Source organism: Amycolatopsis sp. NPDC088138 (assembly GCF_044741685.1).
Taxonomy (GTDB): Bacteria; Actinomycetota; Actinomycetes; order Mycobacteriales; family Pseudonocardiaceae; genus Amycolatopsis.
In genome coordinates, this window is the sequence record NZ_JBIUTB010000001.1 from 1,246,793 (window position 1) to 1,304,463 (window position 57,671).

The following is a 57,671-nucleotide window of genomic DNA, read 5'->3' on the forward strand; positions in this document are numbered from 1 at the left end:
ACTCCGCGGCGTCCGGCAGCCCGGGGAGGGTCCGGACAATCGTGTCCTGCGCCCACCGCTCGCTGAACCCGGCCAAGAACGCGAGCCCGGCGAAGAACAACGACAGCTTCACGCCCGCCGGAGGGGTCGCGATGGGCAGCAGCCCACCGGCGACGAGCACGAACAGGACTGCACCGAAAACCGCGCCGATGATCGCCCGGAATGCACCCGAAAGCACGGTGACGAACCGCCCCTGATCGATGCCGACCTGAACCTTGCGGCGATTCGTGATGCGCACCATTACACTCACCATCGCTCCGATCCCGCCGCAAGCCAGGCACACCGCGACCGGCGAGCCCACCTCCAGCGCCGGCGACCGGGCGACGGTCGCGTAAACGCAGAGCGCGACGACCACAGCGCCGACGAAAATTCCGGCGAGGTACCGGATCAGCGCGGACTTCATCGCGGCGACGTAGGCGTACTGCTCGATCTGCTTGGTTTCCTTCTTCGCCGAATTGGCGGCGGTCGTGATGCGTTCCGCGTCGGCGGCGCTCCGGTTCTCGGGCGGCGGCATCGCGTCGAGCAAGGCCAGCATGTGCACCCCGGTGGTGTAGATGCCCTGGGTCAGAATCTCCTGGACGCGGCCGCGCAACAGCACCGCGTACTTCCGTTCGACCCGCCGGGCGGACCGGAACGCGTCGTCGAACTCGGTGGTGCTGTAGCTCGGGTTGTAGAACAACCGCGTTTTGTAGACCGACCCCGGAGACCACCGGCCACGGGAATTGGCCACCAGCAGCAAGGCAGCGGGGAATTCGAGTGCGTAGTACTCCTCGTGGATCTTTCCCTGGTTCTCCACGAAAGCCGCACGAAGCTTTTCGAACCGCGGGCGGCCGTCTTCTTGGTGGGCGACGATCAAGTCGTGCACCGAAGGTGAATTCGCGACCGGCTCGACGTTGTTCTCGTCCATTTCCCGACCTCCCCGTCCGATATCCCGCAGGATCATCCGCCGGTCGGGCTTTGTTACGGAAGACGGACCCCACCGCCGATTTCGCGACGAGGAGCACCCATTCGGCGGAGCCGGGTAACGAACCGGGTGCAGCGAAAGGTCAGAGCACCTTGACCATGGTGTCCGAGTCCGGCGAGCCCGCGCCGACGACCTCGTAGCCCTCCGCCAGGTACAACCGCTGCGCGAAGTTCTTCCGTTCGACGCTCAGGCTGACCCGGGCGATGCCCGCCGCGCGAGCCCGGTCCTCGACGGCCCGCATGAGCGCACGGCCGACGCCCTGCCCACGCCAAGCGGCCACCACGCCGAGGGACAACTCGGGGACGTCGGCGGCGACGAACCCGTACCCCGGGTCGTCCGCCGCGAAGAAGCGCAGCCAGGCCGCCCCGATCCGTTCGCCGTCCGCCTCGGCGACCACGCCGAGATCGTCCGGCCGCGGCCACCCGGCGACGTAGTGCGCGGTGTTCGGCGCTTCGAGGACCCGCCGCTTGCTCTTGCGCTTCCACTCGGGCGACCAGTTCACCGCCTCGACGAGCATGTCGGCCAGGAAGTCGGCGTCGTCGCGAGTCGCCTCGCGGAGGTTCACAGCTCGCGGACCTTGCCGTCGCCGACCTCGAACCGGCGCGTGACGTGCACGGCGTCGAGCATCCGGCGGTCGTGCGTCACCAGCAGGAGCGTGCCCGGGTAGCGGTCCAGCGCCGCCTCGAGCTGCTCGATGGCGGGCAGGTCGAGGTGGTTGGTCGGCTCGTCGAGCACCAGCAGGTTGACGCCGCGGGCCTGCAGCAGCGCCAGCGCCGCGCGCGTGCGCTCCCCCGGCGACAGCGTCGCGGCGGACCTCAGCACGTGCGCGGCCTTGAGCCCGAACTTGGCCAGCAGCGTCCGGACCTCGGCGTCGGGCAGCTCCGGGACCAGCCGCGCGAAGGCGTCCGCGAGCGGGACGTCGTCGAGGAACAGGCGACGCGCCTGGTCGACCTCGCCGACCACGACACCCGAGCCGAGCGCCGCGTTGCCCTCGTCCGGGGAGAGCCGGCCGAGCATCAGCGCGAGCAGGGTCGACTTCCCGGCGCCGTTCGCGCCCGTGATGGCGATCTTGTCCGCCCAGTCCACCTGCAGGTCGACCGGCCCGAGGGTGAACCCGCCACGCCGGACGACCGCGCCGCGCAGGGTGGCGACGACCGCGCCCGCGCGCGGGGCCGCGGCGATCTCCATCCGCAGCTCCCACTCCTTGCGGGGCTCCTCGACGACGTCGAGGCGCTCGATCATCCGGTCGGTCTGCCGCGCCTTCGACGCCTGCTTTTCGGTGGCCTCGCTGCGGAACTTGCGGCCGAGCTTGTCGTTGTCGGGTGCCTTGCGGCGGGCGTTCTTGACGCCCTTCTCCATCCAGCCCCGCTGCATCCGCCCGCGCGCCTCGAGCGCGGCCTTGGTGTCGGCGAACTCGTCGTAGTCCTCGCGCGCGTGCCGCCGGGCGACCTCGCGCTCCTCCAGGTAGGCCTCGTAGCCACCGCCGTAGGTGTTGACCTGCTGCTGGGCCAGGTCCAGCTCGACCACGCGGTCGACCGTGCGGGCCAGGAACTCGCGGTCGTGGCTGACCAGGACCGTCGCCGATCGCAGGCCGGTGACGAACCGTTCCAGCCGGGCCAGGCCGTCCAGGTCGAGGTCGTTGGTGGGCTCGTCGAGCAGGAAGACGTCGTAGCGGCTCAGCAGCAGCGACGCCAGCCCGGCGCGCGCGGCCTGCCCGCCCGACAGCGACGTCATCAGCTGGTCGAGGTCGACGTCCAGGCCGAGGTCGGCGGCCACCTCCCCGGCGCGTTCGTCCAGGTCCGCGCCGCCGAGGTCGAGCCAGCGGTCGAGCGCGGTCGCGTAGCGGTCGTCCGAGCCGTCCTCGCCCGCGGTGAGCGCCTCGGTGGCCTGATCGAGGTCGGCCTGCGCCGCCGAGACACCGGTCCGGCGCGCCAGGAACGCCCGCACCGACTCGCCTTCACGGCGTTCCGGCTCCTGCGGCAGGTGCCCGACGGTGGCGGTCGGCGGGTTCAGCCGGACCTCGCCGTCGTCCGGTTTGGCCAGGCCGGCCAGGGTCCGCAGCAGCGTGGACTTTCCGGCGCCGTTGACGCCGACCAGGCCGACGACGTCGCCCGGCGCGACCACCAGATCGAGCCCGGAGAAGAGGATGCGATCGCCGTGGCCCGCGGCCAGGTCCTTCGCGACGAGAGTTGCGCTCATGAGGTAGCCGAGTCTACGGGCACGTGGTGAACTGTCAGATCATGGTCAAATGACACCGACTGTGTGTGTCCGGTGGCGTTCTGATCACTGAGTGTGGGTAACCTGTTCGGTTGTCAGTCCCGCAGCGCAGTGAGGTTGGTGGAACAGCATGGGCGAGCCCCCGGTCACCCTCGGCCGCAGGCCGAAACCGAGGGAAGGCCGCGTGCCGGCGCCACGGCCGACGGTCAGCCGCCGCCGCGAGGTCAGCCACGCGAGCGCGCGCTCACTCCTGATGACCGTGCTCGGCGAGTACGCGCTACCCCGCGACAAGCCCGTCTGGACGTCGATGCTGGTCGAGGTGCTCGGCATCCTCGACATCGAGGAGAAGTCGGCGCGGCAGGCGCTGGCCCGCTCCGCCGCCGAAGGCTGGGTCGTCTCCGAGCGCGTCGGGCGCCGGGTGCGCTGGTCGCTGACGCCGCCGGGCCGCCGTCTCCTGACCGAGGGCGCCGACCGGATCTACGCGTTCGGCCGCGAAGAGCGCCCGTGGAACGGGCAGTGGCTGATGCTGATCGTGTCGGTCCCGGAGGCCAAGCGCGACCTGCGCCACCGGCTGCGCACCCGCCTGACCTGGGCGGGCTTCGGCTCGCCGGTCGCCGGCGTCTGGGTCAGCCCCGACCTGAGCCGCCAGCGCGAGGCCCAGCAGATCGTCACCGACCTGGGCCTGGAGGCACAGGCCATGTCGTTCACGTCGACCTACGGCGAGGTCGGCGAGCAGGAGACGATGGTCGCCCGATCGTGGGACCTCACCGAGCTGAAGGACCGCTACGAGGACTTCATCGACCGCTTCACCGGCCTGAACCCGACCGGCGGACGCGCGGTGCTGCGGGCGCAGACCGAGCTCGTCCACGAGTGGCGGCGGTTCCCGTTCCTCGACCCGCAGCTGCCCGCCGAGCTCCTGCCGGCGAAGTGGAGCGGGACGAAAGCCGGGGAACTGTTCCATCACAAACACGTCGACTGGCGCCCCGACGCCCAGCAGTATTGGGACGACATCGTCGAAGCCGAAGAAGCAGGGTGAGCATGACCGAGCAGGTCCGCCTCGACCACGACGGCGGGCTCGCCGTCCTGACCATCGACGCACCGCCGTTGAACCTCTACACGGCTTCCCTGCAAGCCGACCTCGCCGCGGCCATCGGCTCGCTGAAAGAGGCCCCGGCGCGGGCGCTGCTGATCCGCGCCGAGGGCAAGATCGTCAGCGGCGGCGTGGACGTTTCGCTGTTCGACGCCCAGGGCTCGCCCGCCGAGGCCAAGGTGCTGTTCGACGAGATGCTCGCGGTGCCCGACCGGATCGCCGCGCTGCCATTCCCCACCGTGTTCGCCGCGCACGGCCTGTGCCTGACCTGGGCGTTCGAGGTCGCCGTGGCCTGCGACCTCATCCTGGCCGCGCCGCGCGCGAAGTTCGGGCTGGTCGAGAAGGTCGTCGGCCTGACGCCGACCATGGGCGGCACCCAGCGGCTCGCCGCGCGGGCGGGTGTCGGGCGCGCCAAGGAGTTCGTGATGACCGGCGACACCTACGACGCGGCGACGATGGAGCGCTGGAACGTCGTCAACCGCGTCCTGCCGGACGAGGACTTCGACGCCGCGGCCCGGGCGTTCGCCGCCCGCCTGGCCGAGGGGCCGACCCGCGCCCACGCGGCGACCAAGCGCGTCCTCGACCACTTCTCCGCCGGCGGCGTCCCGGAGGCCAACGCGCACATCACGGCGATCGCCGCGGAGCTGTTCGAGACCGAAGATCTCCGCAACGCCGTGAAGTCGTTCCTCGCCGACGGCCCGGGCAAGGCGACGTTCTCGGGTCGTTAACAGTCCGTTCGGACAACGGTTGCCGCCGTTCGGGCGTGCGTGGATCTCCGGGCACCGGGTTACATTCGAATGTGGTCTAGACCATCACATTCGTCTGCTTCGTGTCGCTTGGAGAACCGCCATGAGACGCACTCCCGTACGACTACGCTCCGCGCTCGCCGCCCTCCTGATAGCCGCGGGCGGCATCGCGGCGCTGGCCCCGCCCGCCGCCGCTGCCGGTTCGCTGACCGCGACGCTCGCGCTGAGCGGCACGACCGGCACCTACACCGTCGCCAACACCGGAACCGCGTCGGTGAGCAACTGGGCGATCACCTTCACACTGCCGGCCGGTGTCACCGCCAGCACCGGCGACAACGGCACCGTGACGCAGAACGGCACCCAGGTCACGCTGACCCCGGCGTACTACATCGCGACGCTGGCGCCGGGCCGCACCACCTACCCTTACAACCCGACGTTCCGCCTCAGCGCGGCCGCGACGCCGACCCAGTGCCGCGTCGACAACGCGAACTGCGACGGTTCACCGGACACACCACCGAGCGCGCCGGCCGGCTTGCGGCTCGTCGCGAAGACGACGACCACGGCCGCATTGGCCTGGAACGCGTCGACGGCCGGCTCGCTGCCGGTCACGGGTTATGACATCTATCAGGGCACGACGTTGGCCGCCTCGGTGACCGGCACCAGTGCCACGATCAGCGGGCTGACGCCGAACACGGCGTACTCGTTCACGGTGAAGGCCAAGGACTCCAAGGGCACCGCGTCGCCCGCGAGTGCCGCGCTCGCCGTCACGACGAACAACCCGGCGAACGACACACAGGCACCCACCGTGCCGGGCGGCCTGCGGTCGACGTCCGCCGACGCGACTTCGGTGTCGCTGACGTGGACCGCGTCGACCGACAACACCGGCGTCGTGAGCTACGACGTCTACCGCGGGACGACCCTGGCGACGACGGTCACCACGACCGCCGCCGTCGTCACCGGGCTGGCACCGTCCACTTCGTACACGTTCACGGTGCGCGCGCGGGACGGCTACGACAACGTGTCGGCGCCGAGTGCCGCCGTCACCGCGAAGACCGGCGACATCGTGTCCGGCTACGCGAAGGTCGGCTACTTCGTGCAGTGGGGCATCTACGGCCGCCAGTACTTCGTGAAGAACCTCGAGACGACCGGCGCGGCCGCGAAGCTGACGCACCTGCTGTACGCGTTCGAGAACATCGACCCGGTGAACCTGACGTGCCTTTCCGGCGTCACGAAGGGCACCACGGCGAACCCGCAGGACCCGAGCCAGGGTGACGGCGCCGGTGACGCCGAAGCCGACTACTCGCGGCCGTTCGCGGCGGCCCAGTCCGTCGACGGCGTGGCCGACACCGGCTGGGAGGCGCTGCGCGGCAACTTCAACCAGCTCAAGAAGCTCAAGGCGAAGCACCCGAACCTGAAGGTGCTGGTTTCCCTGGGCGGCTGGACGTATTCGAAGTACTTCTCGGACGTCGCGGCCACGGACGCGTCGCGCAAGAAGTTCGTCTCGTCGTGCATCGACACGTGGATCAAGGGCAACATCGCGTCCTACGGCGGCGCGGGCGGCCCGGGCACCGCGGCCGGGATCTTCGACGGCATAGACATCGACTGGGAGTGGCCCGGCAGCGCCGACGGCCACCCCGGCAACCACTGGAGCCCGAACGACAAGAACAACCTGACCGCGCTGATGGCCGAGTTCCGCACGCAGCTGGACGCCTACGGCGCGACCACCGGCAAGCGGTACCAGCTGCAGGCCTTCACGCCGGCGGACCCGGCCAAGGTGGCGTCGGGCTGGGACCTGTCGAAGATCTTCAACTACCTGGACGTGGCGAACGTGCAGGGTTACGACTTCCACGGCTCGGGCAGCGACAACTCGTGGGAGCCGAACCGCACCGGCCACCAGGGCAACCTGTACGCCGACGCGGACGACCCGTACAACTTCCATTTCAGTGCCGAAGCGGCGATCAACGCGTACACGAACGCGGGCGTCGATCCACGAAGGCTGACGCTCGGCCTGGCCTTCTACGGCCGGGGCTGGCAGGGCGTCACGGATGGCGGAAAGCACGGCGAGTGGCAGTCGGCGACCGGCGCGGCGCCGGGGCAGTTCGCCGAGGAAGCGGGCACACGCGGGTACTCGAACCTGATCGCGAGCGTCCCCGGGTGCACGGTCTACCACGACACGGCGGCCGTCGCGACGTCGTGCTACACGGGCAACGGCGGCCAGTGGTGGACGTTCGACGACGCGTGGTCCATCGCGGCGAAGACGACCTGGCTGAAGTCCCGCGGCCTGCTCGGCGTGATGGCGTGGGAGATGTCGGGTGACAACGGGACGCTGATGAACGCGGTCAGCGCGGGTCTCGGCTAGCGGCACGGCAATTCAGCCCGCTGAACGGAAAACGCCTTCCGTTCAGCGGGCTGAACATTTCGCCGTTTCTTTCCTTCACGACACGAAGAAAGGCTTTCCCCGCTCTTGACTGACGATGGTCTGGACCATGAAACTGTCCAGACAGCGCGCTGGTGATCCACCTCACATCGTCGTCCCGAGGAGAACCATGTCCGCATCCCGCTGGAGGAAAGTCGTCACGCTCGCCGCCGCCGTCCCGCTCGCCCTGGGCCTGATCGCCACGCCGGCCCCCGCGGCCCCGGCCACGTTCACCCACCCCGGCGTGCTGGTCAGCCGTCCGCAGCTGGACTTCGTGAAGGCGCAGGTGAACGCCGGCGCCCAGCCGTGGAAAGCAGCCTACGATCAGGCGAAAGCCAGTGCGTACGCGTCGCTTTCGCGCACCGCGAAGCCGCGTTCGGTCGTCGAATGCGGCCCGTACTCGGACCCGAACCTCGGCTGCACCGACGAGCGCGAAGACGCGATCGCGGCGTACACGGACGCGCTGATCTGGTACATCTCGGGTGACGCCCGCTACGCCCAGAAGGCAATAGCGCTGATGGACGCGTGGTCGGCAACGATCACCAATCACACCAACAGCAACGCGCCCCTCCAGACAGGCTGGGCGGGCTCGTCCTGGCCCCGCGCGGCGGAGATCATCAAGTACACGTACACGAGCTGGCCGAACTCCGGTCGTTTCGGCACGATGCTGCGCAACGTCTACCTGAACAAAATCATCAACGGCAGCAACAGCAACGGCAACTGGGAACTGTCCATGATGGAGGCCGCGGTCGGCATCTCGGTGTTCCTGGAGGACAAGACGAACTTCGACAAGGCGGTGACCCGCTACCGCAACCGCGTCGCGGCCTACGTGTACCTCTCCTCCGACGGCACCCTCCCCAAGACCGTCCCGGGCAGCGGCCTGTCCACACGCGACCAGATAGTCGGCTACTGGCAGGGCCAGAGCACGTTCGTAGACGGCCTAACGCAGGAAACCTGCCGCGACTTCGTCCACACAGGATACGGAATAGCGGCAATCGCGGACGTGGCGGAGACACTCCGCATCCAGGGCCAGGACGTGTACGGAACGGACGTCGGCGAGCGGCTGCGCCAGGCCCTGGGCTTCCAGTCGAAGTACGAGCTGGGCACAGCGGTCCCGTCATGGCTCTGCGGCGGTAGCGTCAATCGCGGCCTGGGCCCGGTGACAGAGGTGGGCTTCAACGCCCTCCACGGCCGCCTGGGCATCGCGATGTCCAACACGCAGACCCTGACGGAGAGCAAGCGGCCGGCCGGCACGAACGCCCTGTTCGTGGCGTGGCAGACGCTGACCCACGCGAACAACCCAGCGTAACCGGTCCCCCTTGTCCGCCTGGCCGTGTTTCCCCAGGTCAGGCGGACAAGAGGCCCTGCTTGCAAGGTCGTCCAGGGGGCGCGCTAGAGTACTCGTACGCACTCAGCGAGTGCGGGTCCGGGCTGTGGCGCAGTTTGGTAGCGCACTTGACTGGGGGTCAAGGGGTCGCAGGTTCGAATCCTGTCAGCCCGACCGGATCGGCCACCTTTACGCAGGTAGAGGTGGCCTTTTTCATGCCCAAGGCCCCTCCGGAAACGACTCGGTCCCCGGGCTGCCGCACGCATCGAGGGCGATCATCACGCCGCCAAGACCTCTGCTGCCGACCTCCGCGACGACAGACGGCAATCGCCCTTGCCCACCTGCCCTCGGACCGATCCGGTGATCAAAAACTCTCTAGCTAGCCGAAGTCGCGCTTCAACGCCACACCGTGAACAGTCATCGCTCAGAGGTGCAGAACTTCTTCCGGGCGGCGAGAACTCACTGCTCCGAGGTAGTCGTGTTCGATGTCTGCGAGTAGCGCACTGACGTCGCCGCCGTGGCTGTCGAAGGCCATTCGGCGGACTTCTTCGGCCAATTTGCGGCCGTCGATAAGAAGAATCGGATATTGATCATCGATGATCTCCTCCTGCGCCGCGCGGCTGTACACCCCGGTGGTCACGTAGGCGCCGATCCAACCCCGGCGCAAACGAGCGACGACCCGGGCGATCTGCTCTGCGCTGATGGACGTGCTCGGTAGGACGCACTTCGCCTGACCTAGGACGACCAGCGGAACGACGGCCTCGCCGGCACCCACATCGAGCCGCCCGACGAAGTCGGTACCTCCGTCGCCGGATCCCCGGGTGAGCCAACCTTCTGTGTAGGCGCTGCCCCTTCCCCGAAAGACACTGCCCGCGACGCGAGCAGCCAGCAATTCGAACTGCACCTTCTTCCCGTCGAAATGGCGATAGATCGTGTCCAGGACGTCAGCTTCCGCTGATCCGGGAACTGGACGCTGGTCGGCGCCGGACCGGACTTGACTTGCTGCGACACGCCGCCGGATTCGCGACAAGGCCGGATCACCCTGCTCGATCCAATCGCGCCAAGCTGTCGGACTGTGGCGGAGCGTCTCGCTCGTCGACAGGGTGGGGTCACGCCTGTCGTCGATCCAGCGCCAATCAAGCAGTTCGTTCTCCGGCGCAAGGTTCAGTACAGCAAGGTCGAACACGTAGTTCGCGAAGCTCTGCCCGCTGGTCGGGTCACGCTGAATGACGTGCTCGAGACGCTCGATGACCGCCAGCCCGCAGAACTGCACATGCCCCTTCACGCGATTACTGACCGTGACGGAACGAAACAGAACGATCGGGGTTGCTCGCCGCCGCTCGTCTGCTGTGGCGCCACGGTGGTCCGGCCAGCTAGCCAACAACGCGGCATTGCCTCTGGTCTTTCCGAGTCCGATCGGGCTGCCTGCCTTGTGATCACCGAAGTAGCGGACGTAGCCGTGATCCAAGTCGTATGTGTCATGCCAAGGCGTGGATTCCTGCCCTGCCTTCCACGGGCTCGACCGCAGGGCCAGTACCGGGCGGCGCACCTGCCCGTCCACCACCACTTCGCGGGTCAGGTTGATTCCACTCGCCAAAGAGATGCGAGTCCCGTCCGCACTCACAGTCAGGTGGTGGAAGTTCGGCAGGCCGTCGATCCGCGGGTCGATGGTCGAGACTCCGCTCGCGTAACGAAGGGTCTCTGTCATACGGAGGTTGCGAGCTGCCGAGGTGACCACACCATCGATCATCGCAAGTCCTGGTCACGGGTTTGCGCTCGACCCACCGGAGTGACGCTCGTTCACCGTGCCACGTTCCCGCATCTCCTTCGTCTTGCGCGGGCGTAACGGGCGTTCTGCTCCTTGCGACCTGTGTGTACACAGCCCAAGGGAGCATCTCATGGCGGACAGCTTGATCGAACTCGGTATGGTCACGCCATTCGAGATGCGCGGGGCCGAGTTGGGGCCGGTCGTCGACCGGATTCTTCAGGCTGATGATGCCGACGAGGCTGACATGCAACTGAAGCTTGAGACGCTTCTGGCGATCTACAAGCTGAAGCGGATGCTGCTCATGGCGCTCGTCGTGGTGCCGATCCTGCTGACGGTGGCGACGGTCGTGATCATCGTGACGTCGCGCGGTCAGGTCTGACGTCGCACGCGTCCTGCCACGGAATCGGCTAGCGCAGCGAAGTCATCTTGGAGATCAGTCCTCGCCGGAGAAGCGTTCCCACGCTGACTGGCGGGTCATTCCCAAAGCCGTGCCGATCTGGGTCCAGGTGCCGCCCAAGGCGCGAGCCTTGCGGACCCAGGCCGTCAGGTTCTGTTGGACCTGGGTGCCGGCCGCGGCCACCGGAGACAGGCGGGACAGGACCTCCTCCAGGGTCAGCTCCTGCTCCCAGGGGGCCACAGCGGCAATCGACGTCGGCTTACCCGCGATCACCGACGCGCACAAGGAGACGCAGCCGTCGCAGATGAAGACTCCTGGGCCGCTTACCAGCGTTGCCACCTCGGTGTTCGGGCGGGCGCAGAACGAGCAGTGGGCCAAGACCGCGGTTGTCATAAAGAGCCTCCCAGATCGAAACCTGTCAGGCTGGACCTTACGCGTGTCAGGCGTGACCTGACAAGCTCCGTGAGCCCAAGAACGAGAACGTCCAGCCGGACAATTCCTCCAGGCGGGTCATCAAGGCCTCGATTTCGGCCCAGCGGCGGTGTTCGCGTTCCAGGTCCGGGACCAGGAAGTCGCCTACCAGCAGCAGCAATGTGGCGATCTCGTACGCTACGTCGGCCAGCTGGAGGAAGGGGCGGTACTCCGCCTCCGCCCCGGTGCCGTGACAAGCTGCCCATGAACGGGCTCCGAGGCCGGTCACGCGGCAGGTCTCCTCGACCGTGGCGCGCAGGGCGGCCCGGCGGGACGTCGGCGGGGACTCCAGCAGCGGGGCTATGTTCCAGGCCACCGACAGCAGGCAGCACCCCGCGTCGTCCATCGAGTTGTTCATCACGCGACGTACTTTGCGCGGCTACCCGCACACGCTGGTCGTTGCGACTCGCCTTGTCAGCCGATCGTGTGGGAAGTCGACCCGGTCGTGAGCATCGGGATCGAGATGAAGTCTGCCAGTGCTTGCTGGCCTGCCGCGTTCGCGTGGATTCCGTCGCCGTTGTCGTAGGCCGGGTTGATGTTGTTCGGCTTCAGCGGGTCCTTCAGGACCTCGTCGAAGTCGAGAATTCCCGAGCACAAGCCGCCGCAGTTGTTCCAGCGCTCTACGAACAACGCGATCTCGTGACGGTCGAGGTTGTTCTTGTCGCTGTAGCCGGGGCGCGGGGTGCTCGGCGTGACGTAGACGGCGATGCCGGCCGCGCGCAGGCGGGCGAAGACCGCTCGGTAGCTGTCCAGGACGGCCGTCGCGTCGCAGCCGTACGCCAGGTCGTTCGTTCCGTAGTAGTAGATCACCGAACGGACGCCGTGCAGGGCCAGGACGTCGCGGTCCAAGCGACTCGCCGCGTCCAGGCCGACTACGCCCGGCGGGATGCTCGGACAGGAAGGCGCACTCGTTGTGCCCGAGACTCCTGCGTTGGCGACGGCGAGGCCTGACGACGCGGCCCGGCGTGCCAGGTCGTCGGTCCAGCGGCGGTCCGCGCCCAGCTGCGTGCAGCCGGGGCCGCAGTTCGTGCTGCCGATTCCGTCGACCACCGAGCTGCCGAACGGGACGACCGTGCCCTTCACCGCCGTGTTGTGCACGTCCACCGCGCTGACAACATAAGTGGAGGACACCGTGCCGGTGAACGCGGCCGCACCCGGGTCGGCCGAGTGGTCCCCGGCGCCGGCAGCGGTCAGGTAGTTGTCCCGTAGCGCCGCGCCGTGGCGGCCCGGAACGACGGAGCCGGGAACCGACATGCTCACGGCCAGGTTCGTGTCCGGGCGGGTGGTCAGGCGCAGCTCGTCGCTCCAGACCTCTCCCCCGGCGGGAATCGTGACGGCGCGGCTGCCCGCGAAGGTCAGGTCCCGGGGCGCGGTCACCGCCGCGCCGCCCGCGCTCACGCCGGCCGTCGCGTGGCCGACCGACAGCGGGCCCGAGCCGAACGTGTTCTGCAGCCTGACGCGCACCGCGTCACCACCCTCGCTCAGGTGGGTGATCATCCGGAGGGACTGGCCGTTCAGCGGGGTGTCCGCGCGGCCGTCCTGGGACTGGGCCCATGAGGTGAACCACGCTTGCCCGGCTCCCGCGGCGACCGGCGCCGCCGCGAAGGCCAATGCCGAAACCGCCGCCAGAACCGCCACCTTGCCGCGCACCGGGCACCTCCGTAGTCCACAAAGGACAAAACGAAACAGCGACAAGAACGAGAGTAGGGAGCCGCCCCCGCGCCGACAACAGCGCGGGGGCGGTCCTGTCCGATCTTGTCAGCCGGCCGCGCGCTCGATCAGCTCGGCGATCGCGACGGGCTGCGACGCCAGGGACGCGTGCCCGGACTCCAGCTCGATCGTCTCGCGGGCGCCGATGCGGGCCGCCATCCGGCGCTGGTTGTCCGGGGCGATCATCCGGTCCTGGGTCGAGACCTGGTACCAGGACGGCTTCGACTTCCACGCCGGCTCGGTCACCGGGTCGCCGAACGTCGAACCCACCGGGGCCTTCTGCGTGACCGCCATGACCAGCGCTTCGTCCTCCGGCAGGTCCTGGCAGAAGCTCTCGTGGAACTTGTCCTGCTTGATCCACAGGTAACCGTCGGAGTCCGGCGCGATGTTCGCGCCGCCCGGGGCGTCGTGGCCTTCGCTCACCGTCGCGAGACTCTCCCCCGCGTCCGGCGCGAACGCCGCGACGTAGACCAGGCCCGTGACGTTCGGCAGCGTGCCGGCCTCGGTGATGACGGCGCCGCCGTACGAGTGGCCGACCAGCAGCACCGGCCCGTCGACCTGCTGCACCATCTGCCGGGTGCGGGCCGCGTCGTCGGCCAGCGACGTCAGCGGGTTCTCCACCGCGTGGAGCGCCCCGAAACCGCGCTTGTCCAGCTCCACGATGACCTTCGCCCAGTGGGCGGCGCCACCCCAGAAGCCGTGGACGAGCACCACGGTCGGCTTCTCGGCCATGAAGGGTTGCCTCCTCGATCCGGCGCGCCGGATCCGCTCGTGCGGAGCCGGTCACGCATACTGCCTGAGGTCAGCCTATGAGGAGGTTCGAGCAAGAACCATGTCCCAGGAACCGGAAAACTTTGCCGATTCGCTTCCGGCGTACGGCGAGCAGGACGCGCTCTCCGACGTCCTGCAGGCCATTCACCTGCAGGGCGGAGACGTGCGCCGCCGCATGGACACCGTCGAGCGGTACCCGGCCGGGACCCGGCTGCTGCACCTCGTGGGGGCGGGCCGGCTGCGCCTCGAGGCCGACGGCGAGGCGCCCGTCGAGCTGAACCACGGCGACATGGCGCTGCTCGCCCGCGGCGACGCGCACGTCGCCCGCCCGGCCCCGGTCGCGGACTGGGTCACCGGGGAGTTCCACGTCGAGCCGCTCGTCGCCGCGCCGCTGCTCGGTGTCCTCCCCGCGGCCATCGTGATCCGTGGTGACGCCCGGACCGCGGCGTGGCTTCCGTTGAGCCGGGATCTGCTGCTCTCGGAGGTGACGCGGCCCGAGCCCGGCGCCCGTGTGATGGTGTCGCGGCTGCTCGACCTGCTGTTCATCCGGTCGCTGCGGACGTGGGCGGCCTCCGGCGACGAGACGCACCCCGGCTGGCTCACCGCCGCGATGGACCCGGCGCTGGGGCCCGCGCTGACGGCGATCCACCGCGCCCCCGGGCGCGACTGGCCGGTCGACGAGCTGGCGCGGCTCAGCTCCCTCTCACGCTCGGCGTTCGCCGCGCGGTTCACCGAGTCGGTCGGCGAACCACCGGGGGCGTACGTGCAGCGAAGACGGCTCGATCACGCCGCCCACCTGCTGCGGAGCACGGCCGAGCCGGTCGGCCGGATCGCGGGCCGGGTCGGCTACGCCTCGGAAGCGGCCTTCAGCCGGGCCTTCTCCCGCGCGTACGGCAGTTCGCCGCGGGTCTGGCGCGGCACCGCGAGTTCCGGTTCGATGGACGGATGAACAGGGCGAAGCTTCGAGCAGTGCGCGACGCGGCCAGGCCGGACGGGGCCATCTTCGGCGAACCCTACGAGACGCCGGACGGGACCACAGTCATCCCGGTCCACCAGCCGGTCGGGGTGTTCGTGGTCCACGGCGGCGACGTCAAGTGGGAACCCGCGGTGGACACGACCCGGGTCCTGCTGATCGGGGCCATGACCGGCCTGATGGCCGCGACGCTCGGCACGCTCGCCGTGCTGCGCAAGCCGCCGTGGCCGGACCTCGTCATCCGGAAGACCCGCTAGGCCGCTTGAGCAGCCTGGCCCTTCGCCAGCGCTTCGACGCGGCCGATCGGGCCGTTGTAGTAGTTCTGGTCCCCCGGGAGGCCGCCGCCGCGGGCGAACTGCCAGATGCTCTGCTTGTCCCAGCCCGCCGGCAGCTCGCCGACCTCCGGGCCGTAGCGGGCCAGCCAGAGCGGGTTCGTGTTGCCGAACCCGTTCGCGTTGCCGGTGCAGGTCTTCCACCAGGTCGTGCTGGTGTAGATCAGCGCGCTGCGGTGCGCCTTCGCGAGGTACGTGCGCGTGAAATCGGCGATCCACGCCGTCATGTCGGCGGGGTTCTTGCCGTAACAGGCGTCGCCGTACGGGTTGTACTCGATGTCGAGCGCGCCCGGCAGCGTCGTGCCGTCGCCGCGCCAGCCGCCGCCGTTCGCGATGAAGTAGTCGGCCTGCGCCGCGCCGCTCGAGACGTCCGGGCGCGCGAAGTGGTACGCGCCGCGGATCAGGCCCGCGGCGTGCGCGCCGTCGTACTGCTGGGCGTACTGCGGGTTGACGAACCCCGTGCCCTCGGTCGCCTTGACGTAGGTGAACTTCGCGCCGCCGCCGGCCGCGGCGCCCCAGTCGACCGGGCCCTGGTGCCCGCTCACGTCGTGCCCGAGGGTCTGGTCGGCCACGTCGGCGCGGGACGTGAGCGGGCTCCCGTGGATCCCTTCGTGCGCTTCGATCTGCGTGCCCGCGAAGTTCGTGTCGGCTCGCGAATAGTCGGGAGCGGCCTGCGCCGGTGTCACGACGACCACCGACGCGAACGCCGCGAACACGCCCGCCCCGGCCAGCTTCGCCAGGGGACCCGGAACAGTTCGGCTCATCTGGGCTCCGATCTCGGTACGGCCGTACGGTGCTGACCCCATGCTGCACGCCCGTACCGGTCTTCGCGAGACTTCTGTCACCCGTCGGAGTGATCTTGGTCCTCAGAGCTCGGTCGTGATGATGGCCTCCACCAGGACTTCCCCGGTCTTGGTCAATTCCACTTTCCCCGCCCCGGAATCCAGCCGGACGAGGCCGCGATCGGCCAGGGAGCGGAACTTCCCGAGCCACGGTTCGGCGAACAGCGACCGCCCGGGGAACCGCGACGAGTGCACTGAATCTTGCAACGGTTGCAACGTCGTCAGCGCCATCTTCACCGCCCGCGCCTCCTGGGCCTCGGGCGTGAACCGCGTCGCCGAACCCAGCGGGATCCGGCCGGCCTCCACCGTTTCGATGTAGCGCTTGGAGTTCACGTCGCTGATCGCCTCCGACGCGCGGCAGCTCGAACTGCCGCCGAGCCCGATCGCGACCTCGGCCTCCTGCTTCTCCTGGTCGACCATGATGGACTTCCACTTCTCCGGCCCGAGGCCGTCGCGCGCGAAGTACATCGTGGGGTGCTCGGTGTAGTTCGCCGCGCGCAGGCCGTCGGTGAGCAGCTCCCGCATCTGGTACTGCTCACCGAGGGTCGGCCAGCGGTGGCCGTCGCGCACGAGCTTGTCCCGGTAGGACGGCAGCTGCCACGCGGCCGGCTTCTCGCCGGTGACGCCGGTGCGGGTGTCGCTGTAGGACGCCAGGTGCAGCTTGGTGCAGACGACGGCGGTGATCTCGTTCTCCAGCACGACGTCCAGGTCCCGGCGGACGCTGTCGAGGGTCTGGTCGAGCAGGCCGTACATCAGGTCGATGCTGACCCACTCGAAGCCGAGGTTCTGCGCGTTGCGGACGAAGTCGACGCACATCTGCGCCGAATGCTCGCGCCCGCACAGCTCGAGGACGTGGTCGTCGAACGACTGGACACCGCTGGACAGCTTGGTGCAGCCCAGATCCCGCAGCAGCTCGAGCTTCGACGGCGTGAACGTGCTGGGGTCGCCTTCGAACCGGACGGTCGTGTCCGCGGTGAACCCGAACTCGGACCGGTAGAAGTCCAGCAGCCGCCGGATCTCCGGTTCCGGCAGCAGCGACGGCGTGCCGCCGAAGACGTTGAACTCGCCGACCTCCGCGCCCGCCAGGTTCGGGACGGCGTCGAGCCACATCCTCGCCTCGCGGATGTTCAGGTCGACCCACTGCTTCGCCTTTTCGTCCGTGACCTCGGGTTTGCCCTTCACCAGCACCACCGGGTACTGGCAGAACCGGCAGCGGTAGGCGCACGTCGGGATGTAGGACCACAGGTGGATCGGGGCGCTGGACGCCAGCTGCGCGTCCAGGTCACGCAGGAAGTCCGCCGGCGCGTAGCCGGGGACGTTGCCCGGGAACACGTGCGCGCCGAACGGGTCCTCCTGCACGTAGTCGAGCAGATGCCGGTTTTCGGGCGCCTCCAGGACGTCGAGGACCGCGGGGCGCGGCCACGCGGGGTCGAGACCGTGCAGTGAGCCGATCGCCTCTTCGTAGGCGAGTGTCATCAGAACACCCCTCCGTTGCCGAAGTAGTTGTGGGCCTCTCCGGACTCGCGGTCCTCGCAGTAGTAGTGGACGAACTCCGCGAACCGCTCCTTCGGAACGTCCGCGAAACACGGTGGCAGTGGTGGTGGGAAACCGATGTCGTCGCCGACGTGCTTGCGCAGGCACGCGAACAGCTCGTCGGCGAACTCGAGGTACAGCCGGTAGGACGGCGTCTTGTACGCGTGGATCGGCGTGAAGTCGACGACACTCGTCTCGTCGCGGATCTCGGCGATCCGCTTCCCCAGCCGCGCGGCCAGGTCCGCGCCGAAGAATCCGATGACGGCGTCGTCCTCCAGAAGGGCCGGGGTCAGCAGCACCGGCAGGATCGTGTTCTTCGGCGTGAAGTCCTTGATCGAGAACTCCCACGCCTGCAAGGCTTCCGCCTCGGTCAGGTCGGCTCCCGTCGCGGGCGAGGAGGGCCGGATGTCGCGCATGACGATGGTGCCGCCCGAGCCGTAGGCGCGGCCGGTGATCACCTCGTCGATGGCGTGGTCGACGCGGCGCGGGTTGATCTCGACCCGCGAGCGCGGCGCGTACGTGATCGCGTCGCCCCCGCTGGCGACCTTGATCCCGAAGTCCCAGTCGTCGGAGAGGTGGTTGACGAACTTGCCGTCCTGCAGCTGGTAGAAGATCTCGATGCCGCCGGCGCGCTCGTAGGCGTCGCGCTCGACGGCGAAGCCCTTGCCGTCGGGAAAGCCGCCGAACAGCGAGAACGTGACGGCGCGGCAGCGCAGCGTCCGCTGGATCGCGTCCCACAGCCGCGGGCGGCCGGCGAAGTGGTCGGCGTTGTAGTAGTAGTCGCAGACGCCGATCGCGGCCTTGGTCGTCTCCATCGCTTCCAGGAGCTCGCTCAGCCAGTGCGCGTCGACCTGGCAGTCGGCGTCGGCGGACACCAGGTAGAAGCGCTGCGCCGGGTCGGTGTCCGGGCGGTTCCGGCTGCGGGCGGCCGCGAAGTCCATGCCCGCGCGGCGCGCGCACGAGACACCCTGCTCGGGTTCGTGGATCACGTGGACGGCCAGGTCCGGGTGCGCCGCCGCGAACTCGCGGGCGAGCGCGACGGTGTCGTCGGTCGAGTTGTTGTCGACCAGGACGACTTCGTAGCTTTCCCGGTCCAGCCCACGCTGGTCGTACAGCGTCCCGAGAACCGACCGCAGGTTCGCGGCCTCGTTGTACACCGGCAGCACGACGCTCAGCCGCGTCCCGGCGCCCATCGGCGGCGGGTACAGCCGGTCGACCAGGTCGTCGACGACCTGGGTGCCGAACCGCGCCCGCCCGAGATCCTGGTTCGCCCGCACCACTTCCGCTCGTTTCCCCTCGTCGGTGATCAGTTCGGCCACTTCGCGGGCGAACGCCGCGTCCGGCAGGTCGCGGGCCCGGATGTCCAGCACCGGCGCCCGGAACCCCGCGCGGCCGTAAACGGCGTTGTACAGCTCGTACCCGCTGGTCACGTACGGCGTCCCGGAGGCGATCGCCTCGCTGACCGGGTTGCCGTAGCTCTCGTAGTCGTAGGAGGTCAGGAAGGACACGACACTCGCGTGCGCCAGGAGATCGCGGACGGAGTAACGGCCCGGCGTGGCGGTGTCGTACGGGGTCAGCCAGCCGCCGAAGACGACGCGGTCGCGCACCCCGAGCCGGCCGGCCAGCTCGGTGAGCCGGGTGTACTCCGCGGGTGCCTCCTCGACGTCTCCCGCCACGAACAGCCACGCGTCCGGCAGCAGCGCCAGGAGGTGGAGGTCCCGGTCGACGCGCTTCTGCGGGATGATCCGCGTGATCCGTGCCAGCAGCGGGACGCCGTCGGGGATGCCGTGGTCGCGCCGGAAACCCGCGTTGCGCGGGTCGATCTTCGCGGTGTCCATGGGGAACGTGTTCGGCAGGACGTCGAGGTTGCGCAGGCCCGGCACCCACTCGAGGGTGCGCGCCTTCGCTTCTTCGTGCAGCGCGAAGTAGTGGATGTGCGGGGAGTTCCGCGGCGCCGGGGTCTCGCGGTACGGGAACCGGCCGTACTTCGCGATCCCCGGTTCGCTCTGCCACATCAGGTCGTGGTCGCGCCAGAACACGAACCGGCCGAGCCGGTGGCGCGCGCCGTAGCGGTCGATCGCGCGGTAGAGCGCCTCGGTGTACGCGGGATTCTCCGGCAGGGTCCCGTTCTCGACCATCACCATCGTGACGCCGAGGCGTTCCCAGGTGGCGGTGATCCGGTCGGCCAGCTCGCCGGCGATCCGGTCGAGCTCCGGGCGCAGGGCTGCCCCGGCCTCCCGCTGGACGACCTCGGTGAGCACCCGCTCGACGAACTCGCGGTCGTAACCGCGGATCGTCTCGACGCCGTCGACGCGGTCCAGGACGACCCAGTCCGGCAGCAGCCCGGACTCGTCACGGTAGGGCCGGAAGAACGCGCCCTTGTCGGCCTTGATGTCGTAGCCGAGGTCCAGGTGGACCCGGTGCCCGCGGGCGGACAGGCGCTTCGCCGTCTTGAGGAACTCGACCACCACCCCGGACAGCGGAGTTCCGTCGAAGGACACGCCCCAGAGCACTGACATCGATGGCGGACTCCCGTGTCGACTGCGGTGTCGGCTCCACCCTACGTCGCCCGTTCACGGAAAAGCCCTAGAGACAGACAGCGCTTTCCCGGCGGGGAAGCGGTTGACCCGGCTTGCCGGACACCGCAGAGTGGCTCCATGAGCCGGGCTCTGGCGGTGCTGACCTGCGGCGCCTTCCTCTCCGTCGTGCTCGGGGTCCTCGCGTCCGGGGAGCCCGCGGCCTCCCTCGTGCTGGGCGCCGTCTTCACCGCGCTCGGCACCGCCGGCTTCGGCTGGGTGCAGCGGCGCGAGCACCTCGGCTGGGCCGCCGCCTACGTCGTCGTCCAGCTTCCCCTGGCGTTCTTCGTCTTCACGATCAACGCCGGGGTCGGCGCGACGCTCTTCCTCGTGGTGCTGGTCAGCCAGTGCGTGGTGCTGAACCTGCCGCTGCCCGCCCTCGCGGTCGTGATCGCCCTGGTCCCGCTCGTGCACCTGGGGATGTCACTGGGCGACGGCCTGCGCGAAGGCCTCGGCACCCTCGTGTCGGTGATCTTCGCGGCCGTCGTCACCGAGCTGCTCAAGCGGGAACAGCGCTCCCGCGGCGAGCTCGCCGAGGTGCACGCGAAGCTGCAGGACTACGCCGTCCAGGCGGAACGGCTCGCCACGGCGCAGGAGCGCAACCGGGTCGCCCGGGACATCCACGACGGGCTCGGGCACTCGCTGACCGTCGTCCAGATGCAGGTCAAGGCCGCGCGGGCGGTGCTGCCGACCGATCCGGGCAAGGCCGACGACGTGCTCGCGAAGGCGCAGGAACAGGCCGAAACCGCGCTGGCCGACGTCCGGCGGTCCGTCCGCACGCTGCGCGAACCCCGCTCGGTACCGCCGTTGCCCGAAGCGCTGAAGGCCCTCGCCGAGGAGACGTCCGCGACGGGTGTGCCGGCGACGCTGACCGTCTCCGGGGTCGAACGGCCGTTGCCGGACGAGACCGGCGAGGCGCTCTACCGGGCCGCGCAGGAGGGCCTGACCAACGTCCGCAAACACGCGCGGGCGAGCCGGGTCGACCTGGTGCTCGAGTACGCCGACACGGGCGTCCGCGTCGAGGTCCGTGACGACGGCGCCGGCACCGACGGCGCGCCCGCGACCGGCTTCGGCCTGCTGGGGCTGCGGGAACGGGCCGCGCACCTCGGTGGGAAGCTGGCCGTCGAATCGGCACCGGGACAGGGGTGCACGCTGAGCATGGAGGTACCGGCGTGAGCCCGGTCCGGGTCCTGCTGGTCGACGACCAGGCTCTCTTCCGCGAGGCCCTCGCGACACTGCTGGCCACCCGCGACGACATCGACGTCGTCGGCGAGGCGGGCAACGGTGACGAAGCGCTGGCACGGGCCGCCGAGCTGACCCCCGACGTCGTGCTGATGGACCTGCGGATGCCGGTGCTCGACGGGGTCGCCGCCACCCGGCGGCTGCGCCTGGCACAGCCGGGCGTCCAGGTCATCGCGCTCACCACCTTCGACGACGACGAGGACGTCTTCGCGGCCCTGCGCGCGGGCGCCGTCGGGTACTTGCTCAAGGACGTCTCCTCGGCGCGGCTGGTCGAAGCCGTGCTGGCCGCCGCGCGGGGCGAGTCGGTGCTCCAGCCGTCCGTCGCGGCGAAGGTCGTCGCCCGGTTCGCGCAGCTGCCCGAGACGACCGTTCCCCGGCCGCAGCCGCTGGTCGTGCCGCTGTCGGAGCGGGAGCTGGAGGTGCTGCGGCTGGTCGCCGACGGCCGCAGCAACCGGGAAATCGCCGCCTCCGTGTTCCTCGCCGAAGGCACCGTGAAGAACCACGTCACGAACGTGCTGGGCAAGCTCGGCGCCCGGGACCGCACCCAGGCCGCGCTGCGGGCCCGGGATCTGGGGCTCCTCTGACGGGGTCATGACCCCCGGCATGACTTCCGGCACCTGGCAGCACGCCCGCGCGCCGGGATTCTCGTCCAGGACAACCTGGAGGGAACCCCATGACCACCACCGAAACCGGCCGGAGCACCGGCCGCAAACTCGGCCGGTTCACCGCGCACTACGTCGAGATGGTCGCCGCGATGATCATCGGCATGGTCGCGCTCGGCCCGCTCTGGCCGGACGCGTGGACGGCCCGGCCGGATGTCGGCGCCCTCGTGATGGCCACCGACATGAGCGTCGCGATGGCCGCGGCGATGCTGCTGCGGCGGCACTCCTGGCCGCGGATCGCCGAGATGTCGGCGGCGATGTACCTGCCGTTCGTCGTCCTGCTGGCGCCGTACTGGCTGGGCGCGCTGTCCGCGGACGGCCTGATGATCGCCGGGCACGTGATCATGTTCCCGCTGATGCTGGCCGTCATGGTGTGGCGCCGAGCCGAGTACTGGCACTGACATGAGAACCGTCCTGCGCCGCATCACCCTCGTCCTCGCCGCCGTGGTCGCCGTCCTGCTGGTTCCCGGCGCAGGCGCGACCGTCTCCGCCCTGGCAACCTTCCGCGCCCTCAACGCCCCCGGCCCGCAGCGGGCCGTGCCCGCCACCCCGCCGCTCCCCCACGACCCGGCCAAGCCGACCGCGGTGGTCGTCGTCGGCAACGCGGGTGCCGTCGTCTCCGACACCCTCGCGCCGTACGAGATCCTGGCCGACACCGGGCGGTTCAACGTCTACACCGTCGCCCCGGACCGGGTGCCGAAGCCGCTGACCGGTGGTCTCGACCTGGTGCCCGACCTGAGTTTCGCCGACCTCGACGCCCGGCTCGGCAGGGCCGCGCCGGACCTCGTGGTCGTCCCCGCGATGCCGGACACCGGGGAGGCCGGCGGCGAGCCGGTGACCACCTGGCTGCGTGCCCAGGCCGCCCGCGGCACGCAGTTGCTGAGTGTCTGCAACGGCGCCGGTGTGCTGGCTTCGGCCGGCCTGCTCGACGGCCGTCCGGCCACCGCGCACTGGCTGAAGCTCGAGACCTACGCGAGCGACTACCCGGCCGTGCGGTGGCAGCGCGAGAAGCGGTACGTCGACGACGGGAAGGTCGTCACCACCGCCGGGATCCTGTCCGGCATCGACGGGACCCTGCACCTGGTCGAGCGGATGGCCGGTGCGGGCGTGGCCGCGGACGCCGCCAAGGCGATCGGCTGGCGCCACTACGGCACGCCCGTGCCGGTGACCACCCCGGCCGCGATGCCGGACGCCGTGGCGATCATCAACGCCGGTTTCCGTTGGAGCCCGGCCGAAATCGGCGTGCTGGTGCCCGAGGGCGTCGGCGAGATCGAACTGGCGTCGGTGTTCGACACCCAGGGTGAGTCGCTCTCGTCGCGGACCCTCGCGGTGAGCACCGACGGCGGCCCGGTCCGGTCCCGGCACGGGCTGACTTTCCTGCCCCGCGCGAAACTCGCCGACGCCGATCTCGACCGGCTCCTCGTTCCCGGTGCCACGCGCGGAGTTCCGACGCCGCCAGGCGGGCCGGCTCCCGAGTACGTGCACGACCGGCCCGGCTTCGCCTACGACGTCGCGGTGAGCGGGATGGCGCGCGACACCGACGTCGCGACCGCGCGGTGGACGGCGAAAGCACTGGAGCTGCCCACCGACGACGTCGTGTTCGACGGCCCGGCGTGGCCGTGGTGGCCCACCGCCGTCCCGGTCGTGCTCGTTCTCCTGGGGGTGGCCGGAGTCGTGCTCGTGGTTCGGCGCAAGCGCCGGGTGGAGTGACCTAAAACGATTTATGCGGCGGCGATCGGACCAGCACGGACGATCGCCGCTGCACCCGGTGGAGTATTGCGGTTGCGTGATCCTCTGATTACAGTCACATATCACACTGGATTGAAACGTTTTAAGGATCCGCAAGCCCCGTCCCCGTCATCCAGGAGCCGCAATGCCGCGATCCCAGCTCTGGCGCGCGACCACCACGACCGCCCTCGCCGCGACCCTGGTGCTCTCCGGCGCCGCCGCTCCCCCGGCGGGCGCCGCACCACCACCGGACATCTCCGGAGCCCACTGGATCTGGTACCCCGAAGGCGACGCGCGGGTGTCCGCCCCGGCCGCGACCCGGTACTTCCGCACCACGTTCACCGTCGCCGGCGGCGCGGTCAGCGACGCCCGGTTCAGCGTGACCGGCGACGACACCGCCGACGTCTGGCTCAACGGCAAGCCGCTGGCCTCCTCCGCGCGGGTCACCGACTCCTGGAAGACGGCGCTGCCGGTGGACCTGCGGCCCGCGCTCGTCCCCGGCGTCAACACCCTCGCCGTCGCCGTCCGCAACGCCGACGGCCCGGCCGGCCTGCTCGGCCGGGTGCACGTCGCGACCGCGTCGGGCACCACGGACCTGACCACCGGCGCCGGCTGGAAGAGCGCGCAGACCGCGCCGGACGGCTGGGAACAGCCCGGTTTCGCCGACGGTTCCTGGCCCGCGGCCGCGGATCTCGGCGGTTACGGCGCGGCACCCTGGGGCGCCGGCGTCACCACGCCGGACTCCACCGCCGCGGCCCCGCTCACGGTCGCGAGCGCGACGGTCGGCACGCGGGCGAACCCGATCGGCGTCGACCCGGCGCAGGCGAGGTTCGGCTGGAAGCTGACGTCGTCGGCGTCGCAGCAGCGGCAGTCGGCGTACCAGATCGTGGTGTCCGCCAACGGATCCGACGTCTGGGACAGCGGCCAGGTCGCGTCCGCGCAGCAGGCCGACGTCGCCTACGGCGGTCCCGCCCTCGGCTCGCTGACGGCCTACACCTGGCGCGTCCGGGTCTGGGACGCCCAGGGCCGCGCGAGCGGCTGGAGTGCGGTGCAGCGGTTCGAGACGGCGTTGCGTGCCCCGGCCACGGAGTGGACCGGAGCGTTCATCGGCCGCTCGGCCGCGGGTCCGGACCTCGCCGGGGCCAGCTGGGTCTGGTACCCCGAAGGCGATCCGGCCGGCGGGATCCCGCCGGCGACGCGGTTCTTCCGGAAGACCGTGCAGCTGAGCGCGGCGCCGTCGAAGGCCACGCTCGTCGTGACCGGCGACGACAGCGCGACCGTGTGGGTCAACGGCACCCAGGTCAGCTCCTCGCCGCGCTCCACCGACTCGTGGAAGCAGGCCGCCGTCGTCGACGTCGGCTCCCTGCTCACCACCGGCGCGAACGTCATCGCGATCAGCAGCGAGAACACCACGCAGAGCCCGGCCGGGATGATCGCGAAGCTGACCGTCGCCGGTGGGCCGACCGTCGTCACCGACGGGACCTGGAAGGCGAACCAGACCGGGCCGTCCGGCTGGCAGCAGCGCACGTTCGACGACAGCGCGTGGACCGCGGCGCGGGCCCTGACCGCGTACGGCAGCGGGCCGTGGGCGTCGAACGTCGTCGTCGCGTCGCCGTCCCCCTTGCTGCGCAAGAGCTTCACGGTCGGCAAGCCGGTGGCGAGCGCGCGGCTGCTCACCACCGCGCTCGGCCTGCAGGAGACCCGGCTCAACGGGACGAAGGTCGGCGGCGAGGTGCTCGAACCGGGCTGGACCGACTACACCAAGCGGCTGCAGTACCGGGTTTCCGACGTCACCGGCCAGATCCGGCAGGGTGAGAACGCCATCGGCGCGATGCTGGGCAACGGCTGGTACTCCGGCAGCATCGGCATCGCCGGGAGCCAGCGCTACGGCACCAAGCCGTGGTACTCGGCGCAGCTGCGACTGACGTTCACCGACGGCACAGCCGCGACCGTCGCGACCGACGGCACGTGGAAGACCGGCGACGGCGCGATCCGCGCCGACGACCTCTACCAGGGCGAGACCTACGACGCACGGCTCGCACCGGCGGGCTGGGACCAGCCGGGGTTCAACGACAGCGCGTGGCAGGCCGCCGGGGTCCGCACCGACGCGAAGCCGAACCTCGTGTCCCAGGTGGACAACGGCGTCACGGTGCAGCAGGAGTTCCACCCGGTCGCCATCACGCAGCCCAAGCCGGGTGTGTGGGTCGCCGACATGGGCCAGAACTTCGGCGGTGTCGACCGGCTTTCGGTGACCGGGCCGGCGGGGACCACGGTGACGCTGCGGCACGCCGAGGTGCTCAACCCCGACGGCACGATCTACACCGACAACCTCCGGGCCGCGCAGGCGACCGACCGGTTCACCCTCGCGGGCACCGGCGGCGCCGAGACGTACGAACCGCGGTTCACCGTGCACGGCTACCGGTACGTCGAGCTGACCGGGCTGCCGTCCGCGCCGACCGCGAACACGGTCACCGGCCGGGCGATGTGGACGTCCGGGGCGCAGACCGGCACGTTCACCTCGTCCAGCACGATGGTGAACCAATTGCAGCACAACATCCTCTGGGGTGAGCGCTCCAACATGCTGTCGGTGCCGAGCGACTGCCCGCAGCGCGACGAGCGGCTGGGCTGGACCGGCGACATCGGGATCTTCGCCGGCACGTCGACGTTCAACCTGGACGTCGCGAACTTCCTCGGCAAGTTCAGCGACGACCTGACCGACGCCCAGCACGCCGACGGCTCGTTCACCGACGTCGCGCCGGGGGTGCTCGACGGTTCGGGTACGGCGGGCTGGGGCGACGCGGGCGTCATCGTGCCCTACACCCTGTGGCAGCGCTACGGCGACACCGGCGTGATCACCGAGCACTTCGACGCGATGGTCAAGTGGGTGGAGTACCTGCGCTCGACGTCCGGCGCGGACCTGATCCGCGACCACCAGACGTTCGGGGACTGGCTCAACGTCAACGACAACACCGCGCAGGACCTGATCTCGACGGCGTTCTTCGCGTACTCGTCGCGGCTGGTCTCGCGGATGGCGGCGGCCACCGGGCACACCGCGGAGGCGACGAAGTACGGGACGCTCGCCGACCAGATCGCCGCGGCGTTCACGAACAAGTTCTCGGCGGCGGACGGCACGGTCGGCGCGAACACGCAGACCGGCTACGTCCTGGCCCTGGCGTTCGGCCTGCTCCCGGCGGCACGGGTGCAGCCGGCGGCGGACAAGCTGGCCGCGAAGGTCGCGGCGTCCGGCGGCCACCTGAGCGTCGGCTTCCTCGGCGTCGAGAACCTGCTGCCGGTGCTGGCCGCCCACGGGCACGCCGACGTCGCGTACCAGGTGCTGCTGCAGCCCGGGTTCCCCGGCTGGGGCTACATGATCGGCCGCGGCGCCACGACCATCTGGGAACGCTGGGACGGCATCAAGACCGACGGTTCGTTCAACGATCCCGGGATGAACTCGTTCAACCACTACGGGCTCGGCTCGGTCGGCGACTTCCTCTACCGGTCCGTCGGCGGCCTGTCGCCGGCGGCCCCGGGGTACGCGGCGCTGTCCGTGGCACCCCAGCCGGGAGGCGGGCTGACCTCGGCGAAGTCGTCGTACGAGACCCCGTACGGCGGCGCGGTCAGCGACTGGTCGATCGCCGGCGGCACGCTCACCCTCCGGGTGACGGTCCCGGCGGGCGCTTCGGCCACGGTGAAGGTCCCGACGTCCCAGCCGGGTGCGGTCACCGCGCCCGCCGAGGCGGTGCCGTCGGCGGCGGGCACGTACTTCGTGCCTGCCGGGTCGTACGTGTTCACGGCTCCCGCGTGAGACCGGGCCGGTGCCGTCGCGGTGTGCGGCGGCACCGGCCCTCTCGGGTCACTGGCGGAGAGCGAGGTTCAGGGCGTCACCCGCGCTGTCCAGGCAGTCGACGCAGATGACGGCGTCACGCGGGGCGCAGCGCAGCCGGACCAGGGGGCGCCGGAAGCCGAGGAACGTGCGGCGTTCGCGGCGGCCGCAGAACTCGCAGACCGGGGCCTGCAGGTCGCTGACCGCGTCGAGGCGCTCGCCGGCCTCGTTCCGGCGCTCCTCGCCGTCGCCGACGACCCGCAGGCCGGCGCGGACGCAGTCCAGGCAGATCGGGCCGGCCGGGCCGGGCACCCGGGGCGCCCCCGAGCGCGGGAGCCTGCCGCAGAACCTGCAGGGGCCGCCCGCACCGTTCGTCGCCTTCAAACTGAGGCCTCCTCCGGTCGTGTCGGTCCTCGCCACGCTACGCCTGCTCCAGGCGGGGGCGTGACGGCTCTCACGTCACCCGGACGGCTGGCTCGATGTGTACGCGCGCGACGGGTGGGTAACCCACCTACAAGGCCCTCGTGGCGACAGGCCGATCCGGAAATGTCGCCTGACGGAAGGTGCACCCGATGAACGACAAGATCCAGAACAAGGGCGAAGAGCTCAAGGGCCGGGCCAAGGAAGCCGTCGGCGACGCCACCGGCAACGAGCAGTGGCAGGCCGAGGGCAAGGCCGACCAGGCCAAGGGCTCCCTCAAGCAGGCCGGCGAGAAGATCAAGGACGCCATCAAGGGCGTCAAGGACTGATCTGTTCTTCCCGGAACCGCCGCATCCCGTATCCCGGGGTGCGGCGGTTTCGCGTCGTGCCAGGATGACCACGGTGCGCGACGAAGGGTTGGTGTGGTGAAAGGCCTGGTCAAGGGCGTCGGGATGCTCGTGTTCATCGTCGCTGTCGTCGGCGCGACGGCGGGCATCGGCGTGGCGGTCGGTCTCGGGAACACGGTGGTCCTGGCCGGGCTGACCGCGTTGTTCTGCTTCATCGCCGCCACCGGCGGGCCGCTGCGCTCCGACCTCGTGTTGCTCGCCTGCTACGCGCCGGTGGTGGTCGCCGGGGTGGCGGGACCCCGGCTGCTCGGCGCGGTGTCGGACGTCGCCGCGATCGCGCTGCTGACCGTCGTCGTGGTCACCGCCGCGCTGCTGCCGGCGCTCGGCCCGCGGTTCGTCACGGTCGGGCTCGGGCTGGGCATGGCCTCAGTGTTCGGCTACGGCTTCCAGCTCACCGGCACCGCGTCGGCCGGCCAGATCATCGGCGCGCCCGCGCTCGCCGTCGGGGTGGCGATCGTGCTGCGGCTGCTGCTCGGCGTCGGCGACCCCGGCAAGCCCACGCGTGAAGCACTGGCCGACGCGCTCGCGGGCGGCGGGCGCGACACCGCCGAGCGCGCCGTGCGGCTGTGGCTGGCCGACCGGCCGCGGAAGTGGCAGACCCGCGTGCTGGGCGCGGGTGTGCGGGCGCGCGCCACCGCCGCCGTGCTCGACGACCGGCGGCGCACGCTGACCGAAGACCAGGCCACCGCGCTCGGCACGATCCTCGACGCGGCGGACGCCGAACTCGTTCAGCTCGCCGACGCCGTCCGCGCCAAGGACGCTCCGGACGAGGTTGTCGCTGCAACCCGTCCCGATCTCGTCGTCGATCTTCCCGGCGAGACCCGGCGGCTCGTCGACGAGCTGTGGTCGGGCGTCGACGCGGTCCGCGAAGCCGTGCTCACCCGCGACGAGTCCGTTGTGGACATTCCGCGCCAGGCCGTGCGGGAGGCGTTGCGCCACGAGGCGGAAGGCGCACTGTCCTGGCGTTCGGCGCAGCTGCGGCACGCCGTTCGGTGCGCACTCGGCATGCTGCTCGCCCTCGTGGTCGCGCGGTTCCGGCCGGGCGACCCGCTCACGGTGTCGTTCCTCATGACGACCTTCGCGGTGCTACAGCCGGAATGGCGCGACACTCTGAGCAAGGCGTGGCAGCGGGTCGGCGGTGCGCTGGGCGGCGCCGTCGTGCTCGCGCTGGTGCTGTGGCTGCTGCCGCACGACGCGCTCCTGCCGATCGCGCTGGTCGCGCTGCTGGCCGGGTTCCCGCTGATGCGGAGCAAGCCGACGGTGTTCAACGGGTGCATGGTGCTGCTGAGCGTCGGGATGAACTCCGCGACCAAGCACCTCGACGCGCGGACCCTGCTCGTCGAGTACGTGCTGCTGATGGTGCTGGCCGTGGCGATCGCGCTGCTGTTCGGCTTCGCCGCCGTGCCCGGGGTGCGGAAGCCGTCGTTGGCCGAGCGGTTCACCGAGGCCGTCGACACGACCCGCGCCCTGCTCACGGCGGTCGCCGCCACCCTGAGCGGCGAATCCGCCGGACGGCGCGAACTCGGCGTGCGGTTCCGCGCCGCGGCCCGCGCCCAGCAGGACCTGCGGGCGCCGGAGCCGGGCAGCAAGCCACCCGAGGCCGGTCAGCAGGCCGCGCTGGACTCGGCCGCGGAGGGTCTACGCGGGTTGGCGGCGTCCGCAGGGGCGTTGCTCCTGCACGACGGGCCGGGTCCGATGGCGGGGTTCACGTCGTCGGCCGCCCAGGCGTTGCGCGGCTCGGCGGCGATCACGGCACCGGACGAGCCGCTGGACGAGGAGCAGCGCCTGGTGGCCGACACGGTGATCGCGGACGTCCTGCGCGTCCGCCACGCCGCCCCGGCCCTCGGTGGTTAGCAGCGCGACACCGACCCCTCGAACCGGCGTCGACAAGGTCGCGCCACGGCGGGGCGTTCAGCGTTCGTCGATGGAGGATTCTGGACGCTGGACGTCCCAAATCCTCCATCGACACCGCGCGTCCATGCGCATCCGATGAACGTCGGACGCGCGACGCTAGAGCATCCGCTCCACGGCGTCCTTCGCGTCCTTGAGACCTGCACCCGTGCTCTCGCGGTAAGCCTTGATGGCCTGGATCTTCTTGCCCTCCATCAGGTACTTCCGCACTTCGGGCAGGTCCGCGAGCTGCGGCTGGGCCGGATCCGCGACGGCGACGCCGAGGTGCCCGGCGATGGCGTCCAGCTTCAGTTCCATCCGGGCGATGCGGCGTTCGAGGCGGTTGACCCGGCGGTCGTTGGCCGAGGCGCCCAGTGCGACGGCCGCGACCAGCACGACGACGGCCAGCAGCGTGTAGTCCATGGTGGACATCGTAGGTGAGCGGCGGCGCGGTCCGCCGGAGGTTCAGCCGGCCGCGTGGAACGCCGTGGCCGCCAGGCCGATCCACTCGGGATTCGCCCACTCCGGCCAGCGGGCCCGCGCGTCCTCGCCGACCTTCGCCGCGGTCTCCTCCGCGGATGCTCCGGCGGTCTTCAGCCGCGCCACCTCCGCCCGGACGTACTCGAGGTAGGCGCGGATGTCGTGGAGCAGCGTGACGTCCGCGATTTCGCCGTGACCGGGCACGACGATCGCCGGGTTCAGCTCGGCCATGCCGCCGAGCGCGTCGATCCAGCGGCCGCCGTCGAAATCGGTGTCGTGGGGCGGGAAGTACGGCGCGATCGGGAACATCCGGGTCTCCGCGAGGTCGCCGGTGAAGAGCACACGATCGTCGACGAGCACCGTCTGGTCGCCCGCACTGTGCGCCGGGCCCCACTCCCGCAGCACGACCCGGTGGCCGCCGAGGTCGAGCTCCGCCTGGCCTTCGTAGACGAAGTCGGGGTCGACGAAGGTGACGTCCTCGAGTTCTTCGGCGATGGCCGGGCCGAGGCCGCGGAACATCCGGACGTAACCGGGTCCCTTGCGGGCCAGCTCGTCGCGCTGCCTCCGGTTGGCGATGATCGTGGCCGCACCCGCGAAGACCTCCGCGCCGAAGCCGTGCTCCGGGTGGAAGTGCGTCGTCGTCAGGTACAGCGGCCGCTCACCGGCGAGCTTCTTTGCCTGCGCCAGCACGTATTCACCGTTGCGGCGGCCGAGGCCGGTGTCGACGACCAGGGTCGCCCGCTCCCCGACGACGAAGCCGATGTTGGGCACCAGCGGCACCCGGTTGTCGTGCAGGACGAAGACGCCGTCGGCGACCTCGGCCGGCTCGCCGCGCACGATCGGCGGCGCGGCCTCCGTCACGTCGGGCAGGTCTGCGCTCATGTCCGGGCTCCCATCTGATCGGTGTTCAGTTGCTGATCTGAACATAGTACAGATTCTGAGCGGTGTTAAGATCAGGTCCATGGCACGCGAGCGGTACCACCACGGAGACCTGCGTGACGCGCTGCTCGACGGCGCCGAGGCGCTGGTGCGCGAGCGCGGGGCCGACGGCTGGAGCCTGCGGGAGGCCACGGTGCGGATCGGGGTCAGCCCGAGCGCCGCTTATCACCACTTCGCGTCGCGGGACGTGCTGGTCCGCGCGTTGTCCGACCGGCTGGTCGCCCGGCTCGGCGAGCGCATGGCCCGGGCCGCCGCGCGCGCCCGGGGCGGGCCCCGGCAGCGCCTCGTGGCGGCGGCCCGCGACTACGTCCGCTGGACGATCGAAGACCCCGCGGTGGCCCGGCTGGTCTTCGCGGCGCACCGCGCCGAGCCCGGCGACGCGGTTTCCCCGCACCCCCACGACGTGTTCGCGGCCGAACTCGACCGGCTGGCCGGCGAAGGCGGGCTGCCCGCGTCCGCGCGGCCCGGTGCGGAGATCGTCGTCTGGTCGGCGATGCACGGCCTCGCCACGCTCCTGGCCGACGGGCTGGTCCGCCTCGACGGCCCGCGCGCGATCGACCGGCAGGCCGAGCGGCTGATCGAGGCCGTGCTGACCGGGCTGGCCGGAGAACCCGAGCCGCCGTCACCCTGGCCGCTCCCCCGGACCTCGCACACCGAGCGGCAAGCTCGCGAAAATGTCGGTGGCCCGGCTTAGAGTGGTCGCGACCACCGACTGGGAGGACACCATGACCACACTCACCGACCGGCCGAACACCGGTCTGCTGGTCGTCGACGTGCAGAACGGCGTGATGGACGGCGCCCACGACCGCGAGGCGGTCCTCGCGAACATCGTGGCCCTGGTGGACAAGGCACGCTCGGCCGGCGTCGAGGTCGTGTGGGTGCAGCACACGAACAACGAGCTTCCGCGCGGCAGCGAGACCTGGCAGTACGTACCGGAACTCGTGCGCCGCGATGCGGAACCGCTGGTGCACAAGCTCTACGGCGACTCGTTCGAGGACACGGACCTCGAGGAGGTGCTGGCCGCGCGGGGCATCGGCCACCTGATCGTGGCGGGCGCCCAGACCGACGCCTGCATCCGCTCCACCCTCCACGGCGCGATCACCCGAGGCTACGACGCGACCCTGGTCGCCGACGCGCACACGACCGAGGACCTGTCGGCGTACGGCGCGCCCGGGCCCGGCGCGGTCATCGCCCACACGAACCTGTACTGGCAGCACCAGACGGCACCGGGGCGCGCCGGTGGCACGGTGACGACCGAGGCGGTGGACTTCGCGGTGAAGACGCCCGCCTGACGGAGGTCTCCGATGCGACCCCGCGGCCCCCGCGAGCCATGAGGGGCACCTTCATGGCGGTTATGTCCATGAAGGTGCCCCTCATGTCACTTCGGGCCTTGGTGGCGAGCCGAACGCCGGGAAACGGCGCCTACGGGCGGCATGGCGATGGGGCGAGCGCAGCCAGACGGCACGACGACAGGGCGAGCACAGCCAGGCCGCACGACGACAGGGCGAGCACAGCCAGGCCGCACGACGACAGGGCGAGCACAGCCAGGCGGCACAGCCGTCGGCTTCGGGCGTCCGGCTAGCGCTCGAAGCCGTAAGCGCGCTCCACCTTCGCGACCTCGATGTGGTAGTCCGCGTACACTGCGCCCGGCCGCGGCGCTGCGCTTCCAGGTGCTCCGGGTGCTGCTTCCACGCCGCGATCGACTCGGCGTCGCGGTAGTACAGCACCGTCAGCTCGCGGCCGTCCGCGTCCGTCTTCGACTCGCGGCCCAGGTAGCCCGGCCCAGCTCGGCCATGCGCCGGTCCATCGGCGCGTAACCGTCGAGGTGGGCGGCGTCCAGCTTGCTGCTGACGATCACGGCGTAGTACGGCGGCTCGGGTCTGGTGAAGGACACCGCGAGAGCCTAGGCGCCGGAAACCCCGCGCCCAACCGGTTTTCAGGCCGCGCGCAGGTGGTCGCGCAGCTCCCGCGCCACCCGGGACATCAGGACCTCCGCCTCGGGCTGGAGCACCGCCGGGACCCTCGACTCGGTGAGGGCGACGACGCCGAAGGTCCGGCCGTCGGCGTGTTCGACGACGCCCGCCTCGTGCCGGAGGTTCAGCAGGGTGCCCGTCTTCGACGACCACTTCGCCGCGTCCGAGGCGAAGTCGGGGGTCAGGCGGTGCCGCAGGACGTTGTGCCCCATCAGGTCCCGGACGTCGGCGGCCACCGACGGGTCGATCTTCGACGGGGTCCACAGCGCCTGCAACAGGTCCAGCAGCGCACGCGCGGACGCGGAGTTCGCGCGGGTCACGTCGAGCTGGGCGATCCGGTGGCCCTGCCCCTCGGTGCCCGCGCCGATGGCGAGCGAGTGCGCCAGGTCGACGTCGCCGGAGCCGAAGCGCTCGGCCGGGGTGTCGACGAGGTCGCTCATCGGGTGCCGTACGGCGATGCCGTGGACGCCCCACTCGTCCAGCATCCGGCCGACCGCCGCCGGCGGGGTCAGGCCGAACAGGGCGTCGGCCGCCGCGCCGTCACTCAGCGACGTGCTGAGGTAGACCAGGTCGTCGACGGCGACGCGGGCCGGGTGGCGGAAGCGGGTCAGGCCGATCGGGCCGGGCGTGGTGATGCCGCTGGGCTCGACCTCCAGCGGGGCCGCGCCGTCGAGCTCACCCCGGCGGATCCGTTCCAGGGTGACCGCCGCGAGGGGGACCTTGACGACCGACGCGATCGGGAACACCCGGTCCGGCTCGATACCCAGCTCTTGCCCGGACACGAGGTCGCGGACCAGGAACGAACCGTGCAGCCCGCCGTCGGCCAGCTCGGCCCGCAGCTCCCGGACCAGCGTTTCGGTGGTCACCCCGCACTCCTCACGTCCCGGTGGCGCCGAGGCACCGCCCGACCGCCTCCCCCAGCGCGGTGCGCAGCCGGTCGGCGTCCGCGCCGAGCGCGGCCATCACGTCATAACCGCGCGCGAGAACGATCTCCCCGATCGGCCGCCACTGTAACCCGAGGTCGCCGGCCTGCGCGGCCGAGCACAGCAGCAGGTCCGCCGAGCCGAAGACGCCGGCCGCCGCCGAGGTCAGGGAGCCGGCGACGGTGACCTGGGCGGGCTGCAGGCCCACGGCGTCGCGCAGGCGCAGCACGCGGTCGCGGACGTGCGGGACGTCGTCCTCGGGCTGGAGCCAGACGCGCCGCCGCGGGCCGCCGCCCCGGCCGGCGCGCAGGGTCTCCAGGTGCACGACCTTCGCGCGCGGCCCGGCCACCCCGGCCAGGCCCAGCGGCACGGTCCACGCGCCCTCCTCGGCCGGGACCGCGACGAGCGCGGCGCGCACCTCCTGGGTGCGGACGAGCTCGGCCCGCTCCCCCGGCGCCGCGGCACGGAACTCCAGGTGGACCTCGAGCTCCCGGGCTTCGGCCGCGAACTCGGCCAGCTCCCGGACGCCGCAGGTGTCCGGGACCGCCACGCGCATCGGCCGCAGCCGGGCGCGCCGGGCGTCGTGTTCCATCGCCTCGGCCAGCCGGACGAGACGTTTCGCGGACGGCAGCAGGTCGCGCCCGAACGGGGTGAGCGCCGCCCGGCGGGACGACCGGTCGAAGAGCCGCTCGCCGAGGTGACGCTCCAGCGCGGCGATCCGGCGGCTGGCGACCGGCTGCGGGATGCGCGCGAGCGCCGCGCCCGCGGTGAAGCTGCCCGCCTCGCTCACGCTGACGAACGCCCTGCAGCCGCCGACCAGGTCCACGACCTCACTCTATGCGATTCCGGCATGGGACCGCTCATTTCCGTCTTGGACAGCATGAGCGGACGCGGTGAGACTGCGAGAGCCGCTCAAGCCGAAAGGAAGCCCTGTGCCGTTCCCCCACGTCCGGCGGACCGCGCTCGCCGCGCTGGCCCTGGTCACGCTCACCGCCTGCGCCGCACCGGAAGCCGCGCCGACCCCGCCGCCGACCTCGTCACCGTCGTCGCAGCCCGTCGCCACACTCGCCCCGCAGCCGGACTTCGGGCCGCTCGAGAGCCGGTTCGACGCGCGGCTCGGCGTCTACGCCGTGGACACCGGCAGCGGCCGCGAGGTCGCCCACCACGCCGACGACCGCTTCGGGTACGCCTCGACGCACAAGGTGTTCTCCTCCGGCGCGGTGCTCCAGCGCACCGCCGTCCCCGACCTCGGCAAGGTGCTCAAGTACACCCGCGCCGATCTGCAGGAGTACTCGCCGGTCACCGAGAAGCACGTCGACACCGGCATCACGCTGCGCGACGCGATGGACGCCGCCCTGCGCTACAGCGACAACACCGCAGCGAACCTGCTGTTCCGCGAACTCGGCGGGCCGGCCGGGCTCGGCGCCGCGTTGCGCGGGATCGGCGACACCACCACCCACGTCGACCGGACCGAGCCGGGGCTCAACGACCTCGCGCCCGGTGACATCCGCGACACCAGCACCCCGCGCGCGCTGGCCGCCGATCTGCGCGCGTTCACCCTCGGCTCCGCCCTGCCGCCGGAGAAACGAGCCATCCTGACGGACATGATGAAGGCCAACACCACCGGCGGCGCCCTGATCCGCGCGGGCGCGCCGGCGGGCTGGGTCGTCGGGGACAAGACCGGCACCGGCTCGTACGCGACGCGCAACGACATCGCCGTCGTCTGGCCGCCCGGGCGGGCGCCGATCGTGCTCGTCGTGCTGTCCGACCGGAAGACCGAGGAAGCGAAGCCCGACGACCGGCTGATCGCGGCCGCCGCCCAGCTCGCTCTCGACACCTTCCGCTGACCGCCCGAGTTAGTCCACAAAGGATTCCAAAGGCGATCTTCCGATAGAGTGAAACAGAACGCGTGCGCCGTCCCGGACCCCGATGGCCGAATCCACCGGGCACCGGGACGCCTGCCTCCCCGCCCCGGTACCGACCCGGGAGAGCACCGTGGGAGCAGCGCCGCCGGATGTCCAGCTCGTGCGGGAGGCGGTCGGGGGTGACCACGACGCGGCGCAGCGGCTGTTCCGGCTGCTGCGGCCGATCGTGCTCGCCTACTGCCGCAAGCGGCTCGGCCTGGAGAACGCGACGACGACGGCCGAGGACTGCACCCAGGAGGTGCTGGCCGCGGTGCTCGTGGCCCTCCCGCGGTACCGGTACCGCGCCGAGAAGTTCCTGTCCTGGGTGTTCGGCATCGCGGCGCACAAGGCCGCCGACGTCCACCGGGACCGCACCCGCAGCCACGAACGCCACACGCCGCTGCCCGATCCCGAGGCGGCGACCGGCCCGGCCTGGCGGCATCCGGCCGCGGCGGACGACTTCGCGCGCGTCGAAGAGCACCTGCAGGTCCGGCGCGTGCTGAGCCGGCTGCCGCGGCACTACCGCCAGGTGCTGACGTTGCGGATCCTGCTCGGCTATTCCGCCGAGGAGACGGCGGAGCTGCTCGGCATGCCGAGCGCCGAAGCGGTGCGGGTGGCCCAGTTCCGGGCGATCCGGCGGCTGCGCCGGGTCCTCCGGTTCGCCGCGGCCTGACCAGGTCGGTCCGATGTGGACAGTCAAGGTCCCGCCGCCGCCCCGTCGATCAGGCGCAAGGCCGTACGCCCCGCACACGATCCGGGTTCGTCGAGATGGCGTACTCCGCGCGGAACGATCACGACTAGCGTGGAGTGCCATGGAGTCTTCGGCGGCGGGACCCCGGTTTTCCCCACGCGCACGGCGCCGGCGCACCGGCGGGGACCGAAGGATTCCGTGCCGCCCGAACTGACCTTGCGGCTGACACCCCGGCCGGAGAGCGCCCTGGTGACCGTCAGCGGCGACCTGAACCTGCCCGGCTACGCCTCACTGCGCGACGGCCTGCTCAAGATCGCGGCCGACACCCCGCCCGGCATCGTCGCGAACGTCAGCGGGCTGACGATGGGTGAGCTCGCCCCCGCCACGGTCTTCCCGCTGGTCGCGCGGCGCATCGAGGAGTGGCCGGGCATCCCGCTGTCGCTGGTGACGGACCGCAACGCGCACGTGCGGCTGCTCAGCCGCTCCGGGATCGACCGCTTCGTCGCCGTGCACCCGGACGTCGAGGCGGCCGAGCACCACCAGGCCACGCCGCTCCGGCACCAGGCGGACCGGACGCTGCCCCGCACGGCGAACACCGTCGCGCTCGCGCGCTCGTTCGTCCGCGAGCTGGCCGCGCGGTGGGACGTGCCCGAGCTGATCTACGACGGCGCCCTGATCGCCGGCGAGCTGGCCGACAACGCCGTCCGGCACACCTCGTCGGTGCCGCGGATGCGGCTGGACCTGCGCCGCGGGCTGCTGACCGTCGCGATCGCCGACGACAACCCCAACCCCGCCGTACTGCTGGACCGGTCGGACACGCGGAGTCCGGGGCTCGGCCTCCACATCGTCGCGCACGCGGCGAAGGTCTGGGGCAGCAGCCACCGGTGGTCCGGGGGCAAGGTCGTCTGGGCGGTCCTCACCTCGGCCCGCCACCACGAGCGCGGTGAGCCGGGCTGATCCGGGCGACCGCGTCGGCCGGCCTACGCGAGGAGCCGCGCTTCGAGGTCGGCACCGTCCGCGCGGACCACTTCGGCGCGGACCAGCTCGCCCGCCGCGGGCCGGGTCCCGGTGAACGTGACGACGCCGTCGACCTCGGGGCCCTGGTGCGCGGCCCAGCCGTGCCCGGCGGGCCCGGCCAGCACCTCGACGACCGTGCCGACCCGCTCTTCCGCGCGCCGGGCCCCGGTTTTCGCCGCCAGCAGCGACAGTTCCTCGACGCGCTGCGCGACCACTTCGGCGGGCACCTTGCCCGGCAGCGCGACGGCCTCGGTGCCGTCCTCGTCCGAGTAGCCGAACACGCCGGCGACGTCCAGCCTCGCCTCCTCGAGGAAGCGCTTCACCTCGGCGAACTCGGCCTCGGTCTCGCCGGGGAAGCCCGCGATGAAGTTGGAGCGCACACCCGCCTCCGGCGCGGCCGCGCGGATCTTCTCCAGCAGCTGCAGGAACCTTTCGCGGTCACCGAACCGGCGCATCCGCCGCAGGACCGGGCCGCTGGCGTGCTGGAACGACAGGTCGAAGTACGGCGCGACCCCGGGTGTCCCGGCGAGCGTCTCGACGAGGGTCGGGCGCAGTTCGGCGGGCTGCAGGTAGTTCACCCGGACCCGGCGGACGACGTCGGTGAGCCGCGGCAGCAGCTTCTCCAGCGCCTGCAGGTCGCCGAGATCCTTGCCGTAGGACGTCGAATTCTCGCTCACCAGCACGACTTCCCGGACGCCGTGACCGGCCAGCCATTCGGCCTCGGCGAGGATCTCGGCGGGCGGCCGGGACACGAACGCGCCGCGGAAACTCGGGATGGCGCAGAACGTGCAGCGCCGGTCGCAGCCCGACGCGAGCTTCAGCGGGGCGACCGGGCCGCCGCCCAGCCGGTGGCGCAACGGCCTCGGTCCGCTCGCCGGACCGTGGCCCGGAACGGGCGCGGTGACCGCGGGCCGCTGCACCGGCGTGATCGGCAGCAGCAGCCGGCGGTCCTGCGGGGTGTGCGCGGGGTGCGCGCGTCCGTCGAGGACGTCCCGGATGCGGTCGCCGATCTCGGGGTAGTCGTCGAACGAGAGCACGGCGTCGGCTTCGGGCAGCGCGTCGGCGAGTTCGCGGCCGTAGCGCTCGGCCATGCAGCCGACCGCGACGACCTTCGCGCCCTTGCCGGAGGCGGCGAGGACCGTGTCGATGGACTCCTTCTTCGCCGCTTCGATGAAACCGCAGGTGTTCACCACGACGACGTCGGCTTCGGCGCCGGGTTCGGCGAGCCGCCAGCCCGAGGCGTCCAGGCGCGCGGCCAGCTCGTCGGAGTCGACCTCGTTGCGCGCGCAGCCCAAGGTGACCAGGGAGACGGTGCGCACGTCGGCCACCGTCAGGACGCCACGATCTCGCCGTCGGGCGGCTTCTGATCGTTCACCACGGCCGCGACGGAATCGCCGCCCCGGTCGCCGATCGCCCGGGTCTGCACCAGCACCGGCGCGTCGACGGCGGGCGCGGCGACGTTCAGCGGGAGGTAGGCCGTGACGACCAGGCCGCTCGCCAGCAGCACGCGGGCGAACCGGCGGCGCCGGTCGCCGCCCTGGACGCTGACACAGGTGCCCCATTGCTGCCCGGCCGGTGCCTCCGGGGTGCTTTCCCGGCGGAGACGGCGTTCCTCGGCCATACGCTCGAGCATGCTCACGGTTCCCCCTCGGTGAATCCGGCTGCCGGACCGCCCGAGAGTCGCACGCCCCGCGAAACCCGCTCAAGGACTTCACGGGAATTGGCCGGAACCGGTCAGCGGCCACCGAACAGCCGTGTGACCTCGCCTTCGACGTCGTCGAGCCACCGCGCACGCTGCTCCGCGCCGGCGTCCGCGACCACCCGCAGCACGAGCCGCGTCACCTCCGGTTCGCCGAGGTAGGGCGCGAGACAGCGGCGCCAGATCGCGTCGAGCGGGTCACCGAAGAGGGTCCGTTCACGGTCCTCCGGAGTGTCGGAGGTGTTGACGACGAACAGGTGCGCCAAGGCGAGCAACGACTCGGGCGCGCCGCCCGCGTCGTCGAGGCGGTAGGCGACGCCGGGGACCAGGATCCGGTCGAGCCAGCCGCTGAGGATCGCCGGGGGTTTGCCCCACCAGTTCGGGTGAATCGCGACGAGACCGGCCGCGTCACGGACTTCCTCGCGGTGCCGCCGCACCAGCGGATCCGGTTCGGCGGCGAGGAAATCTTCGGCGTGGGTGCCGCTGGTGTAGGCCTCGTCCGCGGTGAGCACCGGGTCGAAGCCCTCGGCGTACAGGTCGTGGAAGCGCACCGGCCGCCCGGCCCGCTCCAGCGTGGCCCGCACGCGTTCGGCGAGCGCGTGGTTGAAGCTGCCCGGCCGGGGGTGGGCCAGCAGGACCACCACCGGCCGGGACGACGCGCCGGTCATCCGGTCATCGCGACGAGGATGCGGCGCTTGCCGGTGAACGGCTCGCGGCCGTGGGCGTGCAGCATGTTGTTGATCACCATCACGTCGCCGGCCTGCCACGGGAAGGCGTAGCTCACCTCGTCGTAGACCTCGCGGATCTTCGCCAGGTCGGCGTCCGGGATCGGGCTGCCGTCGGCGAAGTAGGCGTTGCGCGGCAGGTCGGCCTCCGGGTAGAGCTCCAGCAGTGCCTCGCTGACCTCCTCGCCGAGGCTGGAGACGTGGAAGAGGTTGGCCTGGTTGAACCACACGGTCTCGCCGGTGTGCGGTTCGTCTGCAAAGGACGGGCGGACGTGCCGGGTGCGCAGGCCCTCGTCGGTCCATTCGAGGGTCTGGCCGTTGCGCGCGCAGTACTCCTCGACGACCGCGCGGTCGTCGGTCTGGAACGCCTCCTGCCAGGTGAGCCCGAGGCCCTCACGGAATGCCCGCGTGTAGGCGACGCCGCCGGCGAACCGCTCGCGCAGGTCTTCCGGCAGCAGCCGGAACATCGCCCGGCTGTCGGCGATCGGCGTGGCGCCGCCGGTCGCCGCCGCGGTGTCGCACAGGAAGAACAGGCGGCCCGGCCAGTTCGCCGAGTAGGAGTTCTCGTTGTGCATCGGGATCGACTCGGCGGGCGGGTACTCCGTCGAGGTGTAGATGTTCCCGGCCACCGCCGAACGCGGCGTCGAGCGTTCGGTGTAGGTGAGCAGCGCGCCGCCGATCGTCTCGGTGACCCGGTTGAACAGGTCGAGGTCGGCCGGCAGGCCGCGCAGCAGGATCGCGCCGTGGTCACGCAGGTGCGCCTGCAGCCGCGGCAGGTGCGCCTCGACCCACGCGAGGTCGGGGACCTGGTGGACGGCGATGCGGGTGTGCTCGTTGCCTTCGAGCTGCCCCAGCGGCGCCGCGAGATCGGCGGTCATGACTCCTCCAGTTCGAATCGGATCAGCTTGGTGGCCTCCGCGTGCAGGGCGGCCAGGTCCTCGGCGTCGGCGAACCCGGCGGCGAAGATGTTCACGGCGTAGACCTCCTGGTCACCGGTCAGCACCTGGCCGGGCGAGACGATCGTGACGACCTCGAGGACTTCGGGCAGGTCGGCGACGTCGCCGGTCCCGGTGACGCGCACCAGCCGCCCGGCGCCGTCGGCGTAGACGACCAGGTAGCCCACCGGCACCGGCAGGCCGGTCCCGCGCGCGGGCGGCGGGGTGCCGAGGGCGAGCGAGACGGCCTCGGCGGTGACGTCGATGCCGGTGGCCAGCTTGAGCAGGGCGGGCTGCGCGCCCCCGGCCGGGCGGCCGGCGTTGACCTCGACGACGGTCGGGCCGCGCCGCGTGTCGTCGATGATCTCGACGTGCGCGCAGGTGTGGTCGAGGCCGAGTGCGCGAACGGCGTCGGTCACGGCCGTCCTGATCGCCGCCGCGCGCTCCTCGGGAAGGTCGAGCGGCGGGCAGACCATGCCCAGCTCGAACTTGCGCTCGTCGATCAGCGTCTTGTCCACGATCCCGACGGGCTCCGCGACCCCGTCGCGGATCAGCACGTCCACCGCGTATTCGGGGCCTTCAAGCAGGCCTTCGACCAGGAACACGCGCAGCGGATCGATCGCCCCGGGCAGGGTCCGGTGGTAGCGCGAGTCCGGTGACTGCGGGAGCCGCGTCGCGAGCAGGTCGTAGGCCGCGACCAGTTCGTCCACTGTGGACACCGTGCGGACGAGGGTGCTCGCGGCGCCGTTGACCGGCTTGACGATCGCCGGGAGACCGACCACTTCGGCGATCTTCGCGGCTTCGGCCGGATCGGCGAACAGCGCGCACGGCGGGCCCGGCAACCCCGCTTCGGCCAGTGCCTTCCGGACGGCGAACTTGTTGTGCGCCAAGACGAAGACGTCGGCCGGGCAGCGGGCGACACCGAGCAGCTCGGCCACGCGGGCCGTGCTCGCGATGATGCCCTCGGCGGCGGTGAGCACTCCCCCGGGCTCGGGGTCGCTCGCCCGGATCGCCGCGGCGACCACCGGGGCGTCGCGGACGTCGTCGACGACCACGAACCCGTCGACGATCGGCGTCAGTTCGGCGCGCTCGGCGTCGTCGAGGGCCTCGGTGACCAGCTCGGCCCGGAAGCCCTCCCGGCGCACGGCCGCGACGACGTCCGGGATCCAGTGCCCGCGAGTCTCGCGGACGACGAACGCGGTCTTCACGAGACCTCCAGCCGGATCAGCTTGCTCGCCTCGGCGTGCAGGGCGACGAGGTCCTCGTGGTCGGCGAACCCGGCGACGACCAGGTTCACCGCGTACGTCTCCTGCTCGTCGGTCAGCACCTGGCCGGGCGAGACCGTGGTGACGACGTCGACCACCTCCGGCAGCGCGGCGACGTCGTCGAGCCCGCCGATGCCGGTCAGCGTGCCGGAGCCGGCGGCGTAGAGGATCAGCATGCCCAGCGGGATCGGCAGTTTCGCCGGTTCCCGTTCGGGCGGCGGCGCGCCGAGGGCCAGCGCCGTCAGTTCGGCGAAGACGTCGACGCCGGTCCGCAGCTTGGCCAGCAGCGGCATGATCGAGCCCGCCGGGCGGCCCGCGTTGACCTCGACGATCGTCGGGCCGCGCTGCTCGTCGTCGATGATCTCGACGTGCGCCACGGTGTTGTCCAGGCCCAGCGCTTTCACCGCGGCGGAGGCGGCTTCGCTGACCAGCGCGGCCCGCTCGTCGGTGAGACCCTCCGGCGGGCAGGACAGCACCAGCTCGAACTTGCGCTCGTCGATCAGCGGCTTGTCGAGGATCTCGACCGTCTCGGGGACGCCGTCGCGGACCAGGACGTCGACCGCGTACTCCGGGCCTCGCAGGAACCCCTCGACGAGGAACGTCTTCGCCGGGTCCAGCGTGCCCAGCGGGCGGTGGTAACGCGGGTCGGCGGACTGGGGCAGCCGTGACGCGAGCAGCTCGTACGCCGCGGCCAGCTCGTCCACTGTGGACACCGTCCGGACGAGGTTGCTGCCCGCGCCGTTGACCGGCTTCACGATCGCCGGAAGCCCGACTCGCTCGGCAACCTCCGCGGCTTCCGCAGTAGAGGAGATCAGCGCGAACCCCGGTCCGGGCAGCCCGGCCGCGGCAAGGGCTTCCCGGACGGCGAACTTGCTGGCCGCCCGGGTGAACGCCGAAGCCGGGCAGCGCGCCACGCCGAGCAGCGCGGCGACCCGCGCCGTGCTTTCGATGGCCCCGTCCGAGCCGGTGATCACCGCGACGGGAGCCGTGGTGATCTCGCGGATCTTGGCGGCGACGGCTTCGGCGTCGTAGACGTCGTCAACGGCCAGCACGTCGTCCACGACGGCGGCGAGCGACGCCCGCTCCCCCGCGTCGACCGGCGGGGCGAGCAGCACCGCGCGGTGGCCGGCCGCGTGCACCGCGGCGGCGACCTCGCCGACCCAGTGCCCGCGCGCCTCCCTGATCAGGACGGCGATGCTCACGCGGCCCCCTTCCCGGCGAGCTTCCGCTCCCGCACCTGCGCGCCGACCAGGTCGTCCGGCAGCGAGTCCGGCACCTCGGTGTCGAACCGGCGCAGTAGCTTGACGGCGAACCCGCCGATGTTGATCAGCAGCAGGATCAGCGCGTACACGACGTAGACGAGCCCGACGCCACGGCCTTCGCCGGTGCCGAGCACCGAGCCGACCGACCCCGCGAGAGCACCGCCGGGTGCCAGCAGCGGCGAGAACCAGCCGACGGCCAGCGGTGCCAGCACGGCGAAGCCGATCGGCAGGGTGGACCAGGTGATCGTCTGGTTGATCGCGAACACCCGGCCGTGGTAGCGCTGCGGCACCTTGACCTGCACGAGCGTCGCGTAGATGCCCTGAGACACCGCCATCGCCGCGGCCAGCAGGAACACCCCGGCCGCGACCACGAACAGCGACGGGCGCAGGCCCATCACCAGGCAACCGAGCGCGATGCCGACGTTGCCCACCAGCACGCCGACCATCCGCCGCTTGCGCGGCCCGCCCCACAGCGCCATCCCGATGCCACCGGCCACGGCGCCGACTGCCTCGGCCAGCGCCACCTGGGCGACGTCCGTGACCGTGCCGAACGAGAGCACCAGCGGCGAGACGAGCACCAGCGCGGGCGCCAGGAAGACATTGGCCAGCGCGAAGTAGAGCAGCATGGTGCGGAAGCCGCGGTGGTTCCACGAGTACTTCAGCCCGCCCGCGATCGCCGTCAGCAGCGGCTCGCGCGGGCGCCAGCCGAGCAGGTCGGGGAACCGGACGAACAGCAGGCTGACGATGGCGAAGGCGTAGCTCACCATGTCGAGGACCAGGATCCCGGACAGCTGGATCGCGGCCAGCAGGCCGGCGGCGATCACCGGCATGAGCAGCTGCGCGAAGCCGTTGGACAGCTGGGCGAGGCCCATCGCGTGGCCGAGGTACTGCTTGGGCACGAGCTGGGCGACCGACGACTGGTACGCGATCCGCTGCAGCGACCCCGCGACCGACCCGAGCGGGATCAGGACGTAGATGAACCAGAGCTGCAGGTTGTCCGCGACCAGCAGCAACGCGAGCGCGAGCTGGATGAGCCCGGCGACCGCGCTGGCCGCGATCATGATCTTCCGGCGGTCGCCTCGGTCGACCAGCGCGCCGGCCACCGGCAGGATCAGCACCCCGCACATCAGCGCGAGGGCCCAGAGCAGGCCGAGGTCGGTGACCGAGCCGGTCCGGGTATAGAGCCAGATCGGCACCGCGAACGACGTCAGCGCCGAGCCGGTCGAGGAGACCAGCTGGCCGACGGTGACCGTGACGAACCGGGCCATGCTCGGCGGTACCGCGGGCTTCTCGTCCACTGTGGACGTGTGCGTGTCGTGCACCGCCCAGCCCGCGTCCTCGCCCCGCTTCGACACCTGCAGGTCGCCGGGGTCGTCCAGCGCGGGGTGGACGCGGGTGATGATCTCGGCCAGCTCGTCCGCGCGGTAGCGGAGGAAGAAGTGCCCGGCCTGGTCCAGTACGACGAGCGCCGTGCGGTCGGTGAGGAACTCCCACTCGCGGTAGCGCTCGGCGTAGTAGTCGGTGACCGGGTCCTCCGAGCCGACCACCGAGATGATCGGCGCGCGCAGCTTGGCGACGCGGGCGTCGAGCAGGCCGCTGAAGTACTCCTCGGCGGCGCGGCTGTCGGCGCGCATGTTGCTGATGATCCGGTCGGCCTGGTCGGGGTCGAGCTCCTCGGTGTCGACGCCCATGCCCTTGAGCCAGTCCGCGTAGTACCGGTTGCTGCGCAGTTTCTCCAGCTTCGTGCGCAGCGTCCCGACGGCGCCCTTGATCCGGGCGAACGGGAAGATCGCGCCGATGTGGACGACCTCCAGCTCGCGGCCGCGTTCCTCCAGCCGGCGGGCGACGCCGACGGCGAGCGCGTTGCCGACACCGCAGTGGCCGTAGATGGCGAGCGGTCCGTCGATCCGCTCGAGGACCTCGTCGGCCAGCCGCTCGACCAGTTCGTCGAACGGCACGGCTTCCTCGGTCAGACCGACGTCGTGGCCGGGGATGGCCACCGAGTACAGCGAATAGCCGTCGGGCAGGGCGTCCGCGAGGGGCTGGTAGACGATCGCGCTGCCGCCGCCGTAGGGGAAGCAGACGTAGGTGAGCGTCCGCTGCTTGACGGGCTTGGTCAGCTCGTACAGCAGGTGCCCGGAGTCGTCGCGGTCGCCGTCGAGGAACGCCGCCAGCTCGCGGATCGTCCGGTGCTGGAACAGGTCCATCACGCCCGCTTGGTGCCCGGCCTTCGCGATCCGCGCGACGACCTGGGTGGCGAGCATCGAATGGCCGCCGAGGTCGAAGAAGTCGTCGTCGACGCCCAGCTCATCGACCTTGAGGACGTCCCGCCAGATGTCCGCGAGCAGGACCTCCAGGGGTGTCGACGGTGTGACGAGTTCAGTGCTCGCGTCGCGGCTCGCGACCGGGGCAGGCAGGGCCTTGCGGTCGAGCTTGCCGTTGGGGGTCAACGGAAGTTCGGCGAGGGTGACGAACGACGGCGGGACCATGTAGTCCGGGAGGGTGAGCTTCAACGCCGTCCGCAGCGCCCCGGCTTCGGCGTCGCCGACGACGTAGCCGACCAGGCGTTTGTCGCCCGGGGTGTCCTCGCGGACGAGCACGACCGCGTCGCGGACGCCGTCCTGCTCGCGCAGCGCCGTCTCGATCTCGCCCAGCTCGATGCGCAGGCCGCGGAGCTTGACCTGGTGGTCGATGCGGCCGAGGAAGGCGACCGTGCCGTCCGGGCGCCAATGGGCGAGGTCGCCGGTGCGGTACATCCGTCCACTGTGGAACGGATCGGGGACGAACTTCTCGGCCGTCAGCTCGGGCCGGTTGTGGTAGCCCAGCGCCAGGCCGACGCCCGCGATGTACAGTTCGCCGGGGACGCCGACCGGGCACGGGTTACCGCGCCGGTCCAGGACATAGACCCGCAGGTTGCGGATCGGCGCGCCGATCGGCACCGACGCGACTTCGGCCAGCGCCTCCGGCGTGCAGTGCCAGGCGGTGACGTCGATCGCGGCTTCGGTGGGGCCGTAGAGGTTGTGGAGTGCGCAGTGCGGCAGCCGGGTGGTGAACTCCCGGGCCGTGGCCAGGGGTAATTCCTCACCGCTGCAGACGACGCGGCGCAGCTCGGTGCACACCTCGACGCCGTTCTCGGCCAGGAACAGCGTCAGCATCGACGGCACGAAGTGGGCGGTCGTCACTCGCTCGGAAACCAGCAGTTCGCGCAGGTACGCCGCGTCCTTGTGGCCGCCCGGCTCGGCCAGGACCAGCCGGGCGCCGGTGATCAGCGGCCAGAAGAACTCCCACACCGAGACGTCGAAGCTGGCCGGGGTCTTCTGCAGCACGACGTCCGTGCCGTCGAGGCCGTAGGCGCGCTGCATCCAGTCGAGGCGGTTGACGATGCCGCGGTGGCCGTTCGGCACACCCTTCGGCCGCCCGGTGGAGCCCGAGGTGTAGATGACGTACGCCGGATCGTCCGGCCCGGCCAGAGCGTCCAGTGTGGACTCAGGGCCGGTCAGGTCGTCGAGGACGACCACGGTCGCGTCGATGGGCGGCAGGGTGTCGCGCAGCGCGGCCTGGGTGAGCACCACCGGCGCGGCGGCGTCGTCGAGCATGAACGCGAGCCGGTCGGCCGGGTACTCCGGATCCAGGGGGACGTACGCGCCGCCCGCCTTCAGCACCCCGAGCAGGCCCGTGACCAGCTCGAACGACCGGTTCGCGAAGACCCCGACCAGCGTGCCGGGCCCGACGCCCAGCTCGCGCAGGCGATGCGCGACGCGATTGGCCCGCAGGTCCAGCTCGCGATACGACAGGGACTCCCCGCGGAACGTCAACGCGGGCGCGTCCGGCGTACGGGCGACCTGGGCCTCGACGAGCGAGTGGAGCGTGCCCGGCGGGATCTCCCCCGCCGTGTCGTTCCAGCGGTTCAGCACCAGGTCCCGCTGGTCGCCCAGGAGATCCAGTTCGGACACCGCCCGCGTGGGGTCGGCGACGATCGAGCGCAGCAGCGTCACCAGGCGATCGGCCATCCCGGCGACGGTCTCGGTGCCGAAGAGCGCGGTGTTGTGGACGAACTTGCCGATCAGGCCGGACTCGATCTCGATCGCGTGGAACTCGAAGTCGAACCGGGTGGCGGGCAGGTCCATCGGCAGCCAGCGGAAGTCCACTTCGGACGTTCCCGCCGCGGCCATCCGGCCCATCTCGTAGTTCTGCAGCGCGAACATCGCCTGGAACACCGGCGAGCGGCTGACGTCCCGGGGCACGCCAAGGGCGTTGACCAGCCGCTCGAACGGGACGTCGGCGTGATCGAAGGCGTCGAGCACGTGCCGCCGGGTCCGGTCCAGCAGCTCGGTGAAGGTCGGGTCGCCGGCCAGCTGGGCGCGCAACGGCAGCATGTTGATGAACATGCCGACGACGCCCTCCAGCTCGGGCAGCCCGCGTCCGGCCGAGGACGACCCGACGGCGAAGTCCTCCTGGCCGGAGTAGCGCGAGAGCAGCAGCTGGTAGGCGGCGAGCAGGGTCATGAAGAGCGTGACGCCGTGTTCGCGGCTCAGCTCGCCGAGTGCCCGGGCGAGGTCCTTCTCGACGAAGAACTCGTGGATGGCGCCGTCGAACGTCTGGGTCGCCGGGCGCGGCCGGTCGGTGGGCAGCTCCAGGGGTTCGACGCCGCGCAGGGTGTCCTGCCAGTGGTCGAGCTGCCGGTCGAGCTCGGTGCCGGTGAGCGTCCGGCGTTGCCAGTGCGCGAAGTCGCCGTAACCGATGGTCAGCGCGGGCAGGCCGGCGGCGGTGCCGTGGTAGTGCGCGGCGAGGTCGCGCAGCAGCAGGTCGACCGACCAGCCGTCGCCGACGATGTGGTGCGTGCAGACGGCGAGCAGGTGCTCCTCGTCGCTGATCCGGACCAGGGTGGCGCGCAGCAGCGGGCCGTCGACCAGGTCGAACGGCTCGGCCGCGGCGGCGTCCACCGCGGCCCGCACCTCGGCTTCGTCACCGGCGTCCACCAGGGACAGCGGCACGGTGGCGACCGGGTCGAGGCGGACGGACGGCTGCCCGTCCTCCCCCGCCGGGAACCGCATCCGCAGGGCTTCGTGCCGGACCGGGAGGGTGTCCAACGCCGCCTGCAACGTGACGACGTCCAAGCGGCCGGTGAGGCGGATCGGGATGGGGATGTTGTACGACGTGGTCCCGGGCGCGAACTGCTCCATGAACCAGACGCGTTCCTGCTGGTAGGACAGCGGGACCGGGTCGCCGTCCGGGCGCGGGGTGATGGTCGCGGCCGGTTCGGCGCGCCGGCGCAGCCGTCGTTCCAGCAGGGCGCGGCGCGCGGCGGCGCTGCTGGTCTCGTCGATCGTCGTCACGCCTGCTCGCTTTCGGCCAGCTGGGCCTGGACCTCTTCGTCGCTGAGCTGGTCGAGGTCTGCTTCCAGGCGCCGTTCGACCTCAGCGGCGAGGCCCGCCACGGTGGTGAACGAGAAGAGGCCGCGGACCGGCAGTTCCACCCCGACCTGCTTGCGGATCCGGGCCATCGCGCGGATGGCCAGCAGCGAGTTGCCGCCGTGGGCGAAGAAGTCGTCGTGCACACCGAGCTTCTCGACGCCCAGGAGTTCGCCGAGCACCTCGGCGACCAGTTCCTCGGCCGCGGTGCTCGGGGCGACGTACTCCGCCTCCGCGCCGAGCTGGGGATCGGGCAGTGCGGCGCGGTCGAGCTTGCCGCTGGCCGCGACCGGCAGGGCGTCCAGGGTGACGAACAGGGTGGGCACCAGGTACTCGGGCAGGCTCTTGCGGAGGGCGTCCGCCGCGCCTTCGGCCGTGCCGACGACGTATCCGACCAGTGTGCCCTCGCGGACCGCGACCGCCGCGTCCCGGACGTCCGGCAGCTCTCGCAGCGCGGCTTCGACTTCACCGGGCTCGATGCGGTAGCCGCGCAGCTTGACCTGGTCGTCGGTGCGGCCGAGGTACTCGAGGACGCCGTCACGACGCCAGCGGGCGAGGTCGCCGGTGGCGTACATCCGGCCGAACGGGCCGTCCGGGAAGCGTTCCGCGGTCAGTTCGGGCAGGCCGAGGTAGCCGTCGGCGAGCTGCGCGCCGGCCAGGAAGAGCTGGCCCGCGACGCCCGGCGGGACCGGCCGGAGCCGGTCGTCGAGGACGTAGACGCGGGTGCCGGGAATCGGACGACCGATGGGCACCGGCCCGTCGACCCGACCCTCGAGCCGGTGGGTGACGCAGCCGACGGTCGCTTCGGTCGGCCCGTATTCGTTGGTGACGGTCGCGGCGAACGGGCGCACGACCTCTCCCATGAGCGCTTCGCCGCCGAGGACCAGGTCCCCGGTCGGGTACGACTCCTCCGGTAGCACGGCCAGGTGGGTCGGCGTCGCCTTGACGAAGTCCGGCCGACCGGAGTCCACAATGGACCCACCGGCGGTGAGCGGGCCGAGCAGCGTCGTCACGGTGAGGTCGAACGACGCCGACGTGTGCAGCAGTGCGCGACCCGACAGGCTCGGGTACGCCTCGCGCGCCCAGGCCAGGTAGGTGGCCAGGGCACGGTGCCCGACCTGCACACCCTTGGGGCGTCCCGTCGAGCCGGACGTGTAGATGACGTAGGCGATGCCGTCCGGGGCGGGCGGGTTCTCCGCGGGAGAGTCCGCCCACACCGCCGGGTCGCTCAGGTCCAGAGTCTCGGCGTCGAGGGTGACGCCGCTGGTGAGCACGACGCGGGCCCCGGCGTCGGCCAGGACCAGGGCCTGCCGCTGCGCCGGGTTGGCCGGGTCGAGCGGTACATAGGCGGCGCCGCTCTTCAGCGCGCCCACGATGCCCACGACCAGGTCGGCCGAATTCGGCGCGCACACGCCGACCACGCCACCGGCGCCGATCCGGTGCGCGACGCGGTTGGCCCGCGCGTTCAGCTCGGCGTACGTCAGGCGCACGCCACCCAGGTCGACGGCCACCGCGGCCGGGGTCTGGCTCACCTGCACTTCGAAGCTGGTGACGAACAGCGGAGCGTCCGAAGTGGACGTTCCGCTCCACTCGAGCACCTGAGCACGCTCGGCGTCCGAGAGCAGCGGGAGGTCCGCGACCGGCGTCGCGGGGTCCTCGATCGCCGCGGAGAGCAGGCCCAGGAACCGGTCCACCATCGACTCGGCGGTGGCCCGGTCGAACAGGTCGGTGCGGTAGAGCAGGCGGCCGTCGACCGCGGTCAGGTCGATCGCGACGTCGTCCTTCGCCGTGGCGTAGCGGACCGGCTCGATGCCCGAGTCCGGGATGAAGTTGAAGCCGATCTGGTACAGCGCCTGCACCGCCGGATCACGCTCCGGGCGGACCGCGTCGGCGACCAGCTGGAACGGCACCCGGCCGTGCTCGATCGCGTCCAGCACCGCCGTGCGGACGCGGCCGACGAGGTCGGCGAACGACGGGTCGCCACCGCAGTCGACGCGGATGGCCAGCTGGTTGACGAACATCCCGATCAGCGGCGCCAGCTCCGGCAGGTCACGCCCGGCGACCGGCACCCCGACCACGACGTCGTCCTGACCGGACAACCGGGACAGCAGCGTGGTGTACCCGGCCAGCAGCACCATGAACGGCGACGCCGACAGCTCGCGGCCGACCGCGCCGGCCTTCTCGAGCAGGCCGGTGGGCAGGTCGAAGTCGACCTGGTCGCCGGCGAACCCGAACTCGGCGGGCCGCGGCCGATCGGTCGGCAGGCTGTGCACGGGCGGGAGCCCGGCCAGCCGCTCGCGCCAGTAGCCGAGCTGGGCGCGCACCAGCGGCAGCTGACCACGCTGCCACGCCGAGTAGTCCGGGTACTGGATGGCGAGCTCGGGCAGCTTCGGCAGCCGGCCTTCGGCGACGGCGTCACACGCCTCGTTCAGCTCGCTGCCCAGCACCGGCACCGAGCCGGCGTCGAACACCGTGTGGTGCACGACGAAGGTGAGCAGCCAGTCCGCGTCGGCGAGGCGGCACAGCTGGGCCCGCCACGGCGGCGCGGTGTCGAGGGGGATCGGGCGGCGGGCGATCGCCTGGGCCAGTTCGGCGGCCCGGGCTTCGCGGTCGGCGGCCGGGAGGTCACGCAGGTCGTGCGTCTCCGGCTCGATCGGGACGTGCTCGTGGACGACCTGGACGAGCGCGCCGTCCTCCATCCGGAACGCGGTGCGCAGGGCCTCGTGCCGTCCGACGATCACGCCGATCGCGGCGCGCCACTGCGACTCGGTGAGCGGCAGGTCCTGCCGCACCTGGCACGGCAGGTTGTACACCGGCGAGGCGGGGTCGAGCTGGTTCGACAGCCAGATCCGCTCCTGCCCGAACGAGGCCGGGAACGTCCATTCCTTCGTGTCGGTCATGTCTCCTGCTTCAGCGCTCGAGCTTGGGGATGGTGGTGGCGGCGGGTTCTTCGGCGGGCGCGGGTGCCGCGCCCGCGCGCAGCTCCTCGATCCGCTCGACGAGGGTGGCCACCGTGGAGGATTCGAACAGCGTCTTCATCGCCAGCCGGGCGCCGGTGGTCTTGCGGACCTGGGCGATGAGCTGGATGGCGACCAGGGAGTTGCCGCCGAGGGCGAAGAAGTCGTCGTGGACGCCGATGCGCTCGACACCGAGGACTTCGGCCCACTGCCGGGCGATCTCCGCTTCGAGGTCGGTGCGCGGGGCGACGTAGTCGTCCTGGGCCAGCGGGGTGGCGACTTCGACGACCTCTTCGGTTTCCGCCAGCGCTTCGGCGGTCACCCGGCGGTCGAAGAGGTCCCGCACCGGGCGGGTGCTGATCACGACCTGGCCGCCGAGCCCCGGGGTCAGGGCCCGCAGGAACGCCTCGGCGCCGTCGACCGGCCGGATCCCGGCTGACGTCCCCGCCGCCGCGGGAGGCTTCGACGCGAGGCCGCCGCTGACCGCGTTCTCGTCGACCTGGCGCAGCACGAAGTCCTCGATCTCGGCCACCACGCGGCCGTCGTCGGCGCACAGCGTCAGGTCCGCGGCGATCACCTGGTCACCGCCGGAATCCCGGTAGCGCAGGTGGCTGTGGAAGCTCGCCGGGAGGACGTCGTGCACGACCACCCGGCCGTAGCTCATCGGCAGGTACGTGCCGCTGCCCCGGCCGCGGCCGAACGCCGTCGCGATGTCGAGCAGCGCCGGGTGCAGGCCCCAGCCGGTGTCGCCCGCCGCCGCGTCCGGCGCGACGATCGACGCCAGTTCCTCGTGCTCGCCCAGGTGGTGGGTCCGCAGCGCGGCCCAGCGCGGGCCGAAGGTGACCATGCTGGTCCGGCCGGTGCCGAAGCCGTTTCCGTCGTCGAGCACCTCGGTCCGGCTCCGGATCGCGGCCAAGTCCACAGTGGACGTCTTCGGCGCCGCGACCCAGCCCGCGGAGCCGCGGACGTGCGTCTTGGTCACCCCGGCCACGCGGCTGGTCACGGTGAAGGCGTCACCGTCGAAGCCGACGCGGTACTCGGCCACCGACCCTTCCGGCACCGAGAAGGGCTCCAGGAACGCGACGTCGCGCAGTTCGACGACGTGGCCGTCGGCCGGCTTCGGCAGCGCTGCCTCGACGGCGGCCCGGACGTTCTCCAAGTGCCCGGTCCCGGGCACCACCGGCACACCCGCGATCCGGTGCTCGTCGAGCAGCCAGTGCCCGGCCGCCGAGACGAGCCCGTGGACCCCGCCCGCGCTGCGCGTGGTCAGCACCGGGTGCGCGACCGGACCGTCGGCCCGCTCGCGCGTCGACCGGATCAACGACGGCGCTTCGACTTCGGCCGCCATGCCGACCTCGTCCCAGCCGCCCCAGTCGTGCGAGACGACCCGGGCCTGCCAGCCGTGGTCGCCGCGGGCGTAGGCGTCGAGGAAGTTGTTGGCCGCGCAGTAGTCGACCTGCCCGAAGTCCCCCGAAACCGAGGTGACCGAGGAGCACAGCGCGACGAAGTCCATCGGCAGATCCGAGAACACCTCGGCCAGCGCGAGGGTGCCGCCGATCTTCGGGGCCAGCACCGTCTCGGCGGACGAACGCTCCTTGACCTCGGCGACACCGCCGCCGGGCAGCCCGGCCGCGTGGACGATGCCGTCCAGGCCGCCGAACTCGCGCTCGGCCAGCTCGCGGATCTCCCGCAGCCGCGCCGGGTCGGTGACGTCGGCGGCGAGCACGTGCACCGTCGCGCCGGCCGCCTCCATCCGGCGCACGGCGAGCATCGCGCGTCCGAGCCGGTCGGTGCCACCCTGGGCCGCCAGGTGCGCGTCCCACTCCTCGCGGGGCGGCAAGCCGTTGCGGGACAACAGGATCAGTTTCGCCCGGACGCGCAGTGCGAAGTCCTCGGCGAGGGTGATGCCGATGCCGCCCGTGCCGCCGGTGATCAGGTAACGACCGCCGTCCCGCAGGGCCGGCGTCTTGGCTTCGGGCAGCGTGAGCTGGGTGTGGTCGAGCACCCAGCGGCGGCCGCGGCGCAGCGCGACCTCGGCGTGGGCGTCCGCGGGGGCGGACAGCTCGGCGACGACCTCGGGCGACAGCGTCTCGACGTCGATCCGGCGCACGACCGTGCCGGGCTGCTCCAGGGGCAGCACGCGGGCGATCCCGGCGAGCGTCGCGTGTTCGGGACGGGTCAGGTCGGCCCCGGTGACGTCGGCGGTGCCGGTACTGAGCACGTCGATCCGCAGCGGCTCAGTCCAGGCCTGGACCAGGCTGAGCACGCTGAAGAAGCCACGGTCCTGGGCCGCCATCCCGGTCTCGGTGCCGCCCAGCGTCCACGCGTGCACGACCCGTTCGGGCCGGGTGCCGAGCGCGGCGACCAGTTCGTCGTAGTCGGCACGCTCCCCTGGCCGGACGGTGAACCCGCCGTCGACGGCGGCGAACCGTGCACCCGGGCGGACCTCGGTGACCGCCACACCGGCGTCGCGCAGCAGACCAGGCAGGACGTCGTCGACGACGAACAACAGGCAGGAGGCGAACGGCTCGCGCCGTACCTCCGGCCCGGCCTGCCGCCACGACGGCACTGCGAACCACTCTTCCAGTGGCAACGGCCCGCTCGGCTTCACCGGCTCGGTGACCGTGCCCGCCGGGTCGGGGTCAACCCAGTACCGCTTGCGTGCGTAGGGATAACCCGGCAGCGGCACGCGCTGCCCGGACGTCACGGAGTCCAGGGTCAGGCCGTGTGTCCACAGGAGACCGGCGGCCGCGTAGAGCGTTTCGACGTCGCCCTCGCGGTCGGTGCGGCCCGGCAGGCTCGGCTGCGGCGCGGGCAGGCCCTTCGGCACCTGGCCGCGGGCCAGCCCGGCCAGCTGGTGACCCGGGCCGCACTCGACCAGTGCCCACCGCTCGCCGCCGGCGAACAGCGTCCGCACGCAGTCGCCGAAGCGGACGGCCTGGCGCAGGTGCGCGGCCCAGTAACCCGGGTCGGCAGCCTGGACGTCGGTGATCCAGTCACCGGTCAGGTTCGACAGGAACGGCAGCGACGGGGCCGAGCGCGGCACCGCGGCGACGGCTTCGGTGAACTCGGCCAGGATCGAGTCCATCATCGGCGAGTGGAACGCGTGCGACGTCACCAGCTCGCGGCACTGCACGTCACTGGACTTGAGCCGCGCGGCGAAGTCGGCCACGGCCTCGGAAGGGCCCGCGACGACGCACGTCCCCGGCCCGTTGACCCCGGCGATCGAGAGCCCTTCGGGCAGCCGCTGAATGACGGCGTCCTCATCGAGCTGGATCGCGAGCATCGCGCCGGACGGCATCGACTGCATCAGCTCACCGCGCCGGACGACCAGCTTCAGCGCGTCGGCGATGGTGAACACCCCGGCCACGGTCGCGGCGACGTACTCGCCGATCGAGTGGCCGATCATCGCGCCGGGCCTGACACCCCAGCTGCGCCACAGCGTGGCCAGCGCGTACTCGACGACGAACAGCGCGGGCTGCGTGTACCGCGTCTCCCGCAGCTTCGTGTCGCCGCCGCGGTCGAGGATCAGCTCCTTCAGGTCCGCGATACCGGCCAGCTCGCAGCACTCGTCGACGGCCGCGGCGAACACCGGCTCGCTGCGGTACAGCTCGGCGCCCATCCCGGCGTACTGGGAACCCTGGCCGGAGAACAGGAACGCGACCTTCAGCTCGTCGGCCTTCGCCGTGACCAGGCGACGCGCGTCGCGGAGACCGTCGACGGCGTCCTCGGAGTCGCGGGCGACGACGGCCGCCCGGTGCGCGTACTCGGTGCGTCCGGCCGCCAGGGTGTGCGCGACGTCGGCGAGGTCCAGGTCGATGTCCCCGGCGAGCCGGTCGGCCAGCTGGTCGACGGCGACGGCGAGCGCGTCCGGCGTGTTCGCCGAGACCCGCAGGAGGTGCGCCGGGTGCGGCAGGCGGCGGCGCTGCGGCACCGGCGCCTCCTCCAGCACGACGTGGGCGTTGGTGCCGCCGACACCGAACGAGCTGACGCCGGCCCGGCGCGGGGCGTCGCCCGCCTCCCACTTCGTCACCGTGCGCGCCGGGTAGAACGGGCTGGCCGGGAAGTCGATGCCCGGGTTGGCCTCGGTGTAGTTGATGGTCGGCGGGATGAGGCCGTGTTCCATGGCCAGGACGGTCTTGATCAGCGCCACCACGCCGGCGGCCTGGGACAGGTGGCCGATGTTCGACTTGACCGAGCCGATCGCGCACCAGGCCGTGTCCGGCACGCCGTGGCCGTACACAGTGGACAGTGAGGTGACCTCGATCGGGTCGCCCAGCGCGGTGCCGGTGCCGTGCGCCTCGACGTAACCGATCGTGCGTGGGTCGACCCCGGCCATGCCGACGGCCTGCGCGATCGCCTCGGTCTGGCCGGCGACGCTCGGCGCCGAGAAACCGACCTTGGTGGCGCCGTCGTTGTTGATCGCGTTGCCGAGCACCACCGCGCGGATGTGGTCACCGTCTTCGATGGCCTGCGCGAGGCGCTTGACCAGGACCACGCCGACGCCGCTGCTCCACACCGTGCCATTGGCCTCGGCGTCGAACGCGCGGACGTGCCCGTCGGGTGAGGTGAAGCCGTCGACGCCCATGTAGCCGATGCCGTGCGGCATCTCCAGGTTCACGCCGCCGGCCAGTGCCATCTCGCATTCGCCGTTGCGCAGCGCTTCGCAGGCGAGGTGCACGGCGACCAGGGAGGTCGAGCACGCCGTGTGCAGCGCCAAGCTCGGGCCGCGCAGGTTCAGCTTGTAGGACACCGACGTCGTCAGGTAGCTCGGCTGGTTGCCCGTGGACATCCCGATGCCGCCGTGCTGCGAAGCCATGATCCGGTCGTTGCGCAGCAGGTTCTCGATGAGGTAACCGGTCCGGCCGGAACCGCCGTAGACGCCGATCGCGCCGCGGTAGCGGGCCGGGTCGTACCCGCCGTCGGTGAGGGCGGAGTGGCAGGCCTCGAGGAACACCCGGTGCTGCGGGTCGGTGATCTCGGCTTCGCGGCTGGTCATGCCGAACAGCTCGGCGTCGAACTCGTCGAAGCCGTCGACCACCGTGGTGGCGTTGACCCAGCTGGGATCCTCCAGCGTTTCCGGGTCGGCGCCGCGGGCCAGCAGCTCTTCGGTGGTCGCGGGCCGGATCGACTCGACGCCGTCGAC

Annotated in this window: 44 protein-coding genes and 1 tRNA gene (1 of these 45 cut by a window edge); 20 read left to right on the top strand and 25 right to left on the bottom strand. The window is 71.5% G+C overall.

Annotation, left to right across the window (positions count from 1 at the left end; all coding sequences use genetic code 11):
- Positions 1 to 1,085 precede the first annotated feature (1,085 nt).
- Both ACIOD2_RS05675 and ACIOD2_RS05680 read right to left on the bottom strand, forming a co-directional pair.
- Positions 1,086 to 1,568, bottom strand: coding sequence for a GNAT family N-acetyltransferase (locus ACIOD2_RS05675; protein ID WP_400534768.1), 483 nt, complete (start codon positions 1,566 to 1,568; stop codon positions 1,086 to 1,088).
- On the bottom strand, positions 1,565 to 3,202 hold the full coding sequence (locus tag ACIOD2_RS05680; RefSeq protein ID WP_400534770.1) for an ABC-F family ATP-binding cassette domain-containing protein: 1,638 nt from the start codon (positions 3,200 to 3,202) through the stop codon (positions 1,565 to 1,567). The genes ACIOD2_RS05675 and ACIOD2_RS05680 overlap by 4 nt, the downstream gene beginning before the upstream one ends.
- 148 nt (positions 3,203 to 3,350) lie before the next feature.
- Here ACIOD2_RS05680 and ACIOD2_RS05685 point away from each other — a divergent pair, with 148 nt between their 5' ends.
- The 5 genes from ACIOD2_RS05685 to ACIOD2_RS05705 all read left to right on the top strand — a co-directional run bounded on the left by ACIOD2_RS05685 (position 3,351) and on the right by ACIOD2_RS05705 (position 8,973).
- Entirely contained in the window at positions 3,351 to 4,256 is a 906-nt protein-coding gene (locus tag ACIOD2_RS05685) for a PaaX family transcriptional regulator C-terminal domain-containing protein (protein WP_400534771.1), read from the top strand.
- Between the two features lie 2 nt (positions 4,257 to 4,258).
- Positions 4,259 to 5,038 (top strand): enoyl-CoA hydratase/isomerase family protein, encoded by a 780-nt coding sequence (locus ACIOD2_RS05690; RefSeq protein WP_400534773.1) that lies wholly within the window; start codon positions 4,259 to 4,261, stop codon positions 5,036 to 5,038.
- 121 nt (positions 5,039 to 5,159) lie between these two features.
- A complete protein-coding gene (locus ACIOD2_RS05695; RefSeq protein ID WP_400534775.1) occupies positions 5,160 to 7,415 on the top strand; it encodes a glycosyl hydrolase family 18 protein in 2,256 nt (751 codons plus the stop codon).
- Between the two features lie 187 nt (positions 7,416 to 7,602).
- Complete coding sequence (locus ACIOD2_RS05700; protein ID WP_400534777.1) at positions 7,603 to 8,781, top strand: alginate lyase family protein; 1,179 nt, start codon at positions 7,603 to 7,605, stop codon at positions 8,779 to 8,781.
- 118 nt (positions 8,782 to 8,899) lie between these two features.
- Positions 8,900 to 8,973: transfer RNA gene (locus tag ACIOD2_RS05705), tRNA-Pro, on the top strand.
- 250 nt (positions 8,974 to 9,223) lie between these two features.
- Here ACIOD2_RS05705 and ACIOD2_RS05710 read toward each other — a convergent pair.
- On the bottom strand, positions 9,224 to 10,549 hold the full coding sequence (locus tag ACIOD2_RS05710) for a restriction endonuclease (RefSeq protein ID WP_400534779.1): 1,326 nt from the start codon (positions 10,547 to 10,549) through the stop codon (positions 9,224 to 9,226).
- A 148-nt stretch (positions 10,550 to 10,697) separates the two neighbouring features.
- Here ACIOD2_RS05710 and ACIOD2_RS05715 point away from each other — a divergent pair, with 148 nt between their 5' ends.
- Complete coding sequence (locus ACIOD2_RS05715; protein WP_400534781.1) at positions 10,698 to 10,946, top strand: hypothetical protein; 249 nt, start codon at positions 10,698 to 10,700, stop codon at positions 10,944 to 10,946.
- A gap of 54 nt (positions 10,947 to 11,000) precedes the next feature.
- Here the strand turns inward: ACIOD2_RS05715 and ACIOD2_RS05720 are convergent, their stop codons facing one another.
- From ACIOD2_RS05720 to ACIOD2_RS05735, 4 genes are all read right to left on the bottom strand, one after another.
- Positions 11,001 to 11,357 carry a ClpX C4-type zinc finger protein gene (locus ACIOD2_RS05720; RefSeq protein ID WP_400534783.1) on the bottom strand — a complete coding sequence of 119 codons (357 nt, stop codon included), beginning with the start codon at positions 11,355 to 11,357 and terminating at the stop codon, positions 11,001 to 11,003.
- Between the two features lie 46 nt (positions 11,358 to 11,403).
- Positions 11,404 to 11,793, bottom strand: a complete 390-nt coding sequence (locus tag ACIOD2_RS05725; RefSeq protein ID WP_400535416.1) for a hypothetical protein — start codon at positions 11,791 to 11,793, stop codon at positions 11,404 to 11,406.
- A 56-nt stretch (positions 11,794 to 11,849) separates the two neighbouring features.
- Positions 11,850 to 13,085: a GDSL-type esterase/lipase family protein gene (locus ACIOD2_RS05730; RefSeq protein WP_400534785.1), complete on the bottom strand. Its 1,236-nt coding sequence runs from the start codon at positions 13,083 to 13,085 to the stop codon at positions 11,850 to 11,852.
- A 108-nt stretch (positions 13,086 to 13,193) separates the two neighbouring features.
- Positions 13,194 to 13,877 (bottom strand): alpha/beta hydrolase, encoded by a 684-nt coding sequence (locus ACIOD2_RS05735; protein ID WP_400534786.1) that lies wholly within the window; start codon positions 13,875 to 13,877, stop codon positions 13,194 to 13,196.
- Positions 13,878 to 13,977: 100 nt separating this feature from the next.
- On the opposite strand from ACIOD2_RS05735, the gene ACIOD2_RS05740 reads away from it, so the two are divergent.
- Positions 13,978 to 14,865 carry a cupin domain-containing protein gene (locus tag ACIOD2_RS05740; protein ID WP_400534788.1) on the top strand — a complete coding sequence of 296 codons (888 nt, stop codon included), beginning with the start codon at positions 13,978 to 13,980 and terminating at the stop codon, positions 14,863 to 14,865.
- On the top strand, positions 14,862 to 15,146 hold the full coding sequence (locus tag ACIOD2_RS05745) for a hypothetical protein (RefSeq protein ID WP_400534789.1): 285 nt from the start codon (positions 14,862 to 14,864) through the stop codon (positions 15,144 to 15,146). The genes ACIOD2_RS05740 and ACIOD2_RS05745 overlap by 4 nt, the downstream gene beginning before the upstream one ends.
- On the opposite strand, the gene ACIOD2_RS05750 is transcribed toward ACIOD2_RS05745, so the two are convergent.
- The 3 genes from ACIOD2_RS05750 to ACIOD2_RS05760 form a co-directional block, all read right to left on the bottom strand.
- A complete protein-coding gene (locus ACIOD2_RS05750) occupies positions 15,143 to 15,985 on the bottom strand; it encodes a lysozyme (protein WP_400534791.1) in 843 nt (280 codons plus the stop codon). The genes ACIOD2_RS05745 and ACIOD2_RS05750 overlap by 4 nt on opposite strands.
- A 102-nt stretch (positions 15,986 to 16,087) precedes the next feature.
- On the bottom strand, positions 16,088 to 17,539 hold the full coding sequence (locus ACIOD2_RS05755; protein ID WP_400534793.1) for a radical SAM protein: 1,452 nt from the start codon (positions 17,537 to 17,539) through the stop codon (positions 16,088 to 16,090).
- Positions 17,539 to 20,115, bottom strand: coding sequence for a glycosyltransferase (locus ACIOD2_RS05760; RefSeq protein WP_400534795.1), 2,577 nt, complete (start codon positions 20,113 to 20,115; stop codon positions 17,539 to 17,541). The genes ACIOD2_RS05755 and ACIOD2_RS05760 overlap by 1 nt, the downstream gene beginning before the upstream one ends.
- A gap of 138 nt (positions 20,116 to 20,253) precedes the next feature.
- Here ACIOD2_RS05760 and ACIOD2_RS05765 point away from each other — a divergent pair, with 138 nt between their 5' ends.
- The 5 genes from ACIOD2_RS05765 (at position 20,254) to ACIOD2_RS05785 (ending at position 27,609) form a co-directional block, all read left to right on the top strand.
- Entirely contained in the window at positions 20,254 to 21,348 is a 1,095-nt protein-coding gene (locus ACIOD2_RS05765) for a sensor histidine kinase (RefSeq protein ID WP_400534797.1), read from the top strand.
- Positions 21,345 to 21,998 carry a response regulator gene (locus ACIOD2_RS05770; protein ID WP_400534799.1) on the top strand — a complete coding sequence of 218 codons (654 nt, stop codon included), beginning with the start codon at positions 21,345 to 21,347 and terminating at the stop codon, positions 21,996 to 21,998. The genes ACIOD2_RS05765 and ACIOD2_RS05770 overlap by 4 nt, the downstream gene beginning before the upstream one ends.
- 89 nt (positions 21,999 to 22,087) lie before the next feature.
- A complete protein-coding gene (locus tag ACIOD2_RS05775) occupies positions 22,088 to 22,477 on the top strand; it encodes a hypothetical protein (protein WP_400534801.1) in 390 nt (129 codons plus the stop codon).
- Between the two features lies 1 nt (position 22,478).
- Positions 22,479 to 23,786, top strand: coding sequence for a DJ-1/PfpI family protein (locus tag ACIOD2_RS05780; protein ID WP_400534803.1), 1,308 nt, complete (start codon positions 22,479 to 22,481; stop codon positions 23,784 to 23,786).
- A 163-nt stretch (positions 23,787 to 23,949) separates the two neighbouring features.
- Complete coding sequence (locus ACIOD2_RS05785) at positions 23,950 to 27,609, top strand: family 78 glycoside hydrolase catalytic domain (RefSeq protein WP_400534805.1); 3,660 nt, start codon at positions 23,950 to 23,952, stop codon at positions 27,607 to 27,609.
- A gap of 48 nt (positions 27,610 to 27,657) precedes the next feature.
- On the opposite strand, the gene ACIOD2_RS05790 is transcribed toward ACIOD2_RS05785, so the two are convergent.
- On the bottom strand, positions 27,658 to 27,939 hold the full coding sequence (locus ACIOD2_RS05790; RefSeq protein ID WP_400534807.1) for a hypothetical protein: 282 nt from the start codon (positions 27,937 to 27,939) through the stop codon (positions 27,658 to 27,660).
- 260 nt (positions 27,940 to 28,199) lie between these two features.
- Between ACIOD2_RS05790 and ACIOD2_RS05795 the strand changes: the two genes are divergently transcribed.
- Together ACIOD2_RS05795 and ACIOD2_RS05800 are read left to right on the top strand one after the other, a co-directional pair.
- Complete coding sequence (locus ACIOD2_RS05795) at positions 28,200 to 28,376, top strand: CsbD family protein (protein ID WP_323328699.1); 177 nt, start codon at positions 28,200 to 28,202, stop codon at positions 28,374 to 28,376.
- A 96-nt stretch (positions 28,377 to 28,472) separates the two neighbouring features.
- Positions 28,473 to 30,308: an FUSC family protein gene (locus tag ACIOD2_RS05800; protein WP_400534809.1), complete on the top strand. Its 1,836-nt coding sequence runs from the start codon at positions 28,473 to 28,475 to the stop codon at positions 30,306 to 30,308.
- Between the two features lie 156 nt (positions 30,309 to 30,464).
- Here the strand turns inward: ACIOD2_RS05800 and ACIOD2_RS05805 are convergent, their stop codons facing one another.
- Together ACIOD2_RS05805 and ACIOD2_RS05810 are read right to left on the bottom strand one after the other, a co-directional pair.
- A complete protein-coding gene (locus tag ACIOD2_RS05805; protein ID WP_400534811.1) occupies positions 30,465 to 30,767 on the bottom strand; it encodes a ribosomal protein L7/L12 in 303 nt (100 codons plus the stop codon).
- A 42-nt stretch (positions 30,768 to 30,809) separates the two neighbouring features.
- Positions 30,810 to 31,706 carry an MBL fold metallo-hydrolase gene (locus ACIOD2_RS05810; protein ID WP_400534813.1) on the bottom strand — a complete coding sequence of 299 codons (897 nt, stop codon included), beginning with the start codon at positions 31,704 to 31,706 and terminating at the stop codon, positions 30,810 to 30,812.
- 79 nt (positions 31,707 to 31,785) lie between these two features.
- Here ACIOD2_RS05810 and ACIOD2_RS05815 point away from each other — a divergent pair, with 79 nt between their 5' ends.
- Together ACIOD2_RS05815 and ACIOD2_RS05820 are read left to right on the top strand one after the other, a co-directional pair.
- A complete protein-coding gene (locus ACIOD2_RS05815) occupies positions 31,786 to 32,457 on the top strand; it encodes a TetR/AcrR family transcriptional regulator (RefSeq protein WP_400534815.1) in 672 nt (223 codons plus the stop codon).
- Between the two features lie 31 nt (positions 32,458 to 32,488).
- The gene (locus ACIOD2_RS05820) at positions 32,489 to 33,055 is read left to right on the top strand and encodes an isochorismatase family protein (protein ID WP_400534817.1); all 567 of its coding nucleotides are present in this window, start codon (positions 32,489 to 32,491) and stop codon (positions 33,053 to 33,055) included.
- Between the two features lie 437 nt (positions 33,056 to 33,492).
- Here ACIOD2_RS05820 and ACIOD2_RS05825 read toward each other — a convergent pair whose 3' ends face one another.
- Genes ACIOD2_RS05825 through ACIOD2_RS05835 form a run of 3 tightly spaced genes read right to left on the bottom strand, consistent with a single transcriptional unit; the run spans position 33,493 to position 35,485 of the window.
- Positions 33,493 to 33,657: a hypothetical protein gene (locus tag ACIOD2_RS05825; RefSeq protein ID WP_400534819.1), complete on the bottom strand. Its 165-nt coding sequence runs from the start codon at positions 33,655 to 33,657 to the stop codon at positions 33,493 to 33,495.
- Between the two features lie 42 nt (positions 33,658 to 33,699).
- Positions 33,700 to 34,602, bottom strand: a complete 903-nt coding sequence (locus tag ACIOD2_RS05830) for a serine hydrolase (RefSeq protein WP_400534821.1) — start codon at positions 34,600 to 34,602, stop codon at positions 33,700 to 33,702.
- 10 nt (positions 34,603 to 34,612) lie between these two features.
- Entirely contained in the window at positions 34,613 to 35,485 is an 873-nt protein-coding gene (locus ACIOD2_RS05835; RefSeq protein ID WP_400534823.1) for a LysR family transcriptional regulator, read from the bottom strand.
- Between the two features lie 106 nt (positions 35,486 to 35,591).
- On the opposite strand from ACIOD2_RS05835, the gene bla reads away from it, so the two are divergent.
- The 3 genes from bla to ACIOD2_RS05850 all read left to right on the top strand — a co-directional run bounded on the left by bla (position 35,592) and on the right by ACIOD2_RS05850 (position 38,211).
- Positions 35,592 to 36,506 (top strand): class A beta-lactamase, encoded by a 915-nt coding sequence (bla, locus tag ACIOD2_RS05840; protein ID WP_400534825.1) that lies wholly within the window; start codon positions 35,592 to 35,594, stop codon positions 36,504 to 36,506.
- A gap of 148 nt (positions 36,507 to 36,654) precedes the next feature.
- The gene (locus ACIOD2_RS05845) at positions 36,655 to 37,236 is read left to right on the top strand and encodes a sigma-70 family RNA polymerase sigma factor (RefSeq protein ID WP_400534827.1); all 582 of its coding nucleotides are present in this window, start codon (positions 36,655 to 36,657) and stop codon (positions 37,234 to 37,236) included.
- A gap of 216 nt (positions 37,237 to 37,452) precedes the next feature.
- Positions 37,453 to 38,211, top strand: a complete 759-nt coding sequence (locus ACIOD2_RS05850; protein WP_400534829.1) for an ATP-binding protein — start codon at positions 37,453 to 37,455, stop codon at positions 38,209 to 38,211.
- 23 nt (positions 38,212 to 38,234) lie between these two features.
- On the opposite strand, the gene rimO is transcribed toward ACIOD2_RS05850, so the two are convergent.
- The 9 genes from rimO to ACIOD2_RS05895 all read right to left on the bottom strand — a co-directional run.
- The gene (gene rimO, locus ACIOD2_RS05855; RefSeq protein ID WP_400534831.1) at positions 38,235 to 39,599 is read right to left on the bottom strand and encodes a 30S ribosomal protein S12 methylthiotransferase RimO; all 1,365 of its coding nucleotides are present in this window, start codon (positions 39,597 to 39,599) and stop codon (positions 38,235 to 38,237) included.
- 2 nt (positions 39,600 to 39,601) lie between these two features.
- Positions 39,602 to 39,910: a hypothetical protein gene (locus ACIOD2_RS05860; protein ID WP_400534832.1), complete on the bottom strand. Its 309-nt coding sequence runs from the start codon at positions 39,908 to 39,910 to the stop codon at positions 39,602 to 39,604.
- Between the two features lie 95 nt (positions 39,911 to 40,005).
- Positions 40,006 to 40,638, bottom strand: a complete 633-nt coding sequence (locus ACIOD2_RS05865) for an NAD(P)H-dependent oxidoreductase (RefSeq protein WP_400534834.1) — start codon at positions 40,636 to 40,638, stop codon at positions 40,006 to 40,008.
- Complete coding sequence (locus ACIOD2_RS05870) at positions 40,635 to 41,573, bottom strand: TauD/TfdA family dioxygenase (protein WP_400534836.1); 939 nt, start codon at positions 41,571 to 41,573, stop codon at positions 40,635 to 40,637. Before ACIOD2_RS05870 ends, ACIOD2_RS05865 begins: the two co-directional genes overlap by 4 nt.
- Complete coding sequence (locus ACIOD2_RS05875) at positions 41,570 to 42,838, bottom strand: ATP-grasp domain-containing protein (protein WP_400534838.1); 1,269 nt, start codon at positions 42,836 to 42,838, stop codon at positions 41,570 to 41,572. The genes ACIOD2_RS05870 and ACIOD2_RS05875 overlap by 4 nt, the downstream gene beginning before the upstream one ends.
- On the bottom strand, positions 42,835 to 44,097 hold the full coding sequence (locus ACIOD2_RS05880; protein WP_400534840.1) for an ATP-grasp domain-containing protein: 1,263 nt from the start codon (positions 44,095 to 44,097) through the stop codon (positions 42,835 to 42,837). The genes ACIOD2_RS05875 and ACIOD2_RS05880 overlap by 4 nt, the downstream gene beginning before the upstream one ends.
- Positions 44,094 to 49,493, bottom strand: coding sequence for an amino acid adenylation domain-containing protein (locus ACIOD2_RS05885; protein WP_400534841.1), 5,400 nt, complete (start codon positions 49,491 to 49,493; stop codon positions 44,094 to 44,096). The genes ACIOD2_RS05880 and ACIOD2_RS05885 overlap by 4 nt, the downstream gene beginning before the upstream one ends.
- A complete protein-coding gene (locus ACIOD2_RS05890; protein WP_400534843.1) occupies positions 49,490 to 52,468 on the bottom strand; it encodes an amino acid adenylation domain-containing protein in 2,979 nt (992 codons plus the stop codon). The genes ACIOD2_RS05885 and ACIOD2_RS05890 overlap by 4 nt, the downstream gene beginning before the upstream one ends.
- Before the next feature lie 10 nt (positions 52,469 to 52,478).
- On the bottom strand, positions 52,479 to 57,671 hold the 3' portion of the coding sequence (locus ACIOD2_RS05895; RefSeq protein WP_400534845.1) for a beta-ketoacyl synthase N-terminal-like domain-containing protein. Its footprint extends 117 nt past the window's final position; 5,193 of the gene's 5,310 nt are visible here — the last part of the coding sequence; the start codon falls outside the window, past its right edge; it ends in the stop codon at positions 52,479 to 52,481.

What these genes read in the sequence shown, in the direction of transcription:
- ACIOD2_RS05680 (WP_400534770.1), bottom strand. Translation starts at nt 3,202, where the DNA reads ATGAGCGCAACTCTCGTCGCGAAGGACCTGGCCGCGGGCCACGGCGAT.
- ACIOD2_RS05685 (WP_400534771.1), top strand. Translation starts at nt 3,351, where the DNA reads ATGGGCGAGCCCCCGGTCACCCTCGGCCGCAGGCCGAAACCGAGGGAA.
- ACIOD2_RS05690 (WP_400534773.1), top strand. Translation starts at nt 4,259, where the DNA reads ATGACCGAGCAGGTCCGCCTCGACCACGACGGCGGGCTCGCCGTCCTG.
- ACIOD2_RS05695 (WP_400534775.1), top strand. Translation starts at nt 5,160, where the DNA reads ATGAGACGCACTCCCGTACGACTACGCTCCGCGCTCGCCGCCCTCCTG.
- ACIOD2_RS05700 (WP_400534777.1), top strand. Translation starts at nt 7,603, where the DNA reads ATGTCCGCATCCCGCTGGAGGAAAGTCGTCACGCTCGCCGCCGCCGTC.
- ACIOD2_RS05710 (WP_400534779.1), bottom strand. Translation starts at nt 10,549, where the DNA reads ATGATCGATGGTGTGGTCACCTCGGCAGCTCGCAACCTCCGTATGACA.
- ACIOD2_RS05715 (WP_400534781.1), top strand. Translation starts at nt 10,698, where the DNA reads ATGGCGGACAGCTTGATCGAACTCGGTATGGTCACGCCATTCGAGATG.
- ACIOD2_RS05720 (WP_400534783.1), bottom strand. Translation starts at nt 11,357, where the DNA reads ATGACAACCGCGGTCTTGGCCCACTGCTCGTTCTGCGCCCGCCCGAAC.
- ACIOD2_RS05725 (WP_400535416.1), bottom strand. Translation starts at nt 11,793, where the DNA reads ATGAACAACTCGATGGACGACGCGGGGTGCTGCCTGCTGTCGGTGGCC.
- ACIOD2_RS05735 (WP_400534786.1), bottom strand. Translation starts at nt 13,877, where the DNA reads ATGGCCGAGAAGCCGACCGTGGTGCTCGTCCACGGCTTCTGGGGTGGC.
- ACIOD2_RS05740 (WP_400534788.1), top strand. Translation starts at nt 13,978, where the DNA reads ATGTCCCAGGAACCGGAAAACTTTGCCGATTCGCTTCCGGCGTACGGC.
- ACIOD2_RS05745 (WP_400534789.1), top strand. Translation starts at nt 14,862, where the DNA reads ATGAACAGGGCGAAGCTTCGAGCAGTGCGCGACGCGGCCAGGCCGGAC.
- ACIOD2_RS05750 (WP_400534791.1), bottom strand. Translation starts at nt 15,985, where the DNA reads ATGAGCCGAACTGTTCCGGGTCCCCTGGCGAAGCTGGCCGGGGCGGGC.
- ACIOD2_RS05755 (WP_400534793.1), bottom strand. Translation starts at nt 17,539, where the DNA reads ATGACACTCGCCTACGAAGAGGCGATCGGCTCACTGCACGGTCTCGAC.
- ACIOD2_RS05760 (WP_400534795.1), bottom strand. Translation starts at nt 20,115, where the DNA reads ATGTCAGTGCTCTGGGGCGTGTCCTTCGACGGAACTCCGCTGTCCGGG.
- ACIOD2_RS05765 (WP_400534797.1), top strand. Translation starts at nt 20,254, where the DNA reads ATGAGCCGGGCTCTGGCGGTGCTGACCTGCGGCGCCTTCCTCTCCGTC.
- ACIOD2_RS05775 (WP_400534801.1), top strand. Translation starts at nt 22,088, where the DNA reads ATGACCACCACCGAAACCGGCCGGAGCACCGGCCGCAAACTCGGCCGG.
- ACIOD2_RS05780 (WP_400534803.1), top strand. Translation starts at nt 22,479, where the DNA reads ATGAGAACCGTCCTGCGCCGCATCACCCTCGTCCTCGCCGCCGTGGTC.
- ACIOD2_RS05785 (WP_400534805.1), top strand. Translation starts at nt 23,950, where the DNA reads ATGCCGCGATCCCAGCTCTGGCGCGCGACCACCACGACCGCCCTCGCC.
- ACIOD2_RS05795 (WP_323328699.1), top strand. Translation starts at nt 28,200, where the DNA reads ATGAACGACAAGATCCAGAACAAGGGCGAAGAGCTCAAGGGCCGGGCC.
- ACIOD2_RS05805 (WP_400534811.1), bottom strand. Translation starts at nt 30,767, where the DNA reads ATGGACTACACGCTGCTGGCCGTCGTCGTGCTGGTCGCGGCCGTCGCA.
- ACIOD2_RS05810 (WP_400534813.1), bottom strand. Translation starts at nt 31,706, where the DNA reads ATGAGCGCAGACCTGCCCGACGTGACGGAGGCCGCGCCGCCGATCGTG.
- ACIOD2_RS05815 (WP_400534815.1), top strand. Translation starts at nt 31,786, where the DNA reads ATGGCACGCGAGCGGTACCACCACGGAGACCTGCGTGACGCGCTGCTC.
- ACIOD2_RS05820 (WP_400534817.1), top strand. Translation starts at nt 32,489, where the DNA reads ATGACCACACTCACCGACCGGCCGAACACCGGTCTGCTGGTCGTCGAC.
- ACIOD2_RS05865 (WP_400534834.1), bottom strand. Translation starts at nt 40,638, where the DNA reads ATGACCGGCGCGTCGTCCCGGCCGGTGGTGGTCCTGCTGGCCCACCCC.
- ACIOD2_RS05870 (WP_400534836.1), bottom strand. Translation starts at nt 41,573, where the DNA reads ATGACCGCCGATCTCGCGGCGCCGCTGGGGCAGCTCGAAGGCAACGAG.
- ACIOD2_RS05890 (WP_400534843.1), bottom strand. Translation starts at nt 52,468, where the DNA reads ATGACCGACACGAAGGAATGGACGTTCCCGGCCTCGTTCGGGCAGGAG.